This is a genomic window from Pseudonocardia sp. TRM90224 (assembly GCF_021245725.1).
Taxonomy (GTDB): domain Bacteria; phylum Actinomycetota; class Actinomycetes; order Mycobacteriales; family Pseudonocardiaceae; genus Pseudonocardia.
Window position 1 is genome coordinate 56583 of record NZ_JAJGSX010000016.1, and the last position, 55217, is coordinate 111799.

Annotated in this window: 66 protein-coding genes and 1 tRNA gene (2 of these 67 cut by a window edge); 42 read left to right on the forward strand and 25 right to left on the reverse strand. The window is 71.6% G+C overall.

Annotation, left to right across the window (positions count from 1 at the left end; all coding sequences use genetic code 11):
* Window positions 1-520, reverse strand: the 5' portion of a protein-coding gene (locus tag LL648_RS22525) for a hypothetical protein (protein WP_232664663.1). Its footprint begins 398 nt before the window's first position; only the first 520 of its 918 coding nucleotides appear in the window; its start codon is at window positions 518-520; its stop codon lies off the left edge, out of view.
* A 185-nt stretch (window positions 521-705) separates the two neighbouring features.
* Here LL648_RS22525 and LL648_RS22530 point away from each other — a divergent pair, with 185 nt between their 5' ends.
* From LL648_RS22530 to LL648_RS22555, 6 genes are read left to right on the forward strand one after another with little or no spacing between them, the layout of a single operon-like run.
* Complete coding sequence (locus LL648_RS22530) at window positions 706-1935, forward strand: ROK family transcriptional regulator (RefSeq protein WP_232664664.1); 1230 nt, start codon at window positions 706-708, stop codon at window positions 1933-1935.
* Window positions 1932-3245: an ABC transporter substrate-binding protein gene (locus tag LL648_RS22535; protein WP_232664665.1), complete on the forward strand. Its 1314-nt coding sequence runs from the start codon at window positions 1932-1934 to the stop codon at window positions 3243-3245. The genes LL648_RS22530 and LL648_RS22535 overlap by 4 nt, the downstream gene beginning before the upstream one ends.
* A complete protein-coding gene (locus LL648_RS22540; RefSeq protein WP_232664666.1) occupies window positions 3245-4201 on the forward strand; it encodes a carbohydrate ABC transporter permease in 957 nt (318 codons plus the stop codon). The genes LL648_RS22535 and LL648_RS22540 overlap by 1 nt, the downstream gene beginning before the upstream one ends.
* On the forward strand, window positions 4198-5088 hold the full coding sequence (locus tag LL648_RS22545) for a carbohydrate ABC transporter permease (protein ID WP_232664667.1): 891 nt from the start codon (window positions 4198-4200) through the stop codon (window positions 5086-5088). Before LL648_RS22540 ends, LL648_RS22545 begins: the two co-directional genes overlap by 4 nt.
* Entirely contained in the window at window positions 5085-6341 is a 1257-nt protein-coding gene (locus LL648_RS22550; protein ID WP_232664668.1) for a family 4 glycosyl hydrolase, read from the forward strand. Before LL648_RS22545 ends, LL648_RS22550 begins: the two co-directional genes overlap by 4 nt.
* Window positions 6338-7372 (forward strand): N-acetylglucosamine kinase, encoded by a 1035-nt coding sequence (locus LL648_RS22555; RefSeq protein WP_232664669.1) that lies wholly within the window; start codon window positions 6338-6340, stop codon window positions 7370-7372. The genes LL648_RS22550 and LL648_RS22555 overlap by 4 nt, the downstream gene beginning before the upstream one ends.
* Window positions 7373-7408: 36 nt before the next feature.
* Here LL648_RS22555 and LL648_RS22560 read toward each other — a convergent pair whose 3' ends face one another.
* The gene (locus LL648_RS22560; protein WP_232664670.1) at window positions 7409-7651 is read right to left on the reverse strand and encodes a hypothetical protein; all 243 of its coding nucleotides are present in this window, start codon (window positions 7649-7651) and stop codon (window positions 7409-7411) included.
* A gap of 147 nt (window positions 7652-7798) precedes the next feature.
* Here LL648_RS22560 and LL648_RS45325 point away from each other — a divergent pair, with 147 nt between their 5' ends.
* The 3 genes from LL648_RS45325 (at window position 7799) to LL648_RS22575 (ending at window position 12547) form a co-directional block, all read left to right on the forward strand.
* Window positions 7799-10414 (forward strand): helix-turn-helix transcriptional regulator, encoded by a 2616-nt coding sequence (locus LL648_RS45325; protein ID WP_308190377.1) that lies wholly within the window; start codon window positions 7799-7801, stop codon window positions 10412-10414.
* A gap of 258 nt (window positions 10415-10672) precedes the next feature.
* Entirely contained in the window at window positions 10673-11125 is a 453-nt protein-coding gene (locus LL648_RS22570; protein WP_232664671.1) for a hypothetical protein, read from the forward strand.
* A gap of 33 nt (window positions 11126-11158) precedes the next feature.
* Window positions 11159-12547, forward strand: coding sequence for a multicopper oxidase family protein (locus LL648_RS22575; protein WP_232664672.1), 1389 nt, complete (start codon window positions 11159-11161; stop codon window positions 12545-12547).
* 163 nt (window positions 12548-12710) lie between these two features.
* Here LL648_RS22575 and LL648_RS22580 read toward each other — a convergent pair whose 3' ends face one another.
* Window positions 12711-13262 (reverse strand): TetR/AcrR family transcriptional regulator, encoded by a 552-nt coding sequence (locus tag LL648_RS22580; protein ID WP_232664673.1) that lies wholly within the window; start codon window positions 13260-13262, stop codon window positions 12711-12713.
* 97 nt (window positions 13263-13359) lie between these two features.
* On the opposite strand from LL648_RS22580, the gene LL648_RS22585 reads away from it, so the two are divergent.
* Window positions 13360-14076, forward strand: coding sequence for an SDR family NAD(P)-dependent oxidoreductase (locus LL648_RS22585; protein WP_232664674.1), 717 nt, complete (start codon window positions 13360-13362; stop codon window positions 14074-14076).
* 67 nt (window positions 14077-14143) lie between these two features.
* Here the strand turns inward: LL648_RS22585 and LL648_RS22590 are convergent, their stop codons facing one another.
* On the reverse strand, window positions 14144-14938 hold the full coding sequence (locus LL648_RS22590; protein ID WP_232664675.1) for a TIGR03619 family F420-dependent LLM class oxidoreductase: 795 nt from the start codon (window positions 14936-14938) through the stop codon (window positions 14144-14146).
* Window positions 14939-15005: 67 nt separating this feature from the next.
* On the opposite strand from LL648_RS22590, the gene LL648_RS22595 reads away from it, so the two are divergent.
* The 6 genes from LL648_RS22595 (at window position 15006) to LL648_RS22620 (ending at window position 18195) form a co-directional block, all read left to right on the forward strand.
* Window positions 15006-15365, forward strand: coding sequence for a MerR family transcriptional regulator (locus tag LL648_RS22595; protein WP_232664676.1), 360 nt, complete (start codon window positions 15006-15008; stop codon window positions 15363-15365).
* Complete coding sequence (locus LL648_RS22600) at window positions 15362-15649, forward strand: putative quinol monooxygenase (RefSeq protein WP_232664677.1); 288 nt, start codon at window positions 15362-15364, stop codon at window positions 15647-15649. The genes LL648_RS22595 and LL648_RS22600 overlap by 4 nt, the downstream gene beginning before the upstream one ends.
* A gap of 9 nt (window positions 15650-15658) precedes the next feature.
* Entirely contained in the window at window positions 15659-16471 is an 813-nt protein-coding gene (locus LL648_RS22605; RefSeq protein WP_232664678.1) for a PIG-L family deacetylase, read from the forward strand.
* Between the two features lie 115 nt (window positions 16472-16586).
* Window positions 16587-17084, forward strand: coding sequence for a hypothetical protein (locus LL648_RS22610; RefSeq protein ID WP_232664679.1), 498 nt, complete (start codon window positions 16587-16589; stop codon window positions 17082-17084).
* Window positions 17085-17092: 8 nt separating this feature from the next.
* Entirely contained in the window at window positions 17093-17716 is a 624-nt protein-coding gene (locus LL648_RS22615) for a hypothetical protein (protein ID WP_232664680.1), read from the forward strand.
* 194 nt (window positions 17717-17910) lie between these two features.
* Window positions 17911-18195: a hypothetical protein gene (locus tag LL648_RS22620; RefSeq protein WP_232664681.1), complete on the forward strand. Its 285-nt coding sequence runs from the start codon at window positions 17911-17913 to the stop codon at window positions 18193-18195.
* Window positions 18196-18249: 54 nt separating this feature from the next.
* Here the strand turns inward: LL648_RS22620 and LL648_RS22625 are convergent, their stop codons facing one another.
* The 3 genes from LL648_RS22625 to LL648_RS22635 all read right to left on the reverse strand — a co-directional run bounded on the left by LL648_RS22625 (window position 18250) and on the right by LL648_RS22635 (window position 20064).
* Window positions 18250-18618, reverse strand: coding sequence for a hypothetical protein (locus tag LL648_RS22625; RefSeq protein ID WP_232664682.1), 369 nt, complete (start codon window positions 18616-18618; stop codon window positions 18250-18252).
* A gap of 5 nt (window positions 18619-18623) precedes the next feature.
* Window positions 18624-19205, reverse strand: coding sequence for a hypothetical protein (locus LL648_RS22630; RefSeq protein ID WP_232664683.1), 582 nt, complete (start codon window positions 19203-19205; stop codon window positions 18624-18626).
* A 112-nt stretch (window positions 19206-19317) separates the two neighbouring features.
* Window positions 19318-20064, reverse strand: coding sequence for an ABC transporter permease (locus tag LL648_RS22635; protein WP_232664684.1), 747 nt, complete (start codon window positions 20062-20064; stop codon window positions 19318-19320).
* Window positions 20065-20210: 146 nt separating this feature from the next.
* Here LL648_RS22635 and ctaD point away from each other — a divergent pair, with 146 nt between their 5' ends.
* From ctaD to LL648_RS22655, 4 genes are read left to right on the forward strand one after another with little or no spacing between them, the layout of a single operon-like run.
* On the forward strand, window positions 20211-21962 hold the full coding sequence (gene ctaD / locus LL648_RS22640) for an aa3-type cytochrome oxidase subunit I (protein WP_232664685.1): 1752 nt from the start codon (window positions 20211-20213) through the stop codon (window positions 21960-21962).
* Window positions 21963-21973: 11 nt separating this feature from the next.
* Window positions 21974-23212: a phosphoserine phosphatase SerB gene (gene serB / locus LL648_RS22645; protein WP_232664686.1), complete on the forward strand. Its 1239-nt coding sequence runs from the start codon at window positions 21974-21976 to the stop codon at window positions 23210-23212.
* Window positions 23209-23895: an aminoacyl-tRNA hydrolase gene (locus LL648_RS22650; protein WP_232664687.1), complete on the forward strand. Its 687-nt coding sequence runs from the start codon at window positions 23209-23211 to the stop codon at window positions 23893-23895. Before serB ends, LL648_RS22650 begins: the two co-directional genes overlap by 4 nt.
* A gap of 21 nt (window positions 23896-23916) precedes the next feature.
* A complete protein-coding gene (locus LL648_RS22655) occupies window positions 23917-25719 on the forward strand; it encodes a YecA family protein (RefSeq protein ID WP_232664688.1) in 1803 nt (600 codons plus the stop codon).
* 104 nt (window positions 25720-25823) lie between these two features.
* Here LL648_RS22655 and LL648_RS22660 read toward each other — a convergent pair whose 3' ends face one another.
* Window positions 25824-27854, reverse strand: a complete 2031-nt coding sequence (locus tag LL648_RS22660; RefSeq protein WP_232664689.1) for an ATP-dependent DNA helicase — start codon at window positions 27852-27854, stop codon at window positions 25824-25826.
* 113 nt (window positions 27855-27967) lie between these two features.
* Between LL648_RS22660 and LL648_RS22665 the strand changes: the two genes are divergently transcribed.
* Complete coding sequence (locus LL648_RS22665; protein ID WP_232664690.1) at window positions 27968-28594, forward strand: hypothetical protein; 627 nt, start codon at window positions 27968-27970, stop codon at window positions 28592-28594.
* 135 nt (window positions 28595-28729) lie between these two features.
* Here LL648_RS22665 and LL648_RS22670 read toward each other — a convergent pair whose 3' ends face one another.
* Genes LL648_RS22670 through LL648_RS22680 form a run of 3 tightly spaced genes read right to left on the reverse strand, consistent with a single transcriptional unit; the run spans window position 28730 to window position 30768 of the window.
* Window positions 28730-28897 carry a hypothetical protein gene (locus LL648_RS22670; RefSeq protein WP_232664691.1) on the reverse strand — a complete coding sequence of 56 codons (168 nt, stop codon included), beginning with the start codon at window positions 28895-28897 and terminating at the stop codon, window positions 28730-28732.
* A gap of 21 nt (window positions 28898-28918) precedes the next feature.
* Window positions 28919-29467, reverse strand: coding sequence for an isochorismatase family protein (locus LL648_RS22675; protein WP_232664692.1), 549 nt, complete (start codon window positions 29465-29467; stop codon window positions 28919-28921).
* Complete coding sequence (locus tag LL648_RS22680; RefSeq protein WP_232664693.1) at window positions 29464-30768, reverse strand: nicotinate phosphoribosyltransferase; 1305 nt, start codon at window positions 30766-30768, stop codon at window positions 29464-29466. Before LL648_RS22680 ends, LL648_RS22675 begins: the two co-directional genes overlap by 4 nt.
* A gap of 54 nt (window positions 30769-30822) precedes the next feature.
* Here LL648_RS22680 and clpS point away from each other — a divergent pair, with 54 nt between their 5' ends.
* The 8 genes from clpS to murI all read left to right on the forward strand — a co-directional run bounded on the left by clpS (window position 30823) and on the right by murI (window position 35937).
* Complete coding sequence (gene clpS, locus LL648_RS22685) at window positions 30823-31122, forward strand: ATP-dependent Clp protease adapter ClpS (RefSeq protein ID WP_232664694.1); 300 nt, start codon at window positions 30823-30825, stop codon at window positions 31120-31122.
* Window positions 31119-31670, forward strand: a complete 552-nt coding sequence (locus tag LL648_RS22690; protein ID WP_232664695.1) for a DUF2017 domain-containing protein — start codon at window positions 31119-31121, stop codon at window positions 31668-31670. Before clpS ends, LL648_RS22690 begins: the two co-directional genes overlap by 4 nt.
* Complete coding sequence (locus LL648_RS45330) at window positions 31667-32497, forward strand: ACT domain-containing protein (RefSeq protein ID WP_308190379.1); 831 nt, start codon at window positions 31667-31669, stop codon at window positions 32495-32497. Before LL648_RS22690 ends, LL648_RS45330 begins: the two co-directional genes overlap by 4 nt.
* Before the next feature lie 66 nt (window positions 32498-32563).
* Window positions 32564-33019 (forward strand): Mov34/MPN/PAD-1 family protein, encoded by a 456-nt coding sequence (locus LL648_RS22705; RefSeq protein WP_232664696.1) that lies wholly within the window; start codon window positions 32564-32566, stop codon window positions 33017-33019.
* A 45-nt stretch (window positions 33020-33064) separates the two neighbouring features.
* Entirely contained in the window at window positions 33065-33337 is a 273-nt protein-coding gene (locus tag LL648_RS22710; protein WP_232664697.1) for a MoaD/ThiS family protein, read from the forward strand.
* A 6-nt stretch (window positions 33338-33343) separates the two neighbouring features.
* Window positions 33344-34294, forward strand: coding sequence for a PLP-dependent cysteine synthase family protein (locus LL648_RS22715; RefSeq protein ID WP_232664698.1), 951 nt, complete (start codon window positions 33344-33346; stop codon window positions 34292-34294).
* Window positions 34295-34359: 65 nt separating this feature from the next.
* Entirely contained in the window at window positions 34360-34992 is a 633-nt protein-coding gene (locus tag LL648_RS22720) for a rhomboid family intramembrane serine protease (RefSeq protein WP_232664699.1), read from the forward strand.
* Window positions 34993-35079: 87 nt separating this feature from the next.
* Window positions 35080-35937 (forward strand): glutamate racemase, encoded by an 858-nt coding sequence (gene murI, locus LL648_RS22725; protein WP_232664700.1) that lies wholly within the window; start codon window positions 35080-35082, stop codon window positions 35935-35937.
* On the opposite strand, the gene LL648_RS22730 is transcribed toward murI, so the two are convergent.
* Entirely contained in the window at window positions 35895-36191 is a 297-nt protein-coding gene (locus LL648_RS22730) for a helix-turn-helix domain-containing protein (protein WP_255686272.1), read from the reverse strand. The genes murI and LL648_RS22730 overlap by 43 nt on opposite strands.
* A 113-nt stretch (window positions 36192-36304) precedes the next feature.
* Between LL648_RS22730 and LL648_RS22735 the strand changes: the two genes are divergently transcribed.
* From LL648_RS22735 to LL648_RS22770, 8 genes are all read left to right on the forward strand, one after another.
* Window positions 36305-37492, forward strand: coding sequence for an MFS transporter (locus tag LL648_RS22735; protein WP_232664701.1), 1188 nt, complete (start codon window positions 36305-36307; stop codon window positions 37490-37492).
* Between the two features lie 45 nt (window positions 37493-37537).
* Window positions 37538-37900, forward strand: a complete 363-nt coding sequence (locus tag LL648_RS22740; protein WP_232664702.1) for a hypothetical protein — start codon at window positions 37538-37540, stop codon at window positions 37898-37900.
* Complete coding sequence (locus tag LL648_RS22745; protein ID WP_232664703.1) at window positions 37893-38297, forward strand: hypothetical protein; 405 nt, start codon at window positions 37893-37895, stop codon at window positions 38295-38297. The genes LL648_RS22740 and LL648_RS22745 overlap by 8 nt, the downstream gene beginning before the upstream one ends.
* A gap of 8 nt (window positions 38298-38305) precedes the next feature.
* On the forward strand, window positions 38306-39091 hold the full coding sequence (locus LL648_RS22750) for an MBL fold metallo-hydrolase (protein ID WP_232664704.1): 786 nt from the start codon (window positions 38306-38308) through the stop codon (window positions 39089-39091).
* Between the two features lie 32 nt (window positions 39092-39123).
* Window positions 39124-39867: a ribonuclease PH gene (gene rph / locus LL648_RS22755; RefSeq protein ID WP_232664705.1), complete on the forward strand. Its 744-nt coding sequence runs from the start codon at window positions 39124-39126 to the stop codon at window positions 39865-39867.
* Between the two features lie 5 nt (window positions 39868-39872).
* On the forward strand, window positions 39873-40478 hold the full coding sequence (rdgB, locus tag LL648_RS22760) for an RdgB/HAM1 family non-canonical purine NTP pyrophosphatase (RefSeq protein ID WP_232664794.1): 606 nt from the start codon (window positions 39873-39875) through the stop codon (window positions 40476-40478).
* Window positions 40479-40570: 92 nt separating this feature from the next.
* Complete coding sequence (gene pcaC, locus LL648_RS22765; RefSeq protein ID WP_232664706.1) at window positions 40571-40942, forward strand: 4-carboxymuconolactone decarboxylase; 372 nt, start codon at window positions 40571-40573, stop codon at window positions 40940-40942.
* Window positions 40943-41023: 81 nt separating this feature from the next.
* Entirely contained in the window at window positions 41024-41692 is a 669-nt protein-coding gene (locus LL648_RS22770; protein WP_232664707.1) for a TVP38/TMEM64 family protein, read from the forward strand.
* Between the two features lie 27 nt (window positions 41693-41719).
* Here the strand turns inward: LL648_RS22770 and LL648_RS22775 are convergent.
* From LL648_RS22775 to LL648_RS22785, 3 genes are all read right to left on the reverse strand, one after another.
* Window positions 41720-41793, reverse strand: a tRNA-Leu gene (locus LL648_RS22775).
* Complete coding sequence (locus tag LL648_RS22780; protein ID WP_232664708.1) at window positions 41784-42440, reverse strand: HNH endonuclease signature motif containing protein; 657 nt, start codon at window positions 42438-42440, stop codon at window positions 41784-41786. Before LL648_RS22780 ends, LL648_RS22775 begins: the two co-directional genes overlap by 10 nt.
* 60 nt (window positions 42441-42500) lie before the next feature.
* Window positions 42501-42938: a MerR family transcriptional regulator gene (locus LL648_RS22785; protein ID WP_232664709.1), complete on the reverse strand. Its 438-nt coding sequence runs from the start codon at window positions 42936-42938 to the stop codon at window positions 42501-42503.
* A 37-nt stretch (window positions 42939-42975) separates the two neighbouring features.
* On the opposite strand from LL648_RS22785, the gene LL648_RS22790 reads away from it, so the two are divergent.
* Window positions 42976-43599 carry a class I SAM-dependent methyltransferase gene (locus LL648_RS22790; protein ID WP_232664710.1) on the forward strand — a complete coding sequence of 208 codons (624 nt, stop codon included), beginning with the start codon at window positions 42976-42978 and terminating at the stop codon, window positions 43597-43599.
* On the opposite strand, the gene bcp is transcribed toward LL648_RS22790, so the two are convergent.
* Complete coding sequence (gene bcp, locus LL648_RS22795; protein ID WP_232664711.1) at window positions 43589-44056, reverse strand: thioredoxin-dependent thiol peroxidase; 468 nt, start codon at window positions 44054-44056, stop codon at window positions 43589-43591. The two genes, LL648_RS22790 and bcp, sit on opposite strands and share 11 nt — an antisense overlap.
* 72 nt (window positions 44057-44128) lie before the next feature.
* Between bcp and LL648_RS22800 the strand changes: the two genes are divergently transcribed.
* Entirely contained in the window at window positions 44129-44350 is a 222-nt protein-coding gene (locus tag LL648_RS22800) for a DUF3618 domain-containing protein (protein ID WP_232664712.1), read from the forward strand.
* 11 nt (window positions 44351-44361) lie between these two features.
* Here LL648_RS22800 and LL648_RS22805 read toward each other — a convergent pair whose 3' ends face one another.
* From LL648_RS22805 to LL648_RS22815, 3 genes are read right to left on the reverse strand one after another with little or no spacing between them, the layout of a single operon-like run.
* Window positions 44362-45582, reverse strand: a complete 1221-nt coding sequence (locus tag LL648_RS22805) for an NAD(P)/FAD-dependent oxidoreductase (protein ID WP_232664713.1) — start codon at window positions 45580-45582, stop codon at window positions 44362-44364.
* A gap of 59 nt (window positions 45583-45641) precedes the next feature.
* On the reverse strand, window positions 45642-46421 hold the full coding sequence (locus LL648_RS22810) for a SigB/SigF/SigG family RNA polymerase sigma factor (protein ID WP_232664714.1): 780 nt from the start codon (window positions 46419-46421) through the stop codon (window positions 45642-45644).
* Entirely contained in the window at window positions 46418-46858 is a 441-nt protein-coding gene (locus LL648_RS22815; RefSeq protein ID WP_232664715.1) for an ATP-binding protein, read from the reverse strand. The genes LL648_RS22810 and LL648_RS22815 overlap by 4 nt, the downstream gene beginning before the upstream one ends.
* A 492-nt stretch (window positions 46859-47350) precedes the next feature.
* Here LL648_RS22815 and LL648_RS22820 point away from each other — a divergent pair, with 492 nt between their 5' ends.
* Window positions 47351-47866, forward strand: coding sequence for a hypothetical protein (locus tag LL648_RS22820; protein ID WP_232664716.1), 516 nt, complete (start codon window positions 47351-47353; stop codon window positions 47864-47866).
* A 35-nt stretch (window positions 47867-47901) separates the two neighbouring features.
* On the opposite strand, the gene LL648_RS22825 is transcribed toward LL648_RS22820, so the two are convergent.
* The 5 genes from LL648_RS22825 to LL648_RS22845 all read right to left on the reverse strand — a co-directional run bounded on the left by LL648_RS22825 (window position 47902) and on the right by LL648_RS22845 (window position 52941).
* A complete protein-coding gene (locus LL648_RS22825; protein ID WP_232664717.1) occupies window positions 47902-48195 on the reverse strand; it encodes a WhiB family transcriptional regulator in 294 nt (97 codons plus the stop codon).
* 255 nt (window positions 48196-48450) lie between these two features.
* Window positions 48451-48870: an anti-sigma factor antagonist gene (locus LL648_RS22830; protein ID WP_232664718.1), complete on the reverse strand. Its 420-nt coding sequence runs from the start codon at window positions 48868-48870 to the stop codon at window positions 48451-48453.
* A gap of 39 nt (window positions 48871-48909) precedes the next feature.
* On the reverse strand, window positions 48910-50688 hold the full coding sequence (gene selB, locus LL648_RS22835; RefSeq protein WP_232664719.1) for a selenocysteine-specific translation elongation factor: 1779 nt from the start codon (window positions 50686-50688) through the stop codon (window positions 48910-48912).
* Between the two features lie 3 nt (window positions 50689-50691).
* Window positions 50692-52005: an L-seryl-tRNA(Sec) selenium transferase gene (gene selA / locus LL648_RS22840; protein ID WP_232664720.1), complete on the reverse strand. Its 1314-nt coding sequence runs from the start codon at window positions 52003-52005 to the stop codon at window positions 50692-50694.
* Window positions 52006-52110: 105 nt separating this feature from the next.
* Window positions 52111-52941, reverse strand: a complete 831-nt coding sequence (locus LL648_RS22845; protein ID WP_232664721.1) for a hypothetical protein — start codon at window positions 52939-52941, stop codon at window positions 52111-52113.
* Window positions 52942-53055: 114 nt separating this feature from the next.
* On the opposite strand from LL648_RS22845, the gene selD reads away from it, so the two are divergent.
* A complete protein-coding gene (selD, locus tag LL648_RS22850) occupies window positions 53056-54084 on the forward strand; it encodes a selenide, water dikinase SelD (protein WP_232664722.1) in 1029 nt (342 codons plus the stop codon).
* A gap of 42 nt (window positions 54085-54126) precedes the next feature.
* On the opposite strand, the gene LL648_RS22855 is transcribed toward selD, so the two are convergent.
* Entirely contained in the window at window positions 54127-54501 is a 375-nt protein-coding gene (locus LL648_RS22855) for a hypothetical protein (protein WP_232664723.1), read from the reverse strand.
* A 51-nt stretch (window positions 54502-54552) separates the two neighbouring features.
* Here LL648_RS22855 and LL648_RS22860 point away from each other — a divergent pair, with 51 nt between their 5' ends.
* Window positions 54553-55217, forward strand: partial view of a PLP-dependent cysteine synthase family protein gene (locus LL648_RS22860; protein ID WP_232664724.1) — the 5' portion only. It continues 442 nt past the right edge of the window; the window shows 665 of its 1107 coding nt (coding positions 1-665); it begins with the start codon at window positions 54553-54555; its stop codon lies beyond the right edge, outside the window.

Here is a 55217-nt window from a genome sequence, read left to right on the forward strand (position 1 = left end):
GCGCGAACAGCCGGAAGTGGGCCAGCAGCCCAGGCCTGTCGAACGGCTGCGCGCGCAACACCCGGTGTGACGCCGCGAGGTCGACGCGCTGCCCGCCGGCCTGGCGCCGAACGGCAACCTCGACGGCAAGCGCGTTCGTCGGGTCGCTCAGCACCTCGGTGCCGCGAACGGTGCTGACGATCCGGTCCTGGCTGCCGGGTGCGACCGCCGAGCACGTGCCGAGCGGCGCGACGGGGGAGAGCTCGAGTCCGTCGAACGACGGCGGCAGCAGCTCCCAGAGCCGGTTCTCGACCCGGGCGACCGCGCGGGCGTCGGAGGGCGCCGGCCGGACGAACCGGTCGTCCTGCCAGCGTCGCAGCACCCGTCGGGGGTCGACCTGCGCTGCGCGCTCGCGGACCGTCGCGAGCAGGAGGGTCTGCAGGTCGGACGGTGACAGCTCGGACGCGAGCGCCGCCGCGGCACCCTCGGGCAGCCGGGCGACGATCCGGCGTTCCGCCGCGGACGTCCACGAGTCGACCATGAGCGCCAGCGTCCCAAACCACCCCCGACTTCCCCACCGTTTTGTGCACTTGCGCGCCCGCAGGGCGCGCATCCACCCAAAACGGTGGGGAACTTCGGCTCTTGCGCCCGGGGACGGCTCACCCGTACTCTCCCCGCCAATAGTTAGTAAGTCTGTCTATCAATCATCGTTCGAGAGGGTCTGCGATGGCGCGCCTTGCCGGTTCTTCACGGCTGCTGCGAGCGATCAACGAGCGCACGTCCTACGCGCTGCTGCTCGAGCGCCGCACCCTGACGAGGGGCGAGCTCGTCGAGCTGACAGGGCTGTCGAAGCCGACCGCGTCCGAGGTGATCCGCAGGCTGCAGGACGCGGGGCTGGCCAAGGTCGCCGGTCACATGACCGGCAAGCCCGGCCCGAACGCGGAGATCTACGAGCCCGACCCGGACGCCGGCTTCTACGCCGCGTTCTCGGTGCGCGACCTGGGCCGGCGCGCAGGCTCGAACCTGGTCGGCACGCTCGCCGACCTCACCGGCACGGTCCGGTCCCGCACCGAGACGCGCATCGCGTTCGGCAGCACCGACCCGGTCGTGGCGGTCACCGGCGCCCTCGACGAGCTGCTCGACGAGGCCGCGATTCCCGTCGACCGGCTGCGCCACGTCCAGCTCGGCGTCCCCGGCTCGTACGACCCGCAGAGCGACACGATCCGCTACGTCGACGTGCCGGGCTGGTCGGCGCAGGGCCTGGTCGGGCGGCTGCGCGAGCGGTTGGCCGCGCCGGTCGACGTCGCCAACGACGTCAACCTGGTGGCCATCGCGGAACGTGCCCACGGCGTCGCCGCCGACGCCAGCGCATTCGCGCTGCTCTGGCTCGGCGACGAGGGCCTCGGGCTGGCGACCGACCTCGGCGGCACCCTCCTGCAGGGCGCCCGCGGGAGCGCCGGCGAGATCGGCTACATCCCGGTCGGTCTTCCGGGGCGCGGGGCCGGCCGCACCGACTACACGCAGCTCGTCTGCGGCCGTGCGGTGCTGGAGCTCGCGCAGGAGCACGGCATGCGCGCCGGCAGCGCAGCCGCAGCGGTCAGGGCCGCGGTCAACGCCGCGGCCGTGGGCGGCCACGAGGCGTTCCTCGACGAGCTCGCCGAGCGGGTCGCCGTCGGGCTCGCCGCGGTGGTCGCGGTGCTCGACCCGCCGCTGGTCGTGCTGGCGGGGGAGATCGGCAGCGCGGGCGGCGACGTGCTCGCGGCGGCCGTCTCGCGGGCCGTCGGCGAGGTCTCGCCGCTGGGCACCCAGGTCGCCCCGACCGGGATCACGGACGACGCGGTGCTGCTCGGCGCGATGCACGCCGGGCTGACCGCAACGAGAGAGCAGCTGCTGAGCGGTCTGAGCGAGGCAGCGGATCACGTGCCAGGTACGTCCCCCGAGAGGAGCCCTGCATGAAACGACGTCTCGCGTTCGTGGCGGTCGCAGCTGCCGCAGCGCTGGCCGTTGCCGGCTGCACCACCGGCACCGCCGACAACGCCGGTCCCGCCGCATCCGGCACCAAGGCCAGCGGAGAGATCGAGTTCTGGCACTTCTTCACCGACCGCGAGGCCGGAGTGATCGACGGTGTGCTCAAGGACTTCCAGGACAGCCACCCCGACATCAAGCTCATCGCGAAGGGCGGCCAGGACGACGAGCAGATGCGTCGGGCGATCTCGGCCGGGCAGGGCCCGGACGTCGGGCTCTCCTACGACACGCTCGTCGTCGGGAACTTCTGCCGAACCGGGGCGTTCCGCGACCTGAACCCGTACATCCAGCGCGACAAGATCGATCTCGGCAAGATCTCGTCAACGGTGCTCTCCTACACCGAGTTCGAGGGCAAGCGGTGTGTGATGCCGGCGCTGACCGACGCATACGGGCTCTACTACAACAAGGCGCTCCTCGGTGACCGCCAGCCGCCCAAGACGTGGAGCGAGCTGACGCAGCTGGCGAAGGACCTCACCAAGCGCAAGCCGAACGGCGAGATCGAGGTCGCCGGGTTCGTGCCGCTCGCGGGCTTCTACGAGACCCAGCCTTCGCGGTTCGCGCCGGCCGCCGAGGCCAAGTGGATCAAGCCGGACGGCACGTCCGCGATCGGGACCGATCCGGCCTGGCGGGAGTACCTCACGTGGCAGAAGGAACTCGTCGACTGGTACGGGCACGAGAACCTGCAGAAGTTCGTCGCCGGACTCGGCCAGGAGTTCGCCGCCGACAACGGCTTCCAGGCCGGCAAGATCGCGCTGCACGTCGACGGCGAGTACCGGCTCGCCTACCTGCGCAAGGAAGCACCTGATCTGCAGTTCGGCACCGCGCCGATACCCACGCCGGACTCCAAGGTCGCGAACTACGGCGCTGGCAACATCACGGGCAACATCATCGGCATCAGCCGTGGTTCCAAGAACCCCGAGGCGGCGTGGGAGCTGGTCAAGTACCTGACGACCGACACGAACGCGCTCGTGAAGCTCTCGAACGGGCTGCGGAACCTCCCGACGACCTCGGACGCCCTGACGTCGCCGGCGCTGGAGAAGGACGCCAACTTCCAGGTCTTCCTCGACATGCTCGCGAACCCGAAGAGCGCTACGACCCCGCCGACGCACAACGGCAACCAGTACGTCGAGCAGTTCGGCCAGTTCACGCAGGCGTGGCTGCGTGGCGAGGTGCCCGACCTGCAGGCCGGGCTGACCGATCTCGACAAGCAGATCAATGATGCTTTGAAGGTTTCCGGCTGATGTTCCGCAAGTCTTCGGTGGCGGTGCGGTCGACCGGCTGGCGCCAGTTCCGCACCGCCGCCGGTTTCATGTGGCCGGCCTGGCTGGGCATCGCGGTCTTCTTCGTCTACCCGCTGATCGCGACGGTGTACTTCTCGTTCCACCAGTTCGACATGCTGACGATCCCGAAGTGGTTCGGGCTCGGGAACTACGAGTACCTCTTCGTCGACGTCCGGCTGCACGCCGCTGCGTACAACACGCTGTGGCTGGTCGTGGTGATGGTGCCGGTCAAGGTGCTGGCGTCGCTCGGGGTGGCGCTGCTGCTCGCCAAGCTGAAGCGCACGGCGTCGTTCTGGCGGGCGGTCTTCTACCTCCCGGCGCTGATCCCGCCGGTGGCCTCGACGGTGGCGTTCGTATTCCTCTTCAACCCGGGCACCGGCGCGGTGAACACCGTGCTGCGCTGGGTCGGGATCGAGGGCCCGCTGTGGTTCAACGACCCCAACCTGGCCAAGCCGTCGCTCGTGCTGCTGGCGGTCTGGGGGCTGGGCGACTGGATGATCATCCTGCTGGCCGCGGTGCTCGACGTCCCGCAGGAGCGCCACGAGGCCGCCCAGCTCGACGGCGCGAACGCGCTGCAGCGGTTCCGGCACGTCACGCTGCCGGGGATCTCACCGGTGCTGCTGTTCACCGCGCTGGTCGGGGTGATCCAGACCTTGCAGTACTTCACGCAAGCCGCGGTGGCGGGGACTGTCGCGTCCGGACAGGCGACGGTGGGGCAGGGGCGGACGAAGGAGTTCGGCTACCCGGCCGACTCCACGCTGACGTACCCGATGTGGCTTTACGACACCGGGTTCAGCCAGTTCGCACTGGGCTACGCGAGCGCGCTCGCGGTCGTCCTGTTCGTGTTCTCACTGCTGTTCACCGTGATCCTGTTGCGCCGGTTCCGTGCGTACGCCGCTGAGGGGAGCGTCCAGTGACCACGACGGTGGAAGCGCCGCCGCAGGGCAAGCAGGCGCCGGTCGCCCGCAGGCCCGCGCTGCAGACCGACAGGGTGCTGGCCGCGATCGGGAAGCACTCGATCCTGATCGCTCTCGGGATCATGTTCCTCGCCCCGTTCGCGTTCGTGACGCTGACCGCGCTCATGAGCTCCGACCAGGCGTTGACGAGCCAGCTGTGGCCGCGCTCGTGGCATCCGGAGAACTTCGTCGAGGCGTTCCAGAAGGCGCCGCTCTTCCGGTACCTGGTGAACACGCTGTTCTACTCGGTGCTCGGCACGTTGTTCATGCTGCTCTCCAGCATCCCGGCGGCGTACGCGCTGGCCAGGCTGCAATGGCGGGGCCGGGGGATCAGCCTCGTCGCGGTGCTGTGCGTGATGATGCTGCCGCCGCAGGTCACCGTCGTGCCGGTGTTCCTGCTGTGGGCCAACGCCGACCTGACCGGGACGCTGTGGCCGCTGATCATCCCGATGCTGCTCGGCGACGCGTTCTCGATCTTCCTGCTGCGCCAGTTCCTGGTCACGATCCCGACGGAGTACACCGACGCCGCGCGGGTCGACGGCTGCAGCGAGTGGCAGGTGATGCTGCGCGTGATCCTGCCGATGGCGAAACCCGCCGTCGCGGCCGCGGCGATGTTCCAGTTCTTCTACTGCTGGAACGACTACTACGGGCCACTGCTCTACACCAACCACGAGCGGGACAACTGGACCCTCTCGATCGGGTTGGCGACGTTCCGCAACCTGCACCAGGTGGAGTGGAACCTCGTGATGGCGGCGACGCTGCTGGTGCTCCTGCCAGTGCTCGTCGTGTTCTTCCTCGCCCAAAAGGCGTTCGTCCAAGGTGTCACGATGACAGGGGTGAAAGGGTGAAGGTCGCGGTCGTCGGCGGAGGGTCGACGTACACGCCGGAGCTGGTCGACGGGTTCGCCCGGTTGGCGGGCCAGCTGGGGATCGAGGAGATCGCGCTCGTCGATCCCGCAGCGGAGCGGCTCTCGCTCATCGGCCCGCTCACCGAGCGGATCTTCGCTCGGCACGGTTACCCGGTGAAGGTGAGCTGGACGGCCGACGTCGAGGAAGGCGCGTCCGACGCGTCGATCGTGGTGATCCAGCTGCGCGTCGGGGGCCAGGAGGCCCGCATCTCCGACGAGACGATCCCGCTCCCGTGCGGCTGCATCGGGCAGGAGACCACCGGTGCGGGCGGGCTGGCGAAGGCGCTGCGCACGGTGCCGGTGGTGCGCGAGTTGGCCAGGGTCGCGGCGAAGGTCGCGGCCCCGAACGCGTGGATCGTCGACTTCACCAACCCGGTCGGCATCGTCACCAGGGCGCTGCTCGACGACGGGCACCGCGCGGTCGGGCTCTGCAACGTCGCGATCCACCTGGCCCGCCGGTTCGCCGCGATGCTCGACGTCGAGCCCGAGCGGGTGGAGCTCGACCACGTGGGCCTCAACCACCTCACGTGGGAGCGTGCGGTGGTGGTCGACGGCGTCGACCGGCTCCCGGAGCTGCTCGACTCGCGGCTGGCGGAGATCGCCGGTGAGGTGAACCTCCCGCCCGCCGTGCTCGCGATGTCGGGCACCGTCCCGTCGTACTACCTGCGCTACTTCTACAGCCACGACCTCGTGCTGGAGGAGCAGCTGGCCGGCGACATCCGCGGTCAGAAGGTCGCCGACATCGAGACCGAGCTGCTCAAGCTCTACGCAGACCCCGCGCTCGACACCAAGCCGGAGCTGCTCACGCAGCGCGGCGGGGCGTTCTACGCGGAGGCGGCCGTCGGGCTGATCGCGTCGCTCAGCGGCGCGCCCGGCCTGCACTCCGCGAACGTCCGCAACAACGGGACGCTGCCGTTCCTCTCCGCCGAGACCGTGATCGAGACGACATGTTCAGTGGATGTCGACGGTGCCGTTCCGCGCGCGACCGCGCCGCTCACGCCGGAGCAGCGCGGGCTGGTCGCGCACGTCTCTGCGTACGAGGAGCTGGCGCTGGAGGCGGCGATCCACGGTGGGCGCGAGCGCGTGTACCGGGCGCTGCTGGCGCACCCGCTCATCGGCCAGCACAAGCAGGCCGACCGGCTGACCGACCTGCTGATCGCGGCGAACGTCGACCACCTGCCGTGGGCCCGGTGAGCGAGCTCGCGAGCGGGCGGTCGGCACGGCCCGAGGTGTTCCTGGCGATCGACGGGGGCAACTCCAAGACCGACGTCGTGCTGGCCGACACGGCCGGCACGGTGCTCGGGTACGCGCGCGGTCCCGGCAGCTCACCGCACGACCTGACGGTCGCCGGATCGGCCGAGCTGCTCGATGAACTGGTCCGCAAGGCGGTCGGCGAGGTACCGCTGCCGGTGGACCGGGCGGAGGTGTTCCTGGCCGGCGCCGACCTCCCGATCGAGGTCGAGTCGCTCACCACCGCGCTCGGCGCGCTCGGCTGGGCGCGTGAGCTGGTCGTCGACAACGACACGTTCGCGCTGATGCGGGCCGGTCTCGACGCGGACGCCGACGACCCTGCCGACGATGGCGACGGGGTCGCGGGCGCGGTCGCCGTCGTGTGCGGCGCGGGGATCAACTGCGTCGGGCGGACGTCCGACGGGCGCTCGGCGCGGTTCCCCTCGCTCGGGCACATCTCGGGCGACTGGGGCGGCGGCGACCACATCGCGTCGCTCGCGCTGTGGCACGCGGCGCGCGGCGAGGACGGGCGGGCGGCGCCCACCGGCCTCGCGCAGGCCGTCGCGGCGCACTTCGGCATGCGCACCGTCGAGGACGTAAGCATCGCGCTGCACCTCGGCGGGATCGAACCGGACCGGGTCGGGGAGCTGTGCCCCGTCCTGTTCGCCGTCGCGGCCCGGGGCGACGCGGTTGCACTCGGGGTGGTCGACCTGCTCGCCGACGAGATCGTCGCCATGGCCCGGGTGGCGATCACCCGGCTGGAGCTGGAGGGCACGGACGTCCCGGTCGTTTTGGGCGGTGGTCTCCTGCGCGCGGGTTGGCCGTTGCTCTCGGCGCGGGTGGTCGCGGGCCTGCAGGCGGTGGCGCCGCTGGTGCGTCCCCGGCTGGTCGACGAACCGCCGGTGGTCGGTGCCGTCCTCTCCGTGCTCGACGCGCTGGCCGCGCCGGCCGACGTCCACGCGAAGCTGCGGGCCGCCGTCCACGACACGGTCTGACCCCGAACTCCCCCACCGTTTTGTGCACTTGCGCGCCTATTCGGCGCGCAAGTGCCGTAAACGGTGGGGAGGTTCGGGGTCCATGAGGACGGCGAGCTTCATCTCGGCCACCGTGAGCAGCGGGTCGACCGCTTCGGGCTCGAGGTGGAGGCACTCGGCGATGAGCATCCGGTCGAGGCCGGCGTCCCGCAGGCGCAGCGCGAGCGAGTAGGTCGGCGGCAGCCGGGAGAGCGCCGCGGCCAACACCGCTCGGTCGCCGAAGTGCGTGACGTCGCCCATCGGCAGATCGTGCGATGCCGTGGCGGGCGGGTCGCGCGTACCGCACTACTCGAAGTGTGCTGACCCACTCAGGCCGTGGGGCTGCCTTCCCAGAAGGTAGGTGCTGGCCTTGATGCTTCGCGGAGCAAGCAGGCCGATGCTCGACGGGTGACCGGATTCGGGCTCGGACGCACGTGGCCGCTGGTCGGCAGGGATGCCGAACTGGGGTTCGTCGTGCACGGGCTGCGCGGACGCGGCACGCCCCACGGTGTTGTGCTGGCCGGCGCCGCGGGCGTCGGGAAGACGCGCCTCGCCCGCGAGGTGCTGGCCGCCGCCGGCAGGACGACGACGCGCTGGGTGGTCGCGACGGACTCGGCGCGGGCCGTCCCGCTCGGCTGCTTCGCGCACCTGCTGCGCTCCGCCGTCGTCGCCGGCCCCGGCATGATCGCCCGCGCGGCCGACGACCTGCTCGCCGAGGCGCCCGGCCTCGTGATCGGGGTGGACGACGCGCACTTCCTCGACGACACCTCGGCCGCGCTCGTCCACCACCTCGCCGCCGAACGCGGTGTCCCGACCGTGGTGACGCTGCGCAGCGGCGAGCGAGCCCCCGACGCCGTCACCGCGCTGTGGAAGGACGGCCACCTGCTCCGGCTCGACCTGCAGGCGCTCTCGACCGAGGACACCGGCGCGCTGCTCGCCGAGGTGCTCGGCGGGCCGGTCGAGGCCAGCACCGTGCAGCGGCTCTGGGACGTCACCGCCGGCAACGCCCTCTACCTGCGCCACCTCGTCGAAGGTGAGCTCGACGCCGGACGGTTGCGCCGGACGATCGGGGTATGGCAGTGGCGTGGTGACCTCGCCCTGCCGCCGCCGCTGCGCGAGCTCGTCGACGCCAGCATCGGGCAGCTCCCGGAGGCCGTGCGCCATGCCGTCGAGCTGGTGTCGCTGGGCGAGCCGATCGGGGTCCGGCTGCTCACCGGGCTCGTCGACCCCGAGGCGTTGGACGAGGCCGAGCGCCGCAAGCTCGTCAGTGTCACCGTCGAGGGCGCCCGCACCGAGGTGCGGATCGCGCACCCGCTGCACGGTGAGGCGGTCCGCGAAGCGCTCTCGACGTTGCGCGCCCGCAGGCTGCGCGGGCAGCTGGCCGGCGCGCTGGCCGCCACCGGCTGCCGTCGCACCGGCGACCTGCTGCGGCTCGCCGACCTCATGCTGGGCAGCGACCGCCCCGCCGACGCCCGGCTGCTCGCCGACGCCGCCGTCGAGGCGAACCGGCTCGGCGCGATCCCGCTGGCCGAGCGGCTCTCCCGGGCCGCCAGCACCGCGGGCACGTGCTTCGAGTCGGAGCTGATGCTCGGCTACGCGCACGGGTGGCAGGGCAGGGCGGGCGCCTCCGCCGAGCGGCTGGCGGCGGCGACCGCGCTGGCCAGCACCCCCGAACAGCACGTCCGCGCCACGATCGCGCAGGCCAGCCTGCAGTGGTGGGGCCTCGGCGACGGACCGGCCGCAGTCACGACGTTGGAGGCCGGGCTGCGCAAGGCGGTCGGCGAGCCGCTGCGCGACGAGCTGCGTGCCGTGCTGGCGGTCCTCGCCATGCACGACGGCCGGACCGCCGACGCCGCACGCGAGGCCCGCGCGGTGCTGGAGGCCCCGGCCGTGACCCCGCGCGCCGCGACGTTCGCCGGCAACGCGCTCACCGTCGCCTCCGCGATGCTCGGCCGGCCCGACGACGCCGTCGCGGCCGTCGGGCCCGCGCTCGACGCGTCCGGCAGCCTCCCCGAGACGGCCGTCCTGCGCGCCGGGATCTGGTGGGGGCACCTGCTCGCGCTGCGGCTCGCCGGGCGCCTCGACGAGGCCGCCGCCGTCGCCGACCGGTACGTCGCCGACGCGGGGGAGAGCCCGCTGATGCGGTGCAAGGCGCTCGTCTACCGGGCGGGCGTGCAGCTCGACCAGGGCCGGATCGACGCCGTGCCGGCCACGATGCGGGAGACCGTCGCGTGCCTCGACGGCAGCGACCCGGCCGACTGGACGTTCTTCTGCCACCTCGCGCTGGCCACCGCGCTGGGCATGGCGGGCGACGCGACCGGCGCCGGCATCGCGGCGCAGGCAGCGCGCACGCGGTTCCGCCCGACCGTCGCGATGGTCGAGTCGGAGCTGCGGCTGGCCGAGGCCTGGGTGGCCGCGGCGGAGGGGGCGCTCACCGAGGCCGTCGCCGCCGCCCACGACGCGGCCGCGCTCGCCGCCGACGGTGAGCGGGCCGCAACAGAGGTGGTGGCGCTGCACACCGCGGTCTGCTTCGGCGACCGCACCGTCGCGCCGCGGCTCGCCGAGCTGGCCGGTCGCATCGGCACCCCGCGCGCCCTCGCCGCCGCCCACCACGCCGCCGCGCTGGCCGCCGGCGATGCGGCCGGCCTCGACGCCGCGGCGGGCGAGCTGCTCGACATCGGCGCGGTCCTGCTCGCCGCCGACGCCACCGCGCAGGCCGCACTGGCCTACGGCCGGGCCGGCAGGCGTGGCGCGTCGGCGTCGGTCGCGGCCCGGGCCAACTGCCTCGCGGAGCGCTGCCCCGGCGCCCGGACACCCGCGCTGCGTGCGATTGCCCGCCCGCTGCCGATCACCACGAGGGAGCGCGAGATCGCCTCGCTGATCGCACGTGGACTGTCCAACCAGGCCATAGCCGAGCGGCTGTTCGTCTCCGTGCGGACGGTGGAGGGCCACATCTACCGCGCCTGCACGAAGCTCGACGTGACCGACCGCGCAGCCCTGGCGTCACTCGTCTCGGTCGCCTAGGGGCGCCCTGAATGACTCGGGCCTACTGCGCGACGCCCAGGCGGCGCCCTCGCTGCGTTGGACGGCCGGACCGATGCAACAGCGGCATCGGCCCGACCGTCCGCCTTGCGATGACACCACCTGGACGCCGCTCGCTACGGCCGGAGTCATTCAGGACCCCCCACCGGGTGAAGTTGTGAAGTCGAGTACCCGACTACCTATGCCGGGGATCTACAACAGCCTGATCCTGACCCCCACCACCACGGCACTGGAGATCGCATGAGAACGACCTATCGCGTGCTTGCGTACCTGATCGTGTTCCTCGTGGTCGTGCAGGCCGCGGCCATCGCTTACTTCATCGCGGGTCTCGGCGAATGGATCATGGGCGGTGGCGTGCTCGACGCCGCGACGATGGAGAGCGAGAGCACGTTCTTCCCCGGACTCATCGGCATCATCATCCACGGCATGAGTGGCACCTACCTGATCCCGGCGGTCGCGCTCGCACTGCTGGTGGTCGCCTTCTTCGCGCAGGTGCCGCGCGGCGTGATGTGGGCCGGGGTGCTGGTCGGGCTGATCGCCGTGCAGGTGGCGCTCGGCATCGCGCACGTCCCGGTGCTCGCGCTGCTGCACGGCATCGTCGCGTTGGCCATCCTGGTCGTCGCGCTGATCGCCGCCCGCGCGGCCAGCGGGGCACCTGTCGGGCCCGCCGCCCGCGCGGACGCGGTCGCCTGACCCGTGCGCGTCCGCCCGCGTTTTGTCATCGCGGTGGGCGCGACCCTCGTCGTTCTGGCACCGCTCGCCTGGCTGCAACAGGCGAGCCTGCTGCCCGGCTCCTACTCCGTGATGGACATGGGTGTCGTGGACACCGGTGGGGCTGCGCTGGGGCACCACCGGCATGAGGACGGGGTCGGACGCGGAGTCGACACGATCGTCGAGACCGCGACCGACCCCGTCGTGCACGTCGAGCTCGCGGCACGCAAGGACGGCGACCGCTACACCCTCAACGGCACCTCACCCGGCCCGGAGATCCGGGTGGAGCAGGGGCAGCTGGTGGAGGTGCGGCTGGTCAACGAGTCGGTGCCGGACGGCGCGACACTGCACTGGCACGGCGTCGACGTGCCCAACTCCGCCGACGGGGTCGCCGGCGTCACCCAGGACGCCGTGCCGGTCGGTGGCAGCTTCACGTACCGGTTCCTGGCCAGGCAGGTCGGCACGTTCTGGTACCACTCCCACCAGCTCTCGCACGAGCAGGTGCGCAACGGGCTGCTCGGCGCCATCGTCATCACCCCGCCCGGCGGCGTCGGCGCGACGGACGTGACCGCGCTCGTGCACATCTACGACGGCACCCGCACCGTCAACGGGCGGGCCGGTGACTCGCCCGCCGCTGTCGGGCCGGGGGAGCGGGTGCGGGTGCGGGTCGTGAACACCGACGAGGGGCCGATGCCGGTCTGGGTGAGCGGGTCGGAGTTCCGGCTCGTCGCGATCGACGGCACAGAGGTACAGGGGCCGACACCGGTCCGGGACGTCGCGGTGCTGGTGACCGCCGGTGCGCGGGCCGACCTCGAGCTCGTGGTCCCGCCCGGCGGCGCGCGGGTCGAGATGGGCGGATCCGCGGCGCTCGTGCTCGGCGCTGCGTCGGCGCGCACGTCCAGGCCGGCGCGCACGCTCGACCCGTTGAGCTACGGCACACCCGCCGACATCGGCTTCGACCCGGCCGCGGCGAACCGCCGGTTCGACTACGTGATCGGGCGCCGCCCCGGCTTCGTCGACGGCTGGCCCGGCGTGTGGTGGACGATCAACGGCGGGATGTTCCCCGACGTGCCGATGTTCGTGGTCGCCGAGGGTGACGTCGTGCGGATGCGCATCGAGAACACGTCCGGCGAGGTGCACCCGATGCACCTGCATGGCCACCACGCCGTCGTGCTCTCGCACAACGGCGTCGCGGCCACGGGCAGCCCGTGGTGGGTGGACTCGCTCGACGTGCCCGACGGCGAGATGTACGAGGTCGCGTTCCGCGCCGACAACCCGGGTATCTGGGTCGACCACTGCCACAACCTGCCGCACGCGGCGGAAGGCCTGATGGCGCACCTCATGTACGAGGGCGTGACCACGCCGTACCGGGTCGGGCACGAGGCGGGCAACACGCCGGAGTAGGTCCTGGCGAGGTGCGCGCACGGATCCCGGGTGAGGGGCGCATACGTTGCCGGGAAAGCCACTTTCCCAGCGCCACAGGCCGGGAAAGTGGCTTTCCCGGCGCCCTCCGCGGCCCCCTCCGCGGCCCCGTTCGCGTACCTCGGTACATGCACGCAACGCCCCGTCAGCGGGCCCGCAGCCCGTCGAGGTGGATGCCGACGAAGCGGCGCCAACCCTGTGGGTCGTCCGACTCCTGGATCACCCGGGACACCGCCCACACCAGCGCTGTCAGGTCGGACGGGGCGAAGTCGGCGCGCAGCGCACCGGCCGTCTTCGCCCGCTCGATGATCGTCTCGACGTGGTCGAACCCCATGCACTCCGCGGCGGGGTCGATCGTGCCTGGCGGCTTGCGGGCCACCGCGTCGTTCAGGGTGCGGTCGTTGGCCTGCAGCGCGAAGAGCCCCTCGACGAAGGACACGAAGCCCCGCCACGGGTCGGCGTCGGCGAGCGCGGCCTCGGCGATCGGGCCGAGCGGGGAGAGCCGGTCGGGGAATATCGCCCCGATCAGGGCCGCGCGCTGCGGGAAGTGGTTGTAGAGCGTTCCGATGCTCACGCCTGCCCTGCGCGCGATGTCCTCCAGCGGCGTGTCGAGTCCGTGCTCGGCGAACGCGTCGGCGGCCGCGACGAGGAGCTTGTCGCGGTTGCGCGCTGCGTCGGCGCGGAGCGGGCGGGCCACACGTCCATTCTACGTATCTTGAGGGTCGCCTCAACTTCGTGCTAGCGTCAGACGAAGTTGAGGATGACCTCAACTTATTCGAGTTCGAGGAGTGAACGTGTCCGATCGCAAGACGGCCGTGGTGCTGGGTGTCGGCCCCGGCCTCGGGATGTCCATCGCGCAGCGCTTCGGCAAGGAGGGGTACGCGGTCGCGGTCGTGTCCCGCAGCGCCGACCGGCACGCCGGTTACGTGGGCGAACTCGCCGCCAACGGGATCGAGGCGGCGGCATTCGTCGCCGACGTGAACGACCCCGCGCAGCTGCGCTCGGCGCTGGACGCGATCGACGACCGGTTCGGCGGGATCGACGTCGTCTACTTCGGCCCGGCCGGCACCGGCGGGTTCCCGAAGGACCTCACCACCATCACCGTCGACGACGTGCGGGTGGCGATGGACATCGTCTACCCGGCGGTCGACACCGTGTCGGTGGTGCTGCCCCGCATGCTCGAACGCGGCGCAGGCGCGCTGCTGTTCGGGGGCGGGATCAGCGGGCAGATCCCGATGCCGATGCTCGGGCAGCTCGTGCTGCCGTCCGCAGCGTTGCGCCAGTATGTCCTCACGCTGCACGAGGTGCTGGCCCCGAAGGGCGTCTACGCCGGGATCCTCACGATCGGCGGCGTCGTCGAGCGCGGTGACATCCACACGATGATCAGCGGCGCGCCGGAGCGCTTCGGCAACCTGGCCGGCCACACCCTGAACCCCGACGAGATCGCCGATGAGGCGTGGGCGCTGTTCACCGACCGCAAGGGCGCCGAAGCCACGTTCTCGGCGCTGTAAAACCGTCGACAACGACGTTCTGGCTGTTTGTGAGCGCTAACAACAGCCAAAACGTCGTTGTCGACGGTCAGGCGGTCGCCTCGGCGAGCGCGGTCATGCGCGCGGCGGCCGTCGGGTACGGGCCGGGGTGCACCGCCACCGCGTCCGCGCCGGCGTCGGCGAGCTCGCGGATCTGGGTGGCGATCGTCTTCGCGTCGAGCCCGTCCTTCCACCCGATCCTGATGCCGACGCGGACCGGGCGGTCGGTCAGCCCGCGGATCACGGCGACCCGCTCGGCGAACTGCTCAGGGGTGAGGTCGACGCCCTGCCACTCGTCGGCGTGCTCGGCCACCCTGCGCATCGCCCGGTCGGAGTGCCCACCGACCATGATCGGCACGGCACCCAGCGGGCGTGGCGCGAAGACGCCCTTCTCGATCGGCTCTTCACCGGCGAACAACTGGCGGATCAGGACGATCGCCTCGTCGGTGAGGCGTCCTCGTGCGGCGAAGTCCACACCGAGCGATGCGAACTCGGTGCTGTCCCACCCGGTCCCGACCCCGAGCGTCACCCGCCCACCGGACAGCCGGTCGAGCGTCGCCACCTGCTTCGCCACCAGCACCGGGTTGCGCAGGGGCAGGATCACGACGGACGTGCCCAGCCGGATCCGCGACGTCCGCGCGGCGAGGTGCGCGAGGGTGATGAACGGCTCGTAGACGCCGCCATAGGTACTGCCGTACTCGGCGGGCGGCAGCAGGTGGTCGGGGAGCCACACCGCGTGGAAGCCGAGCCGCTCGGCCTCGACGCCGAGCTCGGCCGGCGTCTCGGCGGGCATGTCGGTCGACTCGTCGGGCAGGACGATCTGGAGGTCCATGTCAGCGGGCACCGGCGAAATGTTCTGTCATGGGTAGAGGTTGACCCCTGACACCAGTGTCATGGTCAAGGGGGCGCGCGTGCTCATCGGGGAACTGTCGGCAACAACCGGGGTCAGTCACCGGATGCTGCGCTACTACGAGCAGCAAGGCCTGATCACCGCCGAACGCGGCACCAACGGCTACCGGCACTTCCCCGCGGACGCCGTGCCGACCGTCGTGCGGGTGAGAGCCCTGCTCGAAATGGGTCTGACGACCGACGAGATCCGCACCGTCCTGCCGTGCAGCTCCGGCGACGAGCAGCCCATAATGGACCTCTGCCCGGAGGTCGTCGGCGCGTTGAGCAAGAAGATCGCCGAGGTGGAGGCGCGGATCGCGAGCCTCAACTGCTCCCGCAGCGCGCTCAAGGCCTACCTCGGTGCCGGTAGTCTCGGCGCGTGATCCTCGTAGCCGGACACCTGATGGTCGACCCGGCCAAGCGCGACGACTACGTCGCGGTCTGCGTCGAGGCCGTCGAGCAGGCCCGCCGCGCGCCGGGATGCCTCGACTTCCCCGTCAGCGCCGACGCCGTCGACCCCGGCAGGGTGAACGTCTTCGAGCGTTGGGAGTCGGCGGAGACGCTCGCCGCGTTCCGTGGCGCCGGCCCGAGCGGCGAGCTGATGGCGGAGATCCGCTCCGCGTCGGTCGTCGAGTACGACGTCAGCGGGTCGCGGTCGCTCACGTAGTGTCTTGTCGTGGGCACAATCGTCAGCTTCCATGCGCATCCCGACGACGAGTCGATCGCCTCTTCCGGCACCCTCGCGAAGGCGGCGGCCGCGGGACACCGCGTCGTGCTCGTCTTCGCCACCCGCGGTGAGCTGGGCGAACCCGTCCCCGGCGTGCTCGCCGAGGGTGAGCAGCTCGCCGTCCGGCGCTCGATGGAGTGCTACGACTCCGCGGCCGTGATCGGGGCGAAGCGCGTCGAGTTCCTCGGCTACACCGACTCCGGGATGATGGGCGAGCCCAGCAACGACGCCCCGTTCTGCTTCTGGCAGGCGTCGGTCGAGCACGCGGCGCGGCGGCTCGCACTGATCCTCGAAGAGGAAGAGCCCGACGTCCTGACGACCTACGACGACAACGGCGGCTACGGCCACCCCGACCACATCCAGGTGCACCGGGTGGGGAAGCGCGCGGGCGACCTCGCCGCCGTGCCCGTCGTCGCGCAGGCCACTACCAACCGCGACTGGATGCTGCGCGGCATGCGCGGGATGGCCGAGGCCGGCCAGCTCCCCGAGGGCTGGGAGATCCCGACCGCCGCCACCGCCCCGAACTTCGGCAAGCCGGAAGCTGAGATCACCCACCGCGTCGACGTCGTCGACTTCGCCGAGACCAAACGCGCCTCCATGCGGGCCCACAAGAGCCAGATCGCGCCCGACCACTTCCTGCTCTCGATGCCCGATGGGGTGTTCGGGATGGGGATGGGTGTCGAGTTCTACATCGTCGACAACGTCCCGAGCGTGGCGTCCGGGAGCGGGTTGTTCGAAGACCTCTTCTCGCCGATGCGGTGAATGCACGCGCTTACCGTTAACAGTCGCAAATAGCTTCGGTCGTTCCGACGCTGACCTGACTGGTCGCACTTAACTTTGGTGCTCGCGCAACTCCTCTTCCGGGTTGGTGGGCATCATGCGTCGTCGGGTTCTTCAGGGCTGTCTTGCTGTGCTCTCAGTGCTTTCTTTGTCACTCAGTTGTGCTCGGCCGGCTGATGCGGATCCGCTGCCGCCGTTCCAGCTCGAGCCTGTCGCGCTGGAGGCCAGGATGGATGCGTGCATGGCTGGACAGGTGGGGCTGGACGAGGTCCTGATGGGATGGGTCAAGATCCGCACCGGTGAGATCAGGAGATGGCGCTGCTGGTCGCTCAAGCACATGATGCTCGACAATGCAGACAGGAATGCCCACAACCCTTACGTCCACCTGGTCGACTTCATGCGGTGCGCCGACGAGGTGATCAGCTACGGCTTTCCTCGGCCGGCCTCCAATCCTGACTACACTGCTCTGCACAAGCAGTTCAACGGGACGAGCGGCCTGGCGATCGCAGTGATCAACGATCTCACCGGGGACGTCGTCACGATCTATACCGTCGGTCGAGATGACCAGTGGTCTGCGTGTGCCAACAGTCTATGATGCCGGTCATGCGTCCAGTGGGAGTCCTAGAGCGCATTCGGGATCTACAGGAGATCGACCGCCAATGGGATGCATCCCGGCCGGACCAGGCGCTCCGCGCAGGTATGGCAACTTTCTTCCAGCAGTGCGGAATGCTGGCGTACTACGACTGCGACGCGTACACCCCGCTGATGACGTACCGCGAGGTTGTTACCGCAATGGACGACCCATCGCAGTCGAAGAGCGCCAGCGCCTTCGAATCACGAGCCTTGCGATGCGTGAAGTTGCTGCATCCGCACGTGTTCAGCGCGGCCGCCCGCGTGGAAGAGCTGACGCTCGACGAGGCGCTCGACGCGCGAGAACCGCTCGTGCGGATCGTTCCCGAAGCGCTGCTCGGAGAGTTCCACGCACGGATCCACTTCGACATGGTCGCTTGGGTCGCTGCCAACGCTCTCGCGGAGGACATCATCCGTCCGTATCGCGCGGCCAGGCGGGTGTTGACGCTCAGCGTCTACAAGCCCGACGACCCGTTCGGCATCATCGAGCCGCTGACAGTCCTGGTCGAGCGCTACGAGGACGTATTGGATGAGCGCAACCGGATCGGTGTGGAGATCACCGAGCTCCTGCGGGACTACCTCATCGCCGTGGGCTGATGCGTCTGCGTCCAGCTGGCGTCTACCAGCGATTTCTCGAACTGGTCGACGAGCAGGACCGGCGAGAGCGTGCACAGCCCGAGTACCGCTCGCGCCGAGCGCTCATGCGATTCATCAACTTGTGCGGGCGGCAGTGGTACATGGACCATCCGCTGTCGACGACCCTCTCTGCGTTTCACGATGTTCTGCTGGCCATGGACGATCCGGACCAGGTGCGGACCCGCACGGACTTCGAGGAGCGCTGCTTCGAGTGCGTGCGCGTGCTCCGGCCGGACATCGAGCACCATGCCCGGAGTGCCGCGGGCGCTGAGCTCACCCTCGACGAGGAGGACCTCGTCCGCGCGCCGCTCCTGCGCGTTCCGCCGTCGATCCTGCTCGGTGCGGCGGACCGCCCGGGCATCCAGTTCCACCTCGTTTGCTGGAACCGGGCGAACTGCCTCGTCGAAGGCGTCGACGAGCCGTACTGGCCCCCCACCTGAGCAGCGCGAACGGCACTTTCGAACGATAGGTTGGCCCGAAGGTGCCGTTCGCGCTCATGGTGTGGCGGTGACATCGGGTCTGGGGCGACGGGCGGCGTGTTCGTGGGTGCGGCGCAGCTGGGTGCGGACCTCATCCGGGTTTCGGCGGAGTTTGCCGGGTTGGGTGTGCAGCACCGTGATGTTCTCGGCCATCATCGTGGCTCGCCTGTCGAGGGTGCGTTCGTAGTCGGCAGGGCTGAGGTGCCACTCCAGCGAGTCGATCTCCCACGCCAGCCCGACCTCGTCGAACCACGCGTCGGGCATCGCGATGAAGCGCCCGCCGCTGTCGTGCAGCTTCACGTTCCACATCGGTGGCGGGAGTCCGCAGGTCAGCACCAGTTCCCGGGCGGTGGCCTCCGCGACGGAACGGACTCCCGCGCTCACCTCGCTCAGGACCTCGCGCGGTAACGCGCTGCCTCGGCTGCTGCCGGCCGCGAGCTCTGATGCGAGGTCGGCGGGGGTGCAGCGGCCGCGCTGCACGACCTCGGCGAGCGTCGCCCGAACGACCGCGCGGTCGGAGGTGCGCCGGGCGAATCGAGCGCGGCCCGCTGAATCGGTGCGATCGCCATTCTCCCCGCCGCCGCGGCGGCTGGGAGCCTGTCGGTGCGCTCGGCCAGGACGTAGCCGGCTCCCACTCGCCGTCGCTGGGCGGGGATCAGCACGTGGACCGGGCCGGAGGGGGCCGGCATCCGGCGCATCCCGTGCAGGTCGAGCGCGTCGAGCCCGGTGAGGACCGTCCCGGTGCCGCCGTGCAGGAGGGCGGCGTTGCGCCGGTGCGTCCTGGTCGGCGCGGCGTTGCTCAGCAGGACGATGCCCGGCAGCAGCGTCCGCCACGGCCCGCCGGGCCGGCAGCGGTGCCGTGTGGTCGTGCGCGAGACGCCGCTGCGTTCCAGCTCGTCGATCGTCACGACATCGGCGCCGCACAGCGCGACCAGCTCGTCCGGCCGGAGCCCGTTGTTGCGTCGAGGCACGAACGAATGCTGCCTACCCGGCCGCCGCGGCGAGGCCACTTTGGAGAGATCGGGTGCGCGAACGGCACTTTCGAACGATAGGTTGGCCCGAAAGTGCCGTTCGCGCCGCCGCTCAGCCCGCCCGCCTGATCCACCCCCGGCACACCATCTCCACCGTCACGGCCACCGCGACCGTCTCCACCGCCAGCAACATGATCAGCACCAGCAGCTGCACCGCGCCGGCCTGCACGGGGGTCGCGCCGCCCAGCAGCATCCCGACGAACGCGCCCGGGAGCGTGACGAGGCCGACGGTGCGGGTCTGGTCGAGCGCCGGTACCAGCGCCTGCGCCGCGGTCGGGCGGGCGATCTCCATTGCGGCGTCGCGGGGGAGGAAGCCGAGCGAGAGCGCGGCCTCGACCTCGCCGCGACGGGTGCGCAGCTCGTCGAGCGCACGGCGGCCGGCGAGGGCAGTGGCGGTCATCGTCCCACCGACGAGGATCCCGGCCATCGGGATCACCGCGATCCCGGTCGGCGGCACCACCCCACCCACGACGAGCGCGGCCACGACCGGCAGCGGCGCCAGCGCGACCGGCAGCGCCGCCCACCACCCCGTGCGGTCGTCGGTCATCCGCTTGCCGCCCGTCCGGGCCGCCACGACGACCATGAGCGCGACGAACGCAGCGCTCGCCAGCACCGAGCCGACGATCGCACCGATCAGCAACGAGACCGCGCCCAGCTGCAGCGTCGCCCGCACCGCCGCGACGACGACCGCCCGCGACACCCCGAGCCGCGCCCGCCACGCGACCAGCGCCGTGAGCAGCACAGCAGCCCCGGCGGCGATGCCGAGCGCAGGCCCGATGACAACGGTTGTCGATCCCACGCCGCGTCCTCCCGTCGACGTCGCCCGATGGGCCCCCTCAGCACAACCCAGGGGCGCCTTCGACGACGAGTAGAGCTACGATCCCCTGCGAGCCACCTTCAGACCCCGGGCAGGGTTCTTCCAGGGCCCAGTGCAGGAGTAGGACAGTGACAGCCGTCGCCCCCAAGCCGATCGAGTCGCCGTACCCGGCGCGCCGGGCGGTCAAGGGATCCACGCTGCTGAAGATGCTGCGGACCACGGATCCCAAGGACATCGCGATCCTCTATCTGGTCACCTCGTTCGGCTTCTTCCTCGCCGGCGGCGCCATGGCGCTGCTGATGCGCGGCGAGCTCGCGGTGCCCGGGCAGCAGTTCCTGTCCAACGAGCAGTACAACCAGCTGTTCACGATGCACGGCACGATCATGCTGCTGCTGTACGCGACGCCGATCCTCTTCGGCTTCGCGAACTACATCGTGCCGCTGCAGATCGGGTCCCCCGACGTCGCCTTCCCACGGCTGAACGCCTTCTCGTACTGGCTGTTCCTGTTCGGCGGGCTGACGGTCCTCTCGGGCTTCCTGACCCCCGGTGGCGCCGCCGACTTCGGCTGGTTCGCCTACACCCCGCTCTCCGACGCCGCGCACTCACCGGGCGCGGGCGCCGACCTCTGGATCATGGGTCTGGTCCTCTCGGGCCTCGGCACGATCCTCGGTGGTGTCAACTTCATCACCACGATCGTCTGCATGCGCGCCCCCGGCATGACGATGTTCCGGATGCCGATCTTCACGTGGAACATCTTCGTGACGGCGATCCTCGTGCTCATCGCGTTCCCGGTGCTCACCGCCGCGCTGTTCGGCCTGCTGGCCGACCGACACCTCGGCGCCCACGTGTTCGACCCCGCCAACGGCGGCGTCATCCTGTGGCAGCACCTGTTCTGGTTCTTCGGCCACCCCGAGGTCTACATCGTCGCGCTGCCGTTCTTCGGCATCGTCTCGGAGATCTTCCCGGTGTTCAGCCGCAAGCCGCTGTTCGGCTACAAGACCCTGATCTACGCGACGATCGCCATCGCGGCGCTCTCGGTGGCCGTGTGGGCCCACCACATGTACGCGACCGGCGCGGTGCTGCTGGCGTTCTTCTCGCTCACGACGTTCCTGATCGCGATCCCGACGGGCATCAAGTTCGTCAACTGGATCGGCACGATGTGGCGCGGCCAGCTGACGTTCGAGACGCCGATGCTCTTCGCGGTCGGCTTCCTCGCGACGTTCCTCTTCGGCGGCCTCACCGGTGTGCTGCTCGCGTCGCCGCCGGTCGACTTCCACGTGTCCGACACGTACTTCGTGGTGGCCCACTTCCACTACGTCCTCTTCGGCACCATCGTGTTCGCCACATACGCGGGCATCTACTTCTGGTTCCCGAAGATGACGGGCCGCTTCCTCGACGAGACGCTCGGCAAGTTCCACTTCTGGACGACGTTCATCGGCTTCCACCTGACTTTCCTCGTGCAGCACTGGCTCGGCAACGAGGGCTTCCCGCGGCGCTACGCCGACTACCTGCCCATCGACGGGTTCACGATCCTCAACTCGATCTCGTCGATCGGCGCGTTCGTGCTCGGGGCATCGACGCTGCCGTTCATCTGGAACGTCTTCAAGAGCTACCGGTACGGGCGAGTGGTCACGGTCGACGACCCGTGGGGCTTCGGCAACTCGCTGGAGTGGGCGACGAGCTGCCCGCCGCCGCGGCACAACTTCACCGAGCTGCCCCGGATCCGTTCGGAGCGTCCGGCGTTCGAGCTGCACTACCCGCACCTCGTCGAGCGGTTCCGGCACGAGTCGGAGGGTGGCAGGCTGCCGGATCCCGGCGAGCTCGCGACGCAGGCGGTCGGCGCGGAGTCACAGCCCGACGACGACCCGAAGTCACGCTGAACGCGGACGAGATGGAGCTTGGTGGCACCAGCGTTCTGATCACGGTCACCGGCCCCGACCGTCCGGGTGTGAGCTCGGTGCTGTTCGCCGCGCTCACCCGCCACGGCGTCGATCTCGTCGACGTCGAGCAGGTGGTCATCAGGGGCCGGCTGACGCTGGGCGCGCTGGTGACGGCGCACCACGATCCCGAGGGGTTGCAGGAGGCCGTCGAGCAGGCGATGGCGAGCATCTCGATGCAGGTGCACACCTCGCTCGAGGCCAATGACGACCCCGAGGGCCGCCGGCACTCGTCGCACGTCGTCGTGGTGACGGGCAGCCCGATCACGGCCCGCGCGTTCGGCTCGATCGCGCAGGCGCTCGCGGACGTCGGCGCCAACATCGACTCGATCCGGCGGGTCGCGGACTACCCGGTGACCGGGCTGGAGCTGATGGTCTCGCCCGACCCGGGGCGCGGCAGCGAGCACCACCCGCCGGGCACGCTGCGCGCGCGGCTGGTCGAGGTGGCCCGCACCGCGGGGGTCGACGTCGCCGTCGAGCGCGCCGGGCTGGCCCGGCGCAGCAAGCGACTGATCGTCTTCGACGTCGACTCGACGCTCGTGCAAGGCGAGGTCATCGAGATGCTCGCGGCCCGCGCCGGCGCCGAGGACGAGGTCAGAGCCGTCACCGAGGCCGCGATGCGCGGCGAGCTCGACTTCACGGAGTCGCTGCGCCGCCGGGTCGCCGTGCTCGCCGGCCTGCCGGAGTCGGTGCTCGACGACGTGGCGGCCGAGCTGGAACTCACCCCCGGCGCGCGCACGACGATCCGGACGCTCAAGCGGCTCGGCTACCGCTGTGGTGTCGTCTCCGGTGGGTTCACCAAGGTGATCTCCTCGCTGGTCGACGAGCTGCAGCTGGACTTCTGCGCGGCGAACGAGCTGGAGGTCGTCGACGGCCGGCTGACCGGACGGGTCGTCGGCGAGATCGTCGACCGGGCCGGTAAGGCGGTGGCTCTGCGCCGGTTCGCCGAGAGCTACGGGATCCCGCTGGAGCAGTGCGTCGCCGTCGGTGACGGCGCGAACGACATCGACATGCTCTCCACGGCCGGCCTCGGTGTTGCGTTCAACGCCAAGCCCGCGCTCCGGGAGGTCGCCGACGCCGCGCTGAGCCATCCGTACCTCGACGTCGTGCTGTTCGTCCTCGGCATCACCCGCGACGAGGTCGAGCGTGCCGACGCCGCCGAGGGTGTGCTGCGGCGGGTGCCGATCGCATGACGCTGGACGTGCTCGCCGAGCGCTACTTCCGGCCGCGTGACGAGCGCGACGCCGAATCCGACGGTGTTGTGCTCGCGATGCCGATCGTGCTGCGGCTGGAACGTCCACCGGCAGCGCGCACACCGGTGCTGGAAGCCGCGGCCAGGGCCGCGCTCGCCGTTTGCCTCGACCCGCGCGCCGCCGACGGCGGTGAGTGGCACGACGCCGTCTCGGCGTGGGTGTCGCGCTACATCCGCAAGATCGCACGCCGGGCGCGCGGCGCGCACTGGGCCGCTGTCGCAGAGCTGCCGGGCGTCACCGTCGACGTCGAGGGCGCGCAGGCCCGCGCGCTGCTGCCGGGCCCGGTCGACGAGGTGCCGAAGGTGGTCTCGCGGCTGCAGATCGGCGGTACCGACCTCGAACGCGACGAACCGGGCGAGCCGCCCGCCGGTGTCCCGGTGATCTGGGTGAACGCCGGGCTGGGCATGAGCGTCGGGAAGGCCGCGGCGCAGGTCGGGCATGCGTCGATGCTTTTCGCAGCGGCGAACGAACTCACGACCGTGCCGGCGTTCGCCGTGCGGGACGCCGACGGGGATCGGTGGAAGCAGCTGTGCTCCGCGGCCACCAGCGGCGACGGTGTTGCGGTGCGTGACGCCGGGTTCACCGAGGTGGCGCCCGGCACCATCACCTGCATCGCCCGCTGAACGCACCGTTACCCTCGCGCGGTGGAGCCGCTGGATCAGGTCACGGAGATCGCTGCCGCCTACACGGCTGTGTTGCAGGAGCGCGGCCCGCTGCCGGCCGACGAGGTGAAGGCGGCGGTCGTGGAACGGGTCGGCCTCGACATGGCCGATCCGGCCGTCGAGGCCGTGGTCGAGAGCACGTACGACGTGCTCCTCACCGGCGAGTCGGCGACGCTGGCGCTCGTCGCGCCGGACGTCGTCGCGCACCTCGAGACGCTCGTCGCCGGCAGCGTCCTCACCCATCGGCTCTCCGAGGCCGAGCACGCCGAGGGCTACCTGTTGCTGGACGCCGATCTCGGCGCCTTCCTGTGCTTCGACGCCCCGACCCACGAAGACGAGCCGCTGTTCGTCGACGACCTCGACGACGGACCCATGTCGTGGGGAGGGATGGAAGGGTGGCTCGACGCCTTCCGGCCGGGTGCGCTGCTGGCCGTGAGCGTGGCGGCGGACTCGCAGGTCACCATCGTCGAGGCAGAAGCGCCCGAAGCACCCGACCTCGCCGCGCACCTGCGTGAGGTCTACGACAGCTTCGCGGAGGATGCGCCGGTCCCGGTGCCGCTGGACTACGTCGTGGCCGGGATGGTGCATCGCGAGCCGGACGTGTTCGCCGCGCCGAGGCCGCCGCTCGGTGAGCTCGTGACGGCGGTCGGCCTCGAATGGCGCGACGGGTTCGTCGCCCACACCGAGGAGATGTGGCAGCTCGCGGAGCAGCTCTACATGATGAGCCGGCTCGCCGACGGCACCGGCTCGGAGGAAGCGGCTGATACGGCGTTCGAGGCGATCACGGTCCTGACCGACCCGGCAGCGGAGCCCGCCGACCTGCGGGCGACGCTCACGCTGCTCACCGACCCCATCGTCCTGCTGGCGGTCACCGAGGAGATGCTGGGCGGCAAGGACGACCCCGGGCGGTTGGCGCAGTTCACCGCCGTGACCGCGCGGCTCGTCGAGCTCGCCGGCGACCGGCGGGCCGCGGCCGCCAACTGGATGGCCGCGGTTGCCGCGGAGCGGGAGGGCCGGGTCCTCGACGCCGAGCCGCTCCTACGGGCGGCGGAGCGCGCCGACAACACGGACCTGCTCGTGACCGACCGGCTGGGCTGGTACGCGTCCGACCGGGGTGACGCCGCGGAGGCGTTGCGGCGCTGGACGGTCCTGCTCGACGAACCGGAGCACGATCCGGACGTGCAGGCGGTGCTCCCGCACGCGAACCTCGCCGCGGCGCCGCAGCCCGGCCGGAACGAGCCGTGCTGGTGCGGATCGGGGCGGAAGTTCAAGCAGTGCCACGCTGGCAAGCCGGTGTTGCGGCCGCTTCCGGAACGGGCGGCATGGCTCTACCGGAAGGCAGCTGCTTACCTGCAGCGCCGGGGCGGCGCCGCCACGGCGGCGGTCGGGTGGAGCACCGACGCGCTCGCCGTCGACACGCTGATGCGCGAGGAGGGCTGGTTCACCCCGTTCCTCGCCGACCGCGGCCCGCTGCTGCCGGCGGACGAGGCCGAGCTGGCCGCGACGTGGACGGACATCGACCGGACCGTGTTCGAGGTGCTCGATCCGCGGACCCTCCGGGACGAGCGCACCGGTACGACGATCACCGTGGCGGAGCCCGCGCCGGCCGACGTCGGCGACCTGGTCTGCGCCCGCGCCCTCCCCGACGGCGGCGGCGCGCACATCCTCATCGCGCCCTTCGTCATCGACCCGGAGAACCGCGACGACCTGCTGGGCCTGCTGGCCCGGCACGCCACAGCCGAGCTGCTGGAGTGGGTCGACGCCGTCGTGTACTCGTCCCCGTGACACTCCGTGGTTGCGGGGGAGGGCAGGAAAGCCACTTTCCGGCCCTGTGAGGGCAGGAAAGTGGCTTTCCTGCCCTCGCGTGCGGGACGCGCACGCCCGCGGCGCTACGCCGCGTCGCGGAGGCGGCGGAGGGCGGCGTGCACCTTGTCGCGGTCGTCCGTCGGCCAGAACGGGGGGAGGGACGCGCGCAGGAAGCCGCCGTAGCGGGCCGTCGCGAGGCGTGGGTCGAGGATCGCGACGACACCGCGGTCGTCCATGCCGCGCAGCAGCCGGCCGGCTCCCTGCGCGAGCAGCAGCGCCGCGTGCGTCGCGGAGACGGTGAGGAACCCGTTGCCGCCGCGGGCGTCGGCGGCCCGCTGCCGGGCGGTGACCAGCGGGTCGTCGGGGCGCGGGAACGGGATCCGGTCGATGATCACGCACGACAGCGACGGCCCGGGCACATCGACGCCCTGCCAGAGCGACAGCGTGCCGAACAGCGAGGTGGCCTCGTCCTCGGCGAACCGCTTGACCAGCAGCATCGTCGAGTCGTCGCCCTGGCACAGCAGCGGTGTGTCGAGTCGCCCGCGAAGCGCCTCGGTGGCCTGCTTCGCCGCCCGCATCGACGAGAAGAGCCCCAACGTGCGCCCGCCCGCTGCCTCCACCAGGCCGGCGATCTCGTCGAGGTAGGCGGGCGGGAGGCCGTCGCGACCCGGCGGCGGAAGGCGTTTCGCGACGTAGAGGATGCCGCTGCGCGCATGGGCGAACGGCGATCCGACGTCCATGCCCGACCACTTCGGTGCCTCGGGGTCGGGCACCGGATCGGTCTGCTCCGCCACCGTGGCTTGCGACGGGAGGCCCCACTGCCGGGCGAGGGCGTCGAAGTTGCCGCCGAGCGTGAGCGTCGCGGAGGTCAGCACCACCGTGGAGCGCCCGAACAGCCGCTCGCGCAACAGCCCGCCCACCCACAGCGGCGCCGCTCGCAGCACCTTGAACCGGCCGGAATCGGGGCCTTGCTCGGCCAGCCAGACGACGTCGTGCCGCTTCGCCGGGTCGGGCTCCTCGAACGCTGCGATCAGCCGCACCGCGGTGTCGGTGACGTCCTCCAGCGCGGCTTGCGCCAGCTTGCGCCCCGCCGCGGCGTCGGGCTCCTCGCGCCGCTCACTGCCGAGCGCGGTGCGGCAGCCCGCCGCGGCGTTGACGATCGCGGTGAGCGCCCCGGACGCCGCCTGCGGCATCGCGTCCCACCGGCCGGGGGCGAGGTCCTCCAGCATCAGCCCGAGGCCCTCGCCGGCCTCGGCGAGCCGGTCGGCGACGTCCTGGTCGATGATCTTGCCGAGCCGGCGGGCGGCGATGCTGACCATCCCGGCGGTCAGCTCGGCCGTCGCGACCCCGGTGACCCTGTCGACGAGCTCGTGGGCCTCGTCCACCACGACGACGTCGTGCTCGGGCAGGACGGGCCGGCCCTCCAGCGCGTCGATGGCGAGCAGGGCGTGGTTGGTGACGACGATGTCGGCCTTGCCCGCCTCCGCCTTGGCCTTCTCCGCGAAGCAGTCGTCGCCGACGGGGCACTTCGACGCACCTAGGCACTCGCGGGCCGTGACCGACACCTGCCGCCAGGTCGAATCCGGCACGCCGGGCACCAGCTCGTCGCGGTCGCCCTTCTCCGTGGTGTCGGCCCACTCGTGCATCCGCTTGATCGCCCGCCCCATCGCGGAGATCGCGAACGGGTCGAACAGCTGGTCCTCCGGCTCGTCGCCGCCCTCGCCGTGGAGCTTGTTGAGGCACAGGTAGTTGCGGCGGCCCTTCAGGATCGCGAACGTCGGCGCCCGGCCGATCAGCGGCTTGAGCGCCTTCGCCAGCCGCGGGAGGTCGCGGTCGACGAGCTGGCGCTGCAACGCGATCGTCGCCGTCGAGATGACGACCGTGGTGTTCTTCGCGATGGCGTGGTGGATCGCGGGCACGAGGTAGGCGAGCGACTTCCCGGTGCCCGTGCCGGCCTGCACGGCGACGTGCTCGCCCGTGGTGATGGCGCGGCGGACGGCGTCGGCCATCGTCCGCTGGCCCTCCCGCTCCTGCCCGCCGACGGCCTCGACGGCGGCGGTGAGGAGCTCGGCGACCCCGGGCAGGTCCTTCGTGGCGACGCTTCCAGGGAGCACGCGACGAGGCTACCCGGCACCCCCGTCAGCCCGTGGGGGAACACGGAAGCAACGCATCGGCACGCTCGAACGTCTTGCTGTTATCACATCGAACCGGGGGAGGGTTCATGGGGATGACAAGGTTGATCGCAGCGGTGGGGACCGCCGCGATCGCGATGCTCGTCGCGGCGGCGCCCGCCAGCGCGACGGAGGTCCGGACCGACGTTCCGGGCTGCGAGGCCGGCTGCGAGGTCGTGTTCGACATGCAGCTGCCCGACGACGTCCGCTTCGTTGGGCTGCAAACGACCGACCACGAGACGGGGCTCATGCGCGGCCTGCTCGCGTACTACGTCTCGGGGCAGCTGCACCACTACGCCGAGCCGGTCGAGCTGGGCGCGTTGGGGGACGCGAGCTGCGGCTACGACGGCGACGCGCAGCGGTGCCTCGTGACGTACGCGGTGGGGGCGCACGGCACGAACGTGGTGGCGCTGCACCTCACCTACACAGGCGGCATCCAGGTGACCGACGAGGTGGGCGGCGGAACCCCGGAACGGGTCCTGTCCGACCTGGATGGCAACGGCCGCGCCGACGCCAGCATCAGGGAGAGCACGTACGACCCGGCGTACGCGGCCGCGCCGCGCTTCTGGCAGACGTTCCTGGAGTACGACGGGCGCTTCGTCCGCACCGGCTGCGGGCCGGCGACGTTCGCGGACGAGCCGGCGCCCGTCGCGCCGCTGTACGGGAAGTGCGAGGCGACCTGACGCCGCGGGCCCTGGCCGGTGGGCATTCGGTGTACGGATCGTGGTGCTGGCCGACTTGCGGGTGTTGACGGCTGTCGCGGCAGCTGTCAACACCCGCAACTCAGGGAGGGCGCCCCGACTCCTCAGGACTCGCTCTTAACGCGCGTAGCGCTCCCACGGGCCGGGCATGTCGTCCGTGGTCTCGTCCCCGACGAGCTCGCGGAAATCGTCGAGCAGCCCAGGGTCTGCCTGGTTCGCGAGGACCTCAGAAGCGGGCAGGTAGCGCGGGCGCCGAGGGCGGTCATGCGGCGCGGTGTCATCCACGCCGCGACGGTAGCCGCCCGGCTAGGCGATCCGAACCCCCGCCGCCCGCATCTCGTCCACCGCACGTGCGGTCGTCTCCGCCGCCACCCCCGCGCACAGGTCGAGCAGGACGGTGGTGGTGAACCCCGCCGCCGCGGCGTCGAGTGCCGTCGCGCGGACGCAGTGGTCGGTCGCGATCCCGACCACGTCGACGGCGGTGACGTCGTGCGCGGCGAGCCAGTCGCGCAACGCCGTGCCGCCCGGTTCCGCGCCCTCGAACCCGGAGTAGGCCGCCGTGTAGGCGCCCTTGTCGAAAACGGCTTCGATGCGGGCGACGTCCAGCTCAGGGTGGAAGGACGCGCCGGGTGTCCCGCGGCGGCAGTGCGGGGGCCACGAGTCGACGAAGTCGGGAGTATCGGAGAAGTGCGCGCCGGGGTCGATGTGGTGGTCGCGGGTTGCGACGACGTGGTCGTACGCGCCCGTCCGCAGCTCCTCGGAGACGGCCGCGGCGACGGCGGCCCCGCCCGCGACGGCGAGCGAGCCGCCCTCGCAGAAGTCGTTCTGGACGTCGACCACGACGATCGCCTTCATCGGGTGCCCTCCAGCACGGTCGGGATCGCGGGCTCGCCGCGGGAGAGCTTCAGCCCCTCCCACGGCACGGAGACGAGCGCGGCGCGCAGGTGCTCGCGCGATTCCTCCAGCGTCGGGAGGCCGTCGAGCTGCTCACCGCCGCGGATCATCGGGATCGGCACGACCCGGTCGTGCGGCCCGGCCGTCGGCGGCGTGGCCGCGAGGTGCACGACCTCCTCGATCGCCGTCCCGGTCGGCTTGTAGCGGCGCAGTGCCGACTTCCGCCCACCGCGCGACTCCTTCGCCGCGCTGCGCTTGGCCACGGGCCGCCCGTCGACCTCGACGAGCTTGTAGACCATCCCCGCCGTCGGCGCCCCCGAGCCCGTCACGACCGACGTGCCCACCCCGTAGGAGTCGACCGGTTCAGCACGCAGCGACGCGATCGCGTACTCGTCGAGATCCCCGGACAGGACGATCTTGGTGTTGGTCGCGCCGAGCGCGTCGAGCTGGTCGCGGGCCTGCCGCGCCAGCTCGCCGAGGTCGCCGGAGTCGATGCGGATCGCGCCCAGCCCCGTCCCGGCGGCCTCCACCGCGAGCTCGACGCCGCGCCGGATGTCGTAGGTGTCGACCAGCAGCGTCGTTTCCGGCCCCAGCGCCTTGACCTGGCTCGTGAACGCCGAAAGCTCGTCGTCGTGCAGCAGCACCCACGCATGCGCGGCCGTCCCGGCCGTCGGGATGCCGTGGCGGCGCTCCGACTCCATGTTCGACGTCGCCGAGAACCCGGCGAGGTAGGCCGCGCGGGCCGCCGCGACGGCTGCGGCCTCGTGGGTGCGCCGCGAACCCATCTCGATGATCGGACGCCCCGCCGCCGCGGTCACCATCCGCGCCGCGGCCGAGGCCACCGCGCTGTCGTGGTTCATGATCGAGAGTGCCAGCGTCTCCAGCATCACGGCATCGGCGAACGTCCCCGTGACGGTCAGGATCGGCGACCCCGGGAAGTACAGCTCGCCCTCCGGGTACCCGTCGACGTCGCCGGAGAAGCGGTAGTCGGCGAGCCAGTCGAGGGTCGCGCTGTCGACCACCCCGGAGAGCGCCGCCAGCTCCTGCTCCCCGAACCGGAACCGCCGGATCGACTCGAGCAGCCGCCCCGTCCCGGCGACGACGCCGTAGCGCCGACCGTCCGGGAGCCTGCGGGCGAACAGCTCGAAGACGCACTGCCGGGACGCCGTGCCGTCGGCGAGCGCCGCGGTCACCATCGTCAACTCGTACCGGTCGGTGAGGAGCGCGGTGCTGACCCCGGCCGACGAGGGGCTACCAGTCATGCCATGACCCTATGTGCCGTGCAGCCCCACCCGGGAGGGTGTCACCATGGAGCCATGGCCGCGCCGCTACCCGCAACCACGCGCCAGGTCGATCCGTCGGTCGACGAGGACTCGCTGGCCGATACGCCCTGGCAGGCGATCGTGTGGAACGACCCCGTCAACCTGATGTCGTACGTCACCTACGTGCTGCAGAAGCTCTTCGGCTATCCCGAGCCGAAGGCGACGGCGCTCATGCTCGACGTCCACCACAAGGGCAAGGCCGCCGTCTCGGCGGGCGACAAGGACAAGATCGAGGGTGACGTCGCGAAACTGCACGCGGCCGGCCTGTGGGCCACCATGCAGAAGACTTCATGAACGGGTGGAAGAAGACCGGCAGGGGTAGCAAGGTCCGCCTCGTGGCCACCCTCGAAGCGCAAGAGGCCGCCGTGCTGCGCGGTTTGCTCACCGAGGTGCGCGGCATGCTTGCCGGCCGCAGCGACGACAACCCCGCCGACGAGCTCGCGGTGCTCACCGGGATCCGCACCGGCCCGTCCACCCGCCCCACCGACCGGGTCCTCGCGCGGCTGCTCCCCGACTTCACGATGGAGGACGCCGACCTCGCGGCCGGCCTGCGCTCCCTGCACGAGCCCGCCTTGATCGAGGCGAAGGACGCCGCTGCCGCGCAGACGCTCGACCAGCTCCCCGAGACCGGCGGGCGCATCGAGCTCACCCCCGACCAGGCCGACACGTGGCTCACCGCGCTCAACGACGTCCGGCTCGCGCTGGGCACGGCGCTCGACGTCAGCGAGGACATGCCGGAGGACCTCCCCGAAGAGGACCCGCGATCCGCGCACATGGGCGTCTACCACTGGCTGACGTTCGTGCAGGACTCGCTGGTGCAGTCGCGGATGCAGGTCCGTTGACGGGTTCGACCGACCTGCGCGAGCTACTCAGCGGCCTCGACCCGCAGCTGCGCGAGGGCGTCCACGTGTTCGCGACCGTCCCCCGCGGCACCCGTCTCGACGTCGAGCCGGTGGCGGTGTTCGAGGAGGACGAGGGCCGCACGCTCGTCCTGCGCGAGGACGACGCCGCGGCCGCCGGCATCACCGGCGAGTACCGCTGCGCCTGGATCACGTTGAAGGTGCACTCGTCGCTCGCCGCCGTCGGGCTGCTCGCCCGGGTGACAGGTGCGCTCGCCGCGCAGGGGATCAGCGTCAACCCGATCTCCGGCTTCCACCACGACCACCTCTTCGTCCCCCACGAGCGGGCGGCCGACGCCATGCGGGTGCTGGACGGGCTGCGCAACGGCGGTGCACACCGCCGCGCCGTCGTGGGCGAGTACGAGCTCGACGACGACCCGGCCCGGGTCGACCGCGACGTCGTATGGCGGTTCCTCTCCACCGAGGCCTATTGGGCGCGGTGGCGCACCCGCGCCGACGTCGAGACCCAGATCGACCGGGCGTGGCGGATCGTCGCCGCGTACAGGCGCGACACCGGCGAGATGGTCGCCTTCGCCCGCGCCGTCGCCGACGGCGTGTCGTTCGCCTACCTCGCCGACGTGTTCGTCGTCCCGGAAGCACGAGGCACGGGTGTCGGCGTCGCCGTCACGGCCGCGATGGTCGACGACGAGGTCGGCAAGCGGATGCGGTGGGTGCTGTTCACCGGCGACGCGCACACCTTGTACGCCAAGTTCGGGTTCGCCGCCCCCGACGACACGTGCATGGTCCGCGACATCCCGACCGCCGGCTGACCCTTCTGATGTGAGCCACGCCCGCTGGTGTGCGGTACGGGGGTCCGGGCCCGTACCCTCGTAACCGTGCTGGTGATCCGAGCCGATCTCGTGGACGAGATCGTCGCCCACGCCCGCCGGGACCACCCCGACGAGGCCTGCGGAGTCGTGGCCGGGCCGGAAGGCTCCGACCGCCCCGACCGGTTCATCCCCATGCTCAACGCAGCCCGCTCGCCCACGTTCTACGAGTTCGACTCGGGCGACCTGCTGCGGCTGTACCGCGACATGGACTCCCGCGACGAGGTGCCCGTGGTGATCTACCACTCGCACACCGCGACCGAGGCCTACCCGTCGCGCACCGACATCTCCTACGCCTCGGAACCGGAGGCGCACTACGTGCTCGTCTCCACCCGGGAGCCCGACACCCACGAGTTCCGGTCGTACCGGATCGTCGACGGCGTGGTCACCGAGGAAGAGGTCGAGGTCGTGGAGAGTTACATGTTCGCGCACACCGGCGCGGACGACATTCCCGACAACGACTGACCTCGCGCCGCCAGCAGTTCACGCCGACCGATCAGGAGTACCCGCATGGCCGTCACCGTCTCCATCCCGACGATCCTCCGCACCCACACCGGGGGTGAGAAGTCCGTCGAGGCCAAGGGCAGCACCGTCGCCGAGGTGATCGACGACCTGGAGGCCCGCCACAGCGGCATCGCCGGCCGGCTCATCACCGAGGGCAAGCTGCACCGCTTCGTCAACATCTACGTCGACGACGAGGACGTCCGCTTCTCCGGCGGGCTCGAGGCCCCCGTCGGCGAGAACTCGAGCGTGACGATCCTCCCCGCCGTCGCCGGCGGCTGATCCCCGGTGGCTCGGTACGAGTCGCTGCTGCACGCCGTCGGTGACACGCCGCTGGTGGGGCTGCCGAACCTCTCGCCGACCGCCGACGTGCGGCTGTGGGCGAAGCTGGAGGACCGCAACCCCACCGGCTCGATCAAGGACCGCCCCGCGCTCGCGATGATCGAGCGGGCCGAGGCCGACGGCCTGCTGACACCGGGCTGCACGGTCCTGGAGCCGACGTCGGGCAACACCGGCATCTCGCTGGCGATGGCCTGCAAGCTCAAGGGCTACCAGCTGATCTGCGTGATGCCGGAGAACACGTCGGTCGAGCGGCGCCAGCTGCTCCAGATGTACGGCGCGGAGATCATCTCCTCGCCGGCGGCGGGCGGCTCGAACCAGGCCGTCGCGATGGCGAAGGAGCTGGCGGCGCAGCACCCGGACTGGGTGATGCTCTACCAGTACGGCAACCCGGCCAACGCCGACGCGCACTACCGCACCACCGGCCCGGAGATCCTGCGCGACCTGCCCGCGATCACGCACTTCGTCGCGGGCCTCGGCACCACCGGCACACTCGTCGGCACCGGCCGCTACCTGCGCGAACACAAGCCCGACGTGCAGATCGTCGCGGCCGAGCCGCGCTACGGCGAGCTGGTCTACGGCCTGCGCAACCTCGACGAGGGGTTCGTGCCGGAGCTGTACGACCCCGAGGTGCTCACCGCGCGGTACTCCGTCGGGTCGCACGACGCGCTGCGCCGCACCCGCCAGCTCGTCGAGCAGGAGGGCATCTTCGCCGGCATCTCCACCGGCGGGATCCTGCACGCCGCGCTCGCCGTCGCCGAGAAGGTCGCGGGGGCGGGGGAGTCGGCGCAGATCGTTCTCGTGGTGGCCGACGCCGGCTGGAAGTACCTGAGCACCGGTGCCTACAGCGGCGAGCTCGACGAGGCGGCGGACGGGATCGAAGGCCACCTCTGGGCCTGAGAGACCCGAGGTTCTTCAGCTCCAGCCCGGTGCCGTCGCACGCGTCGCCGCGTAGCCTCGAGGACATGGTCGCCCCCGTGCCGGCCCCGCGCCGGTCGATCGCCCGCATCCTCCCGCAGTCGCCGATCCTCGCGGGCATCACGATGCTCTCGTTCACCGCGCTGCTTTACGTGATCGAGGTCGTCGACCAGGTCACCGGCGGTGTCCTCGACGAGGAAGGCGCGATCGTCTCGCGCGAGTTCAGCGGGCTCGACGGCGTGCTGTTCGCCCCGCTGCTGCACCACGGGTGGGCGCACCTGTTCGCCAACACCGTGCCGTTCCTCGTCTTCGGGTTCCTCGCGATGGCGGGCGGGATCGGCCAGTTCCTGATGGTCACCGCCACCATCTGGATCCTCGGCGGCCTCGGCGTGTGGCTCGTCGGGCCGGAGAACACCGCGACGGTCGGCGCGTCCGGCGTGATCTTCGGCTGGCTCGTGTTCCTGCTGACCCGCGGCTTCTTCGCCCGCAGCATGAAGCAGATCCTGCTCGCCGTCGTCCTGTTCTTCATCTGGGGCGGCGTGCTGCTCGGGGTGCTGCCCGGCCAGGAGGGCATCTCGTGGCAGGGCCACCTCTTCGGCGCACTCTCCGGCCTGCTGTGCGCGTGGCTCGTCGCCCGCGCCGACGGACGCAGCCGCCGCGCGCCCGTCGCGGCCCCGTAAGTTCCCCACCGTTCTGGGTGGATGCGCGCCGAAAACGCGCGCATGTGCCCAAAACGGTGGGGAAGTTCGCGCACCTAGACTCGGGTCGTGCCCCGTGACGTCGACGCCCCCATCGGGATCTTCGACTCCGGCGTCGGTGGTCTGACGGTCGCGCGGGCGATCATCGACCAGGTCCCGGCCGAGCGGCTCGTCTACGTCGGCGACACCGCCAACGCCCCCTACGGGCCGCTGCCGATCGCCGAGATCCGCCGCCACGCCCTCGCGGTCGGCGACTCCCTCATGGAACGCGGGGTCAAGGCGATCGTCGTCGCCTGCAACAGCGCCGCCGCGGCGTGCCTCCCGGACATCCGCGAGCGCTACCCGCTGCCCGTGATCGAGGTGGTCCGCCCCGCCGTCCGGCGCGCCGTCGCGGCCACCCGCAACGGCAAGGTCGGCGTGATCGGCACATCGGCGACGATCGCGTCCGGCGCCTACCAGGACTCTTTCATCGCCGCCCAGCACCTCGAAGTGACGGCCGTGGCCTGCCCGCGGTTCGTCGACTTCGTCGAGCGCGGCATGACCAGCGGCCGCCAGGTGCTCGGCCTCGCCCAGAGCTACCTCGAACCGCTGCAGCGGGCGAAGGTCGACACCGTCGTGCTCGGCTGCACCCACTACCCGCTGCTCGCCGGCATCCTCCAGATCGTGCTCGGCCCCGACGTCACGCTCGTCTCCAGCGCCGACGAGACGGCGAAGGACCTGGTCAGGGTCCTGTACGAGCAGGACATCGCACGCGAGCCCGACGGCGCCGCCATGCAGCACGAGTTCATCGCCACCGGCGACCCGGCGTCGTTCCGGCGGCTCAGCCGCCGGTTCCTCGGCCCCGAGGTCGGCTCGGTCTCCGCCTGGGATCGAGGGTCGGCGAATCAGCGGTCGGCCGCGAGCACCCCGGCGAGCAGCCCCGGGTAGAGCGCGTCGATGTCGTCGCGGCGCAGGGTCGTCATGCGCCGCGTGCCTTCGAGCCGCTGCGAGATCAGCCCGGCCTCGCGCAGCGTCCGCAGGTGGTGCGTGCGCGTCGACTTCGTGACGGGCAGCGGGATCTCGCCGCACGGCACACCGCCGGGCGCCTCGGCGAGCGCGCGCACGATGATCAGGCGCACCGGATCGCCCAACGCCTGCAGGACCGTGGCGATCCGGATGTCGGCCCGCTCGGGCTGCGGCATCAGCGCTGACTCGGCTGTGATCACCGCTTCATTGTACGACGAGCATGGTAGTTCGACACACGTCGTAGTACGGTCGTCATCGAACTAACAACCGATCCGCCCGGAGGACCCTCGTGTCGTCACGGCCCCTGCTGCTCGCCGGAGGCGCATTCGCCGTCGGCACCAGCGCCTACGTCATCACCGGCATCCTGCCCGCCGTGAGCGCGGAGCTCGGCGTCTCCATCACCACCGCAGGCCAGCTCAGCACCGTGTTCGCGCTCGCATACGCGATCAGCGCGCCGGTGCTCGCCACGGTCGCCGGCCGCCTCGACCGACGCACGCTCCTCGTCGCAGCGCTCGCCCTCGCCGGCATCGGCAACGCCGTCTCCGCGCTCGCCACCACCTATCCGCTCCTGCTCGGCAGCCGCATCATCAGCGCGCTCGGCGCCGCCGCGTTCACCCCCGCCGCCACCGTCGTCGCCACCCAGCTCATGCCGCCGCACCGCCGCGGCAGCGCCGTCGCACTCGTCTTCGGCGGCCTCACGTTCGCGCTCGTGCTCGGCGTCCCCATGGGCACGCTGCTCGGCGCCGGTCTCGGCTACCGCGGCGTCTTCGCCATCATCGCCCTCGTCTGCTTCGCCGCCGCGCTCGCAGTGCGCGCCCTCCTCCCGCAGGTCAGCGCCCCGCCCGTGATCCCGCTGCGGGAACGCTTCGCCGTCGTCCGCGACCGCAGGGTCCTCACCGTGCTCGGCGTGACGGTCTTCGGCGTCCTCTCCGCGATGAGCGTCTACGTCTACGCCGTCCCGTTCCTCGCCGCCTCCGCCGGCGTCACCGGGCCGGCGGTCGGCGTGCTCCTGCTCGTCTACGGCCTCGGCGCGCTGCTCGGCAACTTCCTCGGCGGCCGCGGCACCGACCGGTTCGGCAGCAAGCGGACCCTCGTCAGCAGCATGGTCGTGTTCCTCGCCGTCGTCGCCACCCTGCCGCTCACCGCCACCAGCGTCGCCGGCGCCGCTGCCGCGTTCTTCGTCTGGAGCATCGTCACCTGGACGTTCAACCCGCCGATCCAGCACCTGCTGCTCGGCATGGCCCCCACCCACGCCGGCGGCCTGCGCCTCTCGATCAACGCGTCCGCGATCTACCTCGGCGCCGGGCTCTCCGGAGCCGTCGGCGGCCTCGTGATCAGCTCCATCGGCGTGCTCGCACTCCCGATCGTCGCCACCGCGCTCATGCTCGTCTCGCTGGCACTCCTGCTCATCGGCGCACCGCACCGCACCCGCGAGCGGCCCGTCGAGGTGCCCACAGCGCTCGCCTCCAGCGGCTGACGGTAGCGTCCGGGGGCCCTCCCGCCCCCGGACCCGAGGCCGAGCATGATCACTCCGCTGGTTGTCGCCACGATGGTCCTGACCGGACTGCTCGCGCTCTTCGGCCTGACCATCACCATCCTGAACCGCCCACCCGACCGCGTCGCCCGCATCGCCGTGTGGGCCGTGGTCGCGGTGCTGGCGCTGCAGGCCGTCATCGCGGCAGTCCAGGTGTTCGCCGGCACCGCACTGCCCGAGACCAGCACCTTCCTCATCTACCTCGTCCTCTCGGTGTGCGTCCTGCCCATCGCCACCCAGTTCGCGACCGCCGAACCCACCCGATGGGGCGGAGCCGTCATCGCCGCCGGCGCGATCGCGACGCTCGTCGCCGTGCAACGCATCCAGTCGCTGTGGATCCCCCTTGGCTGAGCCACCCCGCGCCACCGCCTCCGGTCCCGGCCGCGTCCTCATCGCCGTCTACGGCATCTTCGCGCTCTCCGCCACCGCACGAGCCGGCGTCCAGATCGCCGGCAGCTTCTCCGAAGCCCCGATCCCGTACCTGCTCTCCGCGCTCGCCGGAGTCGTCTACATCCTCGCGACCATCGGACTCGCCGGCCACGGCCCCGGCTACCGCAAACTCGCATGGGGAGCCGTCGGCTTCGAACTCCTCGGCGTGCTCGCCGTCGGCACCCTCTCGATCATCGACGCCGCCGACTTCCCCGACGACACCGTCTGGTCCGGCTACGGCCGCGGCTACGGCTTCATCCCCCTTGTACTGCCGATCGTCGGCCTTTGGTGGCTGCGCCGCACCGCACACCCGAGATAACGTGCGTCATGCGGCTGACCGTCCTCGGATGCTCCGGTAGCGGCCCCGGACCGACCTCCCCGGCCTCCGGCTACCTCGTCGAAGCCGGCGACGCCCACCTCGTCATGGACCTCGGCAACGGGACGTTCGGCGCGATGCAACGCCACCTCGACCCGTGGCAGCTCGACGGGATCCTGTTCTCCCACCTGCACCCCGACCACTGCGCCGACTTCTCCGCGCTCACCGTCCACCGGCGCTACCACCCGTTCCCCCCGCACGACCCCAAAGAACACCGGCTGCCCGTGCACGCACCGGCAGAAGCACCACAACGCTTCGCCAACGCCTACGCAGCCTCCGCAGCCGAACTCGCCGAAACCGACCTCGACGACGTCTACGACTTCCGGCCACTGACCGACGGCGCCACCGCCGAACTCGCCGGCACCACGATCCACACCCGCCGCGTCGACCACCTCTGCGAGGCGTACGGCCTCCGCATCGAGCACAACGGCCGCAGCATCGTCTACAGCGGCGACACCGGCGCCTGCCCCGCCCTCATCGAGCTCGCCACCGGCGCCGACACCCTCCTCTGCGAAGCCACCTGGCCCCACACCACCCAGTTCTACGACGAACCACCCCCCGGCGTGCACCTCTCCGGCCGCCAAGCCGGTGAACACGCCACCGCCGCCGGCGTCGGCAAGCTCCTGCTCACCCACGTCGCAGCCTGGTGGAACCCCGACGACATCCTCGCCGAGGCCAAGGCCGCGTTCGACGGCCCCGTCGAGCTCGTCCGCCCCGACCAGGCATACGACGTCTGACCCGAAACCAGGGCCTGCATAAACTCCTCGACGTGACACGAGCAGATGGCAGATCCGACGACGAGCTCCGCCCCGTGACGATCACGAGGGGATTCCAGAAGCACCCCGCCGGGTCCGTGCTCGTCGCCTTCGGCGACACCAAGGTGCTGTGCGCCGCCAGCGTCACCGAAGGCGTCCCACGCTGGCGCAAGGGCTCCGGCCTCGGCTGGCTCACCGCCGAGTACGCGATGCTGCCCTCAGCCACCAACACCCGCAACGACCGCGAATCCGTCAAAGGCAGGGTCGGCGGCCGCACCCACGAGATCAGCCGCCTCATCGGCCGATCACTGCGCGCCTGCATCGACCTGAAAGCACTCGGCGAGAACACCATCGCCCTCGACTGCGACGTCCTCCAAGCCGACGGCGGCACCCGCACCGCCGCCATCACCGGCGCCTACGTCGCACTCGCCGACGCCATCACCTACCTCGGCGCCCGCAACCTCCTCGCCGACCCCAAACCGCTCTCCTGCCAGGTCGCCGCAGTCAGCGTCGGCGTCGTCGACGGCCGCGTCCGCCTCGACCTCCCCTACGAAGAGGACTCCCGCGCCGAGGTCGACACCAACGTCGTCGCCACCGACACAGGCACCCTCATCGAGGTACAAGGCACCGGCGAAGGCGCCACCTTCTCCCGCCGCACCCTCGACACCATGCTCGACATCGCACTCGCCGGCATCGAACGCCTCACCAAGATCCAGGCAGAAGCACTCGCCGAACCCCGCCCGGGCGCCGACACGTGACCAGCATTCCCCGCGTCCTGCTCGCCACCCGCAACAGCGGCAAGCTCGTCGAACTCAAGCGCATGGTCGCCGGCTCCGCCATCGACGGCCTCCAGATCGTCGGCCTCACCGACGTCCCCGCGTTCCCCGAGGCACCCGAGACCGGCGCAACCTTCGCCGAGAACGCCCTCGCCAAAGCCCGCGACGCCGCAGACGCCACCGGCCTGCCCTCCGTCGCCGACGACTCCGGCCTCGCCGTCGACGCCCTCAACGGCATGCCCGGCGTCCTCTCCGCCCGCTGGTCCGGCCGCCACGGCGACGACCTCGCCAACCTCGAACTCCTCCTGGCCCAGCTCGGCGACACCCCCGACGACCGCCGCGGCGCAGCCTTCGTCTGCGCAGCCGCGCTCGTCGTCCCCGGCGGCGCCGAAACCGTCGTCCACGGCGAATGGCCCGGCCGCATCATCCGCGCCTCCCGCGGCACCAACGGCTTCGGCTACGACCCCATCTTCGTCCCCGAAGGCGAGGACCGGACCTCCGCCGAACTCGACCCCGACGAGAAGGACGCCGCCTCCCACCGCGGCCGCGCCATGCGCGCCCTTCTGCCCCACCTGCGCGCGCTGGTCGGCTAGCCGTCGACAACGACGTTCTGGTTGTTTGTGAGCGCTAACATCAGCCAAAACGTCGTTGTCAACGTGCACCGGGCGAGGGCTACGGTCGTGCGGTGATCGAAGACCTTGACCCCGATGGGCTTGCTGTGCGCCGGGAGGTGCTCGGGGCCGAGCACGTCGACAGGGCGCTCGCCGACGCCGACGACGTCACCGCCGACTTCCAGGAGATGATCACCCGCTACGCGTGGGGGCACATCTGGACCCGGCCAGGGCTCGACCGGCGCATGCGCAGCGCCATCACCATCACCGCCCTCGTCGCCCACGGCCACTACGCCGAGCTGGAACTGCACCTGCGCGCCGCGCTGCGCAACGGCCTCACCCGCGCCGAGATCGTCGAGGTGCTCCTGCAATCGGCCATCTACTGCGGCGTGCCCGCCGCCAACTCCGCCTTCGCCGTGGCGAAGCGCGTGCTTGCCGAAGAGTGAGAGATGTCTGCCGGGTGAGCGGCAGATGACACCCACCACCGCAAGTCACACCCGAGAACCTGGATCGGTACCGTCGAAGGCGTGAACTGGGGGCGGATCGCGGTCGGCGCCGTGGTGGCAGCGGCCATCGCGGCAACCGTCGGCGTCGTCGTCTGGTCCGGCGAGACCCCCGACATCCGCGCATCCGTGCAGGCCGCCGGCCTGTGGGCGCCGCTCCTGTTCGTCGTGCTCCAGGCCGTCGTCAACATCACCCCGCTCCCGCGCACGGTGTTCACCGTCGCCGCGGGCGTGCTCTTCGGCTCCGTCGCCGGGTTCGTGCTCACCGTCGTCGCGACGACCCTCGCGGCCTGCCTCGCGTTCTGGTTGGTCAGGTACATGGGCGGCGCGTTCGTCGAGCGCCACTCCCACCGCGCCGGACTGGCCTGGCTGCGCGCCCGCCTCGACCGCAGCGGCCTGCTCGCCGTGCTCTCGATCCGGCTCGTGCCGATGGTCCCCTTCGCGGTCTTGAACTACGCGGCCGGCCTTTCCGGCGTGCGATTCCTGCCCTACCTGATCGCGACCGTGCTCGGCGTGCTGCCGGGCACGATCGCGATCGTGGTGCTGGGGGATGCCGTGATCGGCGGCGACCCACCGTTTGCGCTGGTCATCGTGTCGGTGGTGTCGGCAGTCGTGGGGCTCGTCGGGGCGATCATCGCGGCGCGCAAACCCGCACTCGTCGGGGCTCCGGAGGAGCCGGCCGTCGCACCGTGAGGACGGTGCGACGGCTCCGCATCTGCGTGCCGGCGACGGGAGTTGAACCCGCACTGGCGGCTTTCTAAGAGCCGGGCCTCTGCCATTTGGGCTACGCCGACTTGCCTTTGTTCTTTCCACACCAGGTGTCCGTGAGGGCGTGGCAGTTCGGACACAGGATACGGAGGTTCTCCAGGCGGTTGTCAGTGTGGTCGCCGTTGATGTGGTCGAGCTGGAGGGGGAGGGGCTTGCCCTGCCACTCCTTCTGTCCGCAGTGCTCGCAATGGTCGGGCTTGAGGCCGGCGGCGATGAGCCGCTGGCGCAACCGACTTGATGCCACGATCGAGCCCTCGACGAGAAGATCGGCAAGCTCGGTCTTGGGGGCGCGGGGTCGCTGGAGTCCGTTGGACCAGCCCTGGCCCTTGAGGTGTGAGGTGTCGAGGCCGAGCCGGCGGATGTGGCCGACGAGGAAGCGATGGGTGCCGCCGCTCGGCGCGTAGCCGAGCGCGCGAAGGACGCCGCTGTACGACCTGGAGGTCCGCACGGCTTCTGCCAGATCCTCGTCTCGCCAACGCATGCGCGGCCGGGGGGAGCTCTCGCTCACGGTCGGAAGGTGTGAGGCGTCGAGGCCGAGCCGTTCGATATGCCCTCTCATGAGGTCGTACTTGCCGGGCCGGAGCCCTAAGCGCTTGTGCACTTCGCTCAACGACTTGCTGGCGGCAACTGCCGCGATGAACTGCTCGTCCGTCCACTTGCGAGGTCTTGGCATGCTCGGGACAGTATCGAACAGGCATTCGATTACCGTCTTCCGGGGGTCGGGTTCGGGCGCTCAGTGCGCCTGCTCGTGGCTCTCCTCCAGCGAAAGCCCACGTCGGCGGCCCTCGATGATCGAGCGGAAGCGCGGGCACTGCAGGGGGTCGTCAGATGGGCACTTCAGGCCGTGTTCGAGCGCTGTGCGCGCCACGTCGATGCGGTGGCGTTGCTCGTCCAGCTCGGCCAGCTTGCGGTCGATGACGGCCTGCCGCGTGCGCTTGAGCTCGCCGGCGAGCAGGGTGCCGATCTCGGCGAGCGAGAAGCCGACCTCGCGGAAGAAGAGGATCGTGTCGACCTCGGTGACGGCGGCGGGCGCGTAGCGGCGGCGGCCGGACGCCCGGGCCGCCGGGCGCACCAGGCCGAGTTCGTCGTAGTAGCGCAGCGCGGTGGTGGCGACGCCGGTCCGTTCGGCCAGCTCGCCGATCGACAGGAGGTTCGTCGTGTCCGCAGGCATTGACTTCGAGCGTACTGGAGGTTGTCTGATTGCCGGCATGGCGATCAAGCAGCGGATCCTGCGGCGGACGGTGCGGCAGTTCCACGAGCCGTCCGGGCCGGCGGGCCACGTCGTGGGGTGGGTCATGAGCACGCGCTCGTCGAACGTGCAGCGGAGTCGCTGGGCGGTGGGCCTGTTGGACGTGCGGCCGTCGGAGCGGGTCGTCGAGTTCGGTTGCGGGCCCGGTGTTGCGCTCGCCGCGCTGGCCCGGCGGGCGGATCAGGGGCTGGTCGTCGGGGTCGACCACTCGGCGGTGATGATCCGCCAGGCCGGTCGGCGGAACCGGGCGGCGGTCCGGGCGGGGCGCGTTCGGCTCGTGCACGCGTCGGTCGACGGCATGCGCGTGCCGGGTGGGCCGTTCGACGCGGCGCTGGCGGTGAACACGGTCGGGATGTGGCCGGAGCCCGCGGTGCGGTTGCGGGAGATCGGTGGGCTGCTGCGGCCCGGTGGCCGGATCGCGTTGGTGTCGCAGCCGCGGTGTCCCGGTGCCACCGCGGCGATGTCGGCGGCGGCCGCCGAGGAGCTGGCGGCGCTGCTCGAAGAGGCCGGGCTCGGGGCTCAGCGGGTCGAGATGCTCGATCTCGACCCTCCGGTGGCGTGCGTGTTGGCGGTCAGACCTTGAGGTCCTTGCGCAGCTTGGCGACGTGACCGGTGGCGCGGACGTTGTACTGCGCCTCTTCGATCTTGCCGTCGGCGTCGACGACGAAGGTGGAGCGGATCACGCCGGTGACCTTCTTGCCGTACATGGTCTTCTCGCCGAAGGCGCCCCATGCGGTGAGGACCTCTTTGTCGACGTCGGAGAGCAGCGGGAAGGTGAGGCCTTCGGCGTCGCGGAACTTGGCCAGCTTGGCCGGCTTGTCGGGGGAGATGCCGACGACGTCGAGGCCGGCGCCGTCGAGGTCGGCGAGGTTGTCGCGGAAGTCGCAGGCCTGCTTCGTGCAGCCGGGGGTGCTGGCGGCGGGGTAGAAGTAGACGATGACGCGGCGGCCGCGGTAGTCGGCGAGCGAGACGGGCTTGCCGTCGGCGTCGGGGAGGGTGAAGTCGGGGGCGGGGTCGCCGGCGGCGAGGCGGGTGCTCATGCACCTGATACTGGCAGGGGCACCGGTGTGATCTACGGTGTCCCCCGGTATCCCGACTTGTCAGGAGGCGTCGTGGCGCGCGACCCGGACACCATTCAGCGTGAGATCGAGCGGGCGCGGGATGCGCTCGCGGAGAGCCTCGATGCGCTCGGCGATCGGGCCAACCCGAAGCGCTTCGTGGATGCGGGGAAGGAGAGCGTGCAGTCGAAGCTCTCCGACCCGAAGATCAAGTATGGGTTGATCGCGATCGGTGCGTTGATCGCGTTTGCGCTGGTCCGCCGGCTGTTCCGCTGACCGAGCGCTAGCTAGCCGCCGAGCTTCGCCGCCGTCGCGAGGACGGTCGCGCGGTCGGCGCCGTCCGCGACGAGCGGGCGGTAGCGTGCGATGAGCCGTGCGGCGCCGAACCCGCCGACGGCGACGAGCCGGTCGTTCGCGAAGTAGGCGGCGACGGTGCCGCGGATCTGGCCGCCCTTGAGGCCTTCGCCGTGGAGGGGGAGGATCTCGCCTTCGCCGAGTTCGGCTCGCCCGATCAGCTGAATCTTGAGGCCGAACTGGTCGGACCAGAAGTAGGGCACGGTGGTCTGCGGCGGGGCGGCGTCGAGGATGTCGCGTGCGACGACGACGGCCTGGTCGCCGGCGTTGGTCCAGTGCTCGCAGCGGTGGGGTCCGCCGGTGTGCGGGTCTTCCCACAGTGCGACGTCGCCGAGTGCCCAGACGCCGTCGAGGCCCTGTACGCGGCCGCTGGGGCTGCAGATGAGGCCTCTGGTGACGTCGAGGCCGGTGCCGTCGAGCCAGTCGAGGCGGGGGGTGCCGCCGATGCCGACGACGCCTGCATCGGCTTCGACGGTGGTGCCGTCGGCGAGCTCGACGGCGACGCGCTCGCCGGCGTCGAGGAAGCGGGTGATGGTGACGCCGGTGCGGAGCTTGGGTCCGGATTCGCTGAGGAGGCGCGCGGCGAGCGTGCCGAGCTCGGTGCCGAGCGCGCGGGCGGCGGGGACCTGCATGGCTTCGAGGACGGTGATGTCGGGGATGCCGAGCGTGACGGCGGCGCTGGCGACCTCGGCGCCGATGAAGCCGCCGCCGACGATGAGCAGTGAGCGGGAGCGGCGCAGGCGTTCGCGCAGGGCGAGCGAGTCGTCGAGGGTGCGCAGGGTGTGGACGTGCGGTGGCTGGCCGGGGAGGGTGCGGGCTTCCATGCCGGTGGCGATGACGATGGCGTCGGCGTGCAGGGAGGCGCCGTCGGAGAGGGCGATCTCGCCGGGTGCGATGCCGACGGCGCGCAGGCCGAGGTGGGCGCGGACGCCGAGGTCGTCGAGCGCGTCGAGGGTGGAAAGGACGATCCGGTCGGGTTCCCAGTCGCCGGTGAGGACCTGCTTGGACAGCGGTGGCCGGTCGTAGGGGGCGTGCGGCTCGTCGCCGACGAGGCTGATGCGGCCCTGGTAGCCGGCGGAGCGCAGGTGTTCGGCGGTGCGCAGCCCGCCCAGGCCGGCTCCGACGATCAGCACGTGCTCTGGCTGGCCCGTCATGGCGATCCTCCTTCGCGCCGCCGCCCCGCTCGTCGGCGTGCCCTCATACTCGCTGCTCGTCAGCCGACGCGGGTTTCGGGGTCGAGTCGGCTGCGGAGCCGGTCGAGTGTCTGTGCCAGCAGCCGCGAGACGTGCATCTGGGAGATGCCCACCTGGTCGGCGATCTGGGTTTGGGTCATGTTCCCGAAGAAACGCAGCATGACGATGGTTCGTTCACGTTCGGCGAGTTCGGCGAGGACGGGCCGCAAAGCCTGGCGGAAGTCGACCCGGTCGAGTTCGGCGTCGGCGGCTCCGACGAGCTCTCCGACGGTGGCGCTGCCTTGTTCGGAGGAGAGCATCTCGTCGAGTGAGGAGCTGCGGTAGGCCTCGGAGGCTTCGAGGCCTTCGAGGACGTCGGCGACGGGGACGTCGAGGTGTTCGGCGATCTCGCTGGGTTTGGGGGCCCGGCCGAGGTGTTGGGAGAGGTGGGAGACGGCGCCGTTGATGGAGACGTGCAGGTCCTTGAGGCGGCGGGGGACGCGCATGGACCAGCCGAGGTCGCGGAAGTGGCGCCGGACCTCTCCGCTGATGGTGGGCACGGCGAAGGAGAAGAAGTCGCTGCCGCGTTCGGGTGAGAAGCGGTCGACGGCGTTGATCAGGCCGACGGTGGCCACCTGGACGAGGTCGTCGAGTGGTTCGCCGCGGTTGGAGAAGCGGCGGGCGATGTGCTGGGCGATGGGGAGGAACCCGGTCACCAGCTCGTCGCGGAGGGGTTCGCGCTCGGGGGCGTCCGGTGCGAGCTGGGAGTAGCGCTCCAGCAGGGGGAGCAGGTGGCCGTACTCCGTCTCTGCACTCGTCACTTGGGTAGGTCGCCGGCGTGCTTGTCCAGCCGGATGCCGACGATGGGGCCGTTGCCCCCGCTGCCGGGTGTGCTGTGTGCTTCGACGTCGTCGGCGAGGGTCTGCAGGACCCGCCAGCCGAAGGTGTCGGTGGAGACGGCCGCGTCGGCTCGGTGTGCTTGCACTTCGGCGTGCACTTCGATGCGTTCGGGGCGGACGAGGAAGGTGCAGCGCAGCGTGGAGGTCGGGGCCGCGACGTCGACGAGGGTTGCGCAGGCTTCGTCGACGGCCATGCGCAGGTCGGAGATGGCGTCGAGGTCGAAGTCGGCGCGGGCGGCGAGGTCGGAGGCGACGGCGCGAATGGTGGGGATCAACGCGGCGGTGGCCGTTGTCCGCACCTCAACGGTGGACACCCCGTCGGACGGCTCGGCGGATGAGCGGGAGTCCGGGTCGTGCACGCTTCCGGGTCTCCTTTCCGAGGTTCGTGGATCTTGCCTGGCTGGGACGTTGTCGTGAGTAGTATCCCGTGGTCATCTTGCTACCCGCGCGCAGCGCCCATCAATCCTGTCGGGTGTGGTTGTTGCGCTCGCGCGACCTTACCGTCGCGCTGTGGCGGGGCCCGGCTACGGAGACGTACCGAACATGCCGTCCGGCTCGTTCGACGACCGTTCGGCGCCGTCCATGGTGGACGTGCGCCGCGGCGTTGCTACCGGTCGGTAGATCGTCCGCTCACGGACGGGCGGAGCCCGCTCGGCGTTCTGACCGGCGGTAACGGGATCAGTTGCCCCCAGCTAACGGTTGACTTTGTGTAGAAGCGATCGCCGTGGGGTGGGGCCCCGTGGCGCGAGGGGGACGTGGGAATGGTGGCGGTTCCGGAGAGTCGCATCTCCGCGCCGGAGGCGATGCCGAGAGGCGGTCGCCGTGTTGTGTCTGCGCATCGGCGTCGGGCGGTGGCCATCGCGGTGAGCGCGATGGAGCTGCTGCGCCCGGAGTCCGATCTCGCCCGCATCGTCGAGACGTTCGAGCACGTCGACCTGCTCGTTGCCGCGGAGGACGCGCCGGCGGGCGCGCCGGGTCGGATCGGTCTGATCGGTGGAGACGGCAACCACCACGTCGGCGCTGGTCCGGGCTTCGACGAGTCGGTCTTCGACGATGATGACGATGACGACGTCGACGAGGTCCGGGCGGGGATCGAGCGCATCGGGATCGACGGGCTGAACGTCCATCGGTTGGGCCTGCGGTCGCCGGTCGGTGCGGCGGCCGAGAGCGACCTCGTCGCCGCGCTCAGCGAGCTCGTCGGTTTCGACCCCGAGCCGGGGGTGTACTTCGTCGCGCCCGCTCCGACGATGTCGGACCAGGGGCGGGTCGTGGTCAACCGGGCGGCGCAGCGGATCGCGCAGGTGTACGGGCTGCCGTTGCTGCGCTACCGCTGCCTGGAGCTGTCGGTCGTCTGCGACAAGCGCTAAAAGTCCTCCCGTACGGCAGAGCCCACCCGGTCGCCTCAGCTCGCGATCGCGACCCCGCGGCGTTCGAGGATCACGCGGCGCTCGGACTCGGCGAGGCCGCCCCATACTCCGAACGGTTCCCGGGTCTGCAGGGCGAACTCGCGGCACATGTCCATGACGGGGCAGCGCCCGCAGATCTCTTTTGCTTGTGCTGTGCGGCGCGCCCGCGACGGGTTGCGCTCGCCATCAGGGTGGAAGAAGACCGCACTGTCCATCCCGCGGCAGGCCCCGAGGCGCTGCCACTGCCACGCGTGATCCATGGGGCCGGGGAGCCGGGACACGTCGCTCATCGTCACCTCTGTTCGTTCGTGCCCGGCGAACCGGGCGATCGAGGTGCTGGTTCCCTGGTGGTTGCGCCGCCAAACTCCGACACGCAGCTCAATTCCGGGGAGCGGTTCGCGTCGCGCTCCCCGGTGGGGGTTCGGCGGCGCCGCGATGGCGGCCCGCGCCGGTATCCGGCCTGCTCAGAGGTCCTGAGCGGGCCGGTGGTCCCGCGACCCGACTGCCGTGCGCCCACTCGCAGGTGTGACGCACACCACACGGCCTCAGGTCGCTTCGAGTGCCTTGTCGAATGTGTCGTGGATGTCGAAAAGCGGGATCAGCCCGGCGATCGTGAGCGGCCTGAGAACCCGACGGGCGGTGCAGGCGATCCGCAGCTCCACGCCGGCGGCGTGGGTGGCTTCCCGCAGTTCGATGAGAACCGCGAGCCCGCTCGTGCCGAGGAACGTCACCTTGTCGAGCCCGAGCACCACGACGTCGGTGCCGGACGCGGCGAGCTGTTCCAGCACGACCGCCCGCAGCTGCGGGGAGGTCAGCATGTCGACCTCGCCACCGACCTCGACGATGACCTTGCCGGCGCCGGCCGGGCGCACGGACACGAAGATCTGCTCGTCGGCCACGGCGTCCTGCCGGATGGATGACAGAACGGGCTCGACGATGCCTGTGGGTTCCCGAATCTCGGACATCGAGGGCAACCGTAGGGCCAGTCGACGCACCCTGCCACTTCAAGCAGGGGTGCTGTCGCTGAGCCGGTGTGCCCCGTCGGACGTGCGGACGGTACGCCCGGTGCGTTCCAGCAGCTCCAGCAGCGGAACGGCCACTCGACGCGTGGTGCCGAGCGCTTGGCGTGCGGCGCTCACCGTGAACTCGGGACCGAGCCGCGCGAGCACCTCCAACGCCCGTTCGTCGGCGTCAGGCAGCAGCACGACGCCGTCGGCGACGCGGAGCAGCTCACCCGCCTTGACCAGCGACGCGAGCTCCCGGTGGCCGAGGCCGAGCTGGGCCAGCCGGGCGGTGTCGGGTGCGGCGAACGGGGCGGCGCACAGGTCGTCGCGCAGCCGGCCGAGCTTCTCCCGCAGCGCGGCCGGGAGGCCGGTCGCGGTGCCAGTGACGACGCGACCGTCGCGGACGGTCAGCCGGTCGCTCGCGGCGACGACGACGTCGACGAGCCGGGCGTCGGGGAGCTGGACGGCGCGCCGCGCCGCTTCCAGCGGGAGCCCGGGGTCGAGCGGGTCGGCCTTGTCGTGGTCGGCGACGGCGGTGGCGAGGCGTCCCGCGAGTGCGGCGGCGTGTGCTGGCTCGACGAGCCACCCTCCCGGCGACGAGCCGTTCAGCTGAGCGGCCGGGACGCCCATCGCGGCCAGCTCCGTGCGGCGGGCGATGCCTCGCCTGCGCAGCTCGTCGGCGGCCGACGGGACGCCGTCCATGGTGCCGAGCTCGGCCGCCCGCGCGGCCGCGGCGCCCCGGCGGCGCAGCGGTGGCGGCCGGACGTCCAGAACCGTCAGGCCGGCCACGACCTGCCGGCGGCCGGGGTCGCGCAGGACGGCCCGGTCGCCGATGCGCAGGGGAAGCTTGCGGTTGAGGCGCAGCCGCACGGTGTCGGCGCCGAGCGGCCGCACGGCAGCGGTGACGGCGGCGGCGCCGATGTGGAACGTGAGCTGGGCCGGCAGCTCGTGGACGCTCGCCAGCCGGGCGTCGAGGAGGTCGGTGGTCAGCCACGCGCCGGGGGTGAGCAGCGCGTCGCCGCGGCTCACGGCGTCGAGGGGCACGCCCCGCAGGTTCAGTGCGAGCCTGCTGACGCCGTGCGCCTTCTGCACGGGTGCGCCGAGGCTCTGCAGCGAGCGGATCCCGACCGTCGTGCTGCCGCCCGCCGTCACCAGCTCCAGCTCGTCGGCGGTGGTGATGCGCCCGGCGGGGAGCGTGCCGGTGACGACGGTGCCGGCGCCGCGGATCGTGAAGGCGCGGTCGATCCACAACCGCACGTCGGCCGACCGGTCGGGCGCGGGCAGCGCCGCGGTGAGCGCGTCGAGCGCAGCGCGCAGCTCGTCCATCCCGGCGCCGGTCGCCGCGGAGACGCACACGTCGGGGATGTCGGCGAGCGGGGTCCCGGCGAGGTGGTCGCGGGCGTCCTCGAGCGCGATGGAGGGGTCCATCAGGTCGCTCCGGGTGATCACCAGCAAGCCGGCGTCGACGCCGAGCGCGGCCAGCGCGTCGAGGTGCTCGGCGGACTGCGGCATCCAGCCCTCGTCGGCTGCGACGACGAGCAGCACCGCCGGCACCGGCCCGACCCCCGCGAGCATCGTCGTGACGAACCGCTCGTGCCCGGGGACGTCGACGAACGCGACCGTGCGGCCCGAGGCGAGGGTGGTCCACGCGAACCCGAGGTCGATCGTCATGCCGCGGCGGCGTTCCTCGGCCCACCGGTCGGGCTCCATCCCCGTCAGCGCGCGGACCAGCGTCGACTTGCCATGGTCGACGTGGCCCGCGGTGGCGACGACATGCATCGGCTACCCGCAGGCCAGCACGGCGGACGTGAGCGGCTGGTCGTTGTCGGGGCCGACGGCGCGCAGGTCGAGCAGGCAGCGGCCGTCCTCGACGCGCCCGAGCACAGCGGGCTCGCCGGCCCGCAGCGCGGCGGCGTAGCGCTCGGGGAGCGCGACCGCGGCGCTGGGCAGCACCACGCCGGGTGCTCCGCCGCCACCGACCGTCGAGCCGGTGTCGGCGACCAGCGCATCGACACCGGCGCCGCGCAGCGCGGCGACGATCTGCTCCGCCCGTTTGCGGAGGTCGACGACGTCGGTGTCGAGCGCGCGGCGCACGGGCGTGACCGGGCCGCGGACGGTGGCCTCGACGGCGGCCAGCGTGAGCTTGTCGACCCGCATCGCCCTGGCGAGCGGGTGGCGCCGGATCCGGGCCACCAGCTCCGCGCCCTCACCGGCCGCGCCCAGCAGCAGCCCGGCCTGCGGGCCGCCGAGCAGCTTGTCGCCGGAGGCGGTGACGATCGTGGCGCCGCGGGCGAGCGAGGTCGAAGCGTCGGGCTCGTCGGGCAGCAGCGGGTGCGGGGTGAGCAGGCCGGAACCGATGTCGGCGACCACCGGGACGCCCAGCCCGGTAAGTTCTTCCAGCTCGACGCTGCGGGTGAAGCCGCTGACCACGAAGTTCGACGGGTGCACCTTCAGCACGAAGGCGGTCTGCTCGCCGACGGCTGCGGCGTAGTCGGCCGGGCTGGTGCGGTTGGTCGTGCCGACCTCCCGCAGCCGCGCCCCCGTCGAGGTGAGCAGGTCGGGGATGCGGAAGCCGTCTCCGATCTCCACCAGCTCGCCCCGCGAGACGACGATCTCCCGGCGCTCGCCGCCCGCCAGCGCGACGGCGACGAGCGCGAGCGCGGCAGCGCCGTTGTTGACCAGGTGCGCCTCGGCAGCGCCCGGGACGGCGGCGAGCAGTGCGGCGACCGCCGCCGCGCCCCGGCGGCCGCGGCCGCCGGTCGTGAGGTCCAGCTCGACGTCGCAGGTGCCGGCGGCGCGATCGACGGCGGCCCGGGCGGCCGCGGAGAGCGGAGCCCTGCCGAGGTTCGTGTGCAGCAGCACGCCGGTGGCGTTGATGACCGGCCGCAGATCGGTTGCGGCGCTCGGGAGGGCGTCGATCGCGGCGGCGACGATGTCGTCGGCGGCCATCGGCAGCTCGCCGCGCCTGGCCTGCTCCTGCGCGGCGGTGATGGCGGCCTTCACCCGCTCCCGGCCCAGCCGTTGCACGGCCTCGAGCACGGGTGGGGCGGCGAGCAGGACGTCGGTGCGTGGCACGAGCCGCCGTGGGTCGTTCACCCCTGAACGATACGTCGCTACGTCATCAGCGGGGCGGTCCAGCCTGCTGGCGCAAGCCGAGCCACCCCGCTGACAACGATCACCGCGGGAGCGGTTGGTCGGTGCTCAGGAGGTCGACGACGAGGTGGTCGCCGTGGACGTGCTCGACGACGTGTCGGTCGTCGGGGCGGTGCGGCGGCGGTTGCTGCTGCTCTCGACGGGGTTCGAGTCGAGCTCGTTGCCGAGGAGCTTGTGCAGGCGGCCCATCTCGTTGCGCACGCCGTCGTGCAGGCCGTTGATGCGGCGCAGGTCCTGCTCGGCGGCCTCGCGGCGGCGGCGGATCTCCTGCTCGCTGCGGTTGCGGACCTCCTCCGCGCGGTTCTGCGCCTCGTTCAGGAGCCCCTCGGCCGAACGCTGCGCGTCTTCGGTGATGCGCTTGGCGTCGTCGCGCGCGGCGGTCATGGTCGCGGCGGCCTGCTGCTCGCGCTCCTGGATGGCGACGTTGCGCTGGGCCGCCTCCTGGTCGAGCTCGGCGGACCGCGCGATGAGGGTCTGCTCGACCTCGTGGCGGTGCCGCTCGGCGTCGGCGCGGGCCTGCTCGACGAGCGCGGTGGCCTCGTTGGCCGCGCGGCTGCGCACGTCGGCCGCCTCGTGCTCGGCGAGCCGCAGGATCTTCTCGGCGCGGAAGCCGAAGCTCTCCTGCGAGATCTGCGGCTCCGGCTGGTTCGACTGCTGCTGAGTGCGGGCGGCCCGCAGCTCGCCCTCGGTCGCGCGCGCGTGCTGCTCGGCGGCCTGGCGGGCGGCCTCGGCGTTCGCGAGGCGTTCCCGCAGCTCACGCAGCTGGCCGTCGACCTGGTCGCGGTCGTAACCGCGCCGCACTACGTCGAAGGAGGAGCCGGCTGGGGCCGGAACTCCCCCGTTGGATTGGACGGTTTGCTGCCCCGGCGAGATCGTCACGGTCAGTAGTGTGATCCATCGAACGCGTGCGTATCCATCCGGGGGCGGTAGACGGGGTGATCCGTGCGGTGAGCGCTCGGCGTGTCGACTGGCTTTTGCGCCTACCATGATCGGGTGTCCTCTCGTCGCTTGACGGAGTTCAGTCACGGCGCGGGCTGTGGCTGCAAGCTCGCCCCCGGTCTGCTCGCCGACGTGATGCGCACGCTCGTCCCGCCTCCGCATGCCGAGTTGCTGGTCGGCACGGAGACCGGCGACGACGCGGCGGTCTGGCGGCTCGACGCCGAGCGGGCGCTGGTGGCGACGACCGACTTCTTCACCCCGGTCGTCGACGACCCGCGCACATGGGGGCGGATCGCGGCGCAGAACGCCGCATCGGACGTCTACGCGATGGGCGGCCGGCCGCTCTTCGCGCTGAACCTGGTGGCGTGGCCGTCGTCGGACCTGCCGATGTCGATGCTCGCCGAGGTGCTCGCGGGCGGCGCGGAGATCGGGGCGTCCGGCGGGTTCGCCGTGGTCGGTGGGCACAGCATCGACGACCCGGAGCCGAAGTACGGGCTGGCGGTGGTCGGCGAGGTGCACCCGGACCGCGTGCTCACCAACACCGGGCTGCGCGACGGCGACGCGCTCGTGCTCACGAAGGCGCTCGGGGTGGGCGTGGCGACGACCGCGATCAAGGCCGGATCCGCCTCCACCGAGCTGCAGGACGCCGCGGTGGCCTCGATGATCACCAGCAACGCCGCGGCCGCGCGGGCCGCGCTCGACGCCGGCGCGACCGGCTGCACCGACGTCACCGGGTTCGGACTGCTCGGCCACCTCTCGCAGATGGCGGCGGCCTCCGGCGTCGACGCGGAGATCGACGTCGCGGCCGTGCCGTTCCTGCCAGGAGTCCGCGAGCTCGCCGCCGGCGGCTGCGTCCCGGGCGGGTCTCGCCGCAACCGCGACTGGGTGGCGGAGCACGTCGACGGCACCGCCGTGGACGAGCTGGACGTCCTGCTGCTCGCCGACGCGCAGACGTCGGGCGGGCTGCTGTTCGGCGCGGCACCGGACCGGGCCGCGGCGGCGGTCGCCGAGCTCGGGGCGCCGGCTGCGGTGATCGGGCGTGTGCGGGCCGGGGCCGGCCGCATCACGATCCGGCGGGGGTAGGCCCGGGCCAACCTGGGTGCCCTTCCGGCGGAGCCGGCGGTCTCAGGCCGGGGTGTCGCTCGCCTCGAGCGCCGCTTCCTGCGCCTGCGCGACGAGGTCGACGTCCAGCTCCACGACGACATCGTCGGTCTGGCCGGTGACGTCGCGCGTCCCGCGTTCGGCGACGGCGATGCCGATCAGCGCGAGCATGGCGGCGCGGTGGCGGTCGACGTACTCGTCGGCGGTCTCGTCGGAGGAGCCGCCGTCCGCCCCGTCGTCGCTGTCGTCGCGCTCCCAGGCGTCGACGGCGAGCTGCGCCAGGTGCGGTGGGAGCCGGACCATGACGGTCGGGATGTCGACGTCCGCAAGCGCCTCGCCGACCTCCGCCAGCGCCGCCGCCTCCGCCCGGTAGTGGCTCCGGCGTTCGCTCTCGTCCACGCCGCCACGCTACTGCAGGAGGGAAGTGGTTACCGTCCTGATGTGGCTGATGTGTCCGGACCCGTTGACCGCTCGTGCAACCGCACCCGCGACTGGGTGAGCGAGGCCATCCGCCTCGTCGAGGCCGACGCGAACCGCTCGGCCGATACCCACCTGCACCCGTTCCCGCTGCCGCCGGAATGGGGGGTCGACGTCTACCTGAAGGACGAGTCGGTGCACCCGACCGGCAGCCTCAAGCACCGGCTCGCGCGCTCGCTGTTCCTGTACGCACTGGCGAACGGCTGGATCGTCGAGGGCACCACCGTCGTCGAGGCCAGTTCCGGCTCGACGGCGATCTCGGAGGCGTACTTCGCGCGGCTGATCGGGGTCCCGTTCATCACGGTCGTGCCGCGCAAGACGAGCCCGGAGAAGATCGCGCTGATCGAGCGGTACGGCGGGCAGTGCCACTTCGTCGACCACGGTGCGGCGATCTACGCCGAGGCGCAGCGCCTCGCGGAGGAGACCCGCGGGCACTACATGGACCAGTTCACCTATGCCGAGCGCGCGACGGACTGGCGCGGCAACAACAACATCGCCGAGTCGATCTTCCAGCAGCTCGAGCTGGAGCGGTACCCCGTCCCGGAGTGGGTGGTGATGGGTGCCGGCACCGGGGGGACGTCCGCGACGATCGGCCGGTACGTGCGCTACCGGCGGCACTGCACGCGGCTCGCCGTGGT

Bases quoted from the DNA above. Each gene is read 5' to 3' on its own strand.
- LL648_RS22530 (WP_232664664.1), top strand. From the start codon at position 706: ATGGCGCGCCTTGCCGGTTCTTCACGGCTGCTGCGAGCGATCAACGAG.
- LL648_RS22535 (WP_232664665.1), top strand. From the start codon at position 1,932: ATGAAACGACGTCTCGCGTTCGTGGCGGTCGCAGCTGCCGCAGCGCTG.
- LL648_RS22540 (WP_232664666.1), top strand. From the start codon at position 3,245: ATGTTCCGCAAGTCTTCGGTGGCGGTGCGGTCGACCGGCTGGCGCCAG.
- LL648_RS22560 (WP_232664670.1), bottom strand. From the start codon at position 7,651: ATGGGCGACGTCACGCACTTCGGCGACCGAGCGGTGTTGGCCGCGGCG.
- LL648_RS22570 (WP_232664671.1), top strand. From the start codon at position 10,673: ATGAGAACGACCTATCGCGTGCTTGCGTACCTGATCGTGTTCCTCGTG.
- LL648_RS22610 (WP_232664679.1), top strand. From the start codon at position 16,587: ATGCGTCGTCGGGTTCTTCAGGGCTGTCTTGCTGTGCTCTCAGTGCTT.
- LL648_RS22615 (WP_232664680.1), top strand. From the start codon at position 17,093: ATGCGTCCAGTGGGAGTCCTAGAGCGCATTCGGGATCTACAGGAGATC.
- LL648_RS22620 (WP_232664681.1), top strand. From the start codon at position 17,911: ATGGACGATCCGGACCAGGTGCGGACCCGCACGGACTTCGAGGAGCGC.
- serB (WP_232664686.1), top strand. From the start codon at position 21,974: ATGGAGCTTGGTGGCACCAGCGTTCTGATCACGGTCACCGGCCCCGAC.
- LL648_RS22650 (WP_232664687.1), top strand. From the start codon at position 23,209: ATGACGCTGGACGTGCTCGCCGAGCGCTACTTCCGGCCGCGTGACGAG.
- LL648_RS22665 (WP_232664690.1), top strand. From the start codon at position 27,968: ATGACAAGGTTGATCGCAGCGGTGGGGACCGCCGCGATCGCGATGCTC.
- LL648_RS22675 (WP_232664692.1), bottom strand. From the start codon at position 29,467: ATGAAGGCGATCGTCGTGGTCGACGTCCAGAACGACTTCTGCGAGGGC.
- LL648_RS22680 (WP_232664693.1), bottom strand. From the start codon at position 30,768: ATGACTGGTAGCCCCTCGTCGGCCGGGGTCAGCACCGCGCTCCTCACC.
- clpS (WP_232664694.1), top strand. From the start codon at position 30,823: ATGGCCGCGCCGCTACCCGCAACCACGCGCCAGGTCGATCCGTCGGTC.
- LL648_RS22690 (WP_232664695.1), top strand. From the start codon at position 31,119: ATGAACGGGTGGAAGAAGACCGGCAGGGGTAGCAAGGTCCGCCTCGTG.
- LL648_RS22710 (WP_232664697.1), top strand. From the start codon at position 33,065: ATGGCCGTCACCGTCTCCATCCCGACGATCCTCCGCACCCACACCGGG.
- LL648_RS22720 (WP_232664699.1), top strand. From the start codon at position 34,360: ATGGTCGCCCCCGTGCCGGCCCCGCGCCGGTCGATCGCCCGCATCCTC.
- LL648_RS22730 (WP_255686272.1), bottom strand. From the start codon at position 36,191: ATGCCGCAGCCCGAGCGGGCCGACATCCGGATCGCCACGGTCCTGCAG.
- LL648_RS22740 (WP_232664702.1), top strand. From the start codon at position 37,538: ATGATCACTCCGCTGGTTGTCGCCACGATGGTCCTGACCGGACTGCTC.
- LL648_RS22750 (WP_232664704.1), top strand. From the start codon at position 38,306: ATGCGGCTGACCGTCCTCGGATGCTCCGGTAGCGGCCCCGGACCGACC.
- LL648_RS22780 (WP_232664708.1), bottom strand. From the start codon at position 42,440: ATGCCAAGACCTCGCAAGTGGACGGACGAGCAGTTCATCGCGGCAGTT.
- LL648_RS22785 (WP_232664709.1), bottom strand. From the start codon at position 42,938: ATGCCTGCGGACACGACGAACCTCCTGTCGATCGGCGAGCTGGCCGAA.
- LL648_RS22790 (WP_232664710.1), top strand. From the start codon at position 42,976: ATGGCGATCAAGCAGCGGATCCTGCGGCGGACGGTGCGGCAGTTCCAC.
- bcp (WP_232664711.1), bottom strand. From the start codon at position 44,056: ATGAGCACCCGCCTCGCCGCCGGCGACCCCGCCCCCGACTTCACCCTC.
- LL648_RS22805 (WP_232664713.1), bottom strand. From the start codon at position 45,582: ATGACGGGCCAGCCAGAGCACGTGCTGATCGTCGGAGCCGGCCTGGGC.
- LL648_RS22825 (WP_232664717.1), bottom strand. From the start codon at position 48,195: ATGAGCGACGTGTCCCGGCTCCCCGGCCCCATGGATCACGCGTGGCAG.
- LL648_RS22830 (WP_232664718.1), bottom strand. From the start codon at position 48,870: ATGTCCGAGATTCGGGAACCCACAGGCATCGTCGAGCCCGTTCTGTCA.
- selB (WP_232664719.1), bottom strand. From the start codon at position 50,688: ATGCATGTCGTCGCCACCGCGGGCCACGTCGACCATGGCAAGTCGACG.